We start from the raw sequence: 55,070 nt of genomic DNA, 5'->3' as shown, positions 1-55,070 counted from the left end.
AGCTGGACATCTACCGGCCGGCCGCGCAGGCCGACGCGGCGAGCGCCAAGGGCTTGCCGGTGGTGGTCTTCTTCTATGGCGGCAGCTGGAATGAAGGCAGCCGCAAGGACTACGCCTTCGTCGGCGAAGCCTTGAGCTCTCGCGGCATCATCGCCGTGCTGCCGGACTATCGCGTCTATCCCGAAGTCCGTTATCCGGATTTCCTCAAGGACAGCGCCCAGGCCCTGGCCTGGACCCTGCGTTCCCTGCGCGAACTGGGCGGCGATCCGCAACGGGTCTTCATCATGGGGCATAGTGCCGGCGCCTATAACGCGGCCATGCTGGCCCTGGACGCGCGCTGGCTGCGCCAGGCCGGCGCCTCGCCGGATGCCTTGCGTGGATGGATCGGCCTGGCCGGGCCGTACGACTTCCTGCCCATCGAAAACCCGGACGTCAAGCCGGTATTCTTTGCCCCCGACTCGCCGCCTGATTCGCAACCGGTGCGCCACGTCCAGGCTGGTGCGCCACCCGCGCTGCTGATCGCCTCGCACAAGGACAAGCTGGTATCGGCCACCCGCAACACGGGCGGGCTGGCCACACTGCTGCGCGCACAGCAGGTGCCGGTGGAGGAACGTTACTTCGACAACACCTCGCACGCCTCCCTGGTAGGCAGTCTGGCACGGCCGCTGCGATTCCTGGCGCCGACGCTGGAGACGGTCACCGAGTTCATCGCTACGCCGCCCCCGCGCACCAAGGCCGCGCCGTGACCGGTGACCTGTTTGCCGCGCTGCCCCGCGAGCCTGACATCGAGAGCATCACCGAGGGCGCGACCTTGCTGCGCGCCTTCGTCAGCGACGAGGAGGCTGCAACGCTGGTGGCTGCCATCGATACCGTGCTGGCACACTCCCCCTTGCGCAACATGCAGACGCCGGGCGGCTTTCGCATGTCGGTGGCGATGAGCAATTGCGGGCAATTCGGCTGGGTGACCGACCGTCGTGGCTATCGCTACCAAACGCTGGACCCGGTGACCGGGCAACGCTGGCCCGACATGCCGCCTGCATTCGTCGCACTGGCACAGCGGGCGGCCGAGGCGGCCGGGTTTGCTCCCTTCCTGCCGGACGCCTGCCTGGTCAACCGCTACGATCCTGGCGCCCGCATGTCGCTGCACCAGGACCGTAACGAAGAAGACATGCAGCAGCCTATCGTCTCGGTCTCGCTCGGCTTGCCGGCGACCTTCCTCTTTGGCGGCATGGAACGCAGCGACAAGCCGCAACGCATGCGGCTGGAGAGTGGGGATGTGGTGGTCTGGGGCGGCCCGGCGCGGCTGGCCTTTCATGGCGTGGATGTGCTGCGCGACGGCGAGCATCCGCTCACCGGCCGCTGCCGCTATAACCTGACCTTCCGTCGCGCCCGCTGAGGGCAACGATCCTGCCGATCAGGCCGGTGCAGCGTGCGCGCTGCCGTGTGCAGCCTTGCGCGCAGTGCTGCTCGTCCGGCGGGTCGCTTTCTTGCGCGCCGGCCGGCGTGCAGGGGAATCATCGGCTTCGTGCAGGCGTTGTTGCAGCAGTGCCAGCACCGCCGCCTCTTCCGGCGACAGGTCGTGCAGCTCCTGCACCAGTTCGGCCTGCACGCGTTCTTCCAGCAGCTCGGCAAAACTGCCATCGAGATAGCTTTCAATCACCGCCGGGTGCACATAGCATTTGCGACAGATCGACGGCGTATTGCCCAGCCGGCGGGCCACGTTCTCGATGGCGCGGACCACGTTCTGCTTGGCCTGGGCCTGCGAGTCCACCCGCTCGAAGGCCTGCAGCGCCAGCGTGGCCAGCACCGTGCCGGCCCAGGTGCGGAAATCCTTGGCGCTGAAATCCTCGCCCGCCGCCTCGCGCAGATAGGCATTGACGTCGCCGGAATCGATGCAGTGCCGCTCACCGTCGTCATCCACGTACTGGAACAGCTCCTGCCCCGGCAACTCACGCATCTTGCGGATGATGCGCGCCACATAGGGATCGTGCAGCTTGATGTCATGCTGCACCCCGCTCTTGCCACGGAAGCGGAACAGCACATCGCTGCCATCGACCCGCACGTGGCGATGGCGCAGCGTGGTCAGCCCGAAGGACTTGTTCTGGCGCGCGTATTCGTCGTTACCGACCCGCATGAAGGTGCTCTGCAGCAGATGCACCACCGCCGCCAATACCTTTTGCCGATGCAGGCCGGGCCGCTGCAGATCCTGCTCCACCACCTTGCGGATGGTGGGCAGGGCGCGGGCGAAACTGATCATGCGCAGGTATTTGGCGTCGTCGCGCACCAGGCGCCAGCGGGCGTGATATCGGTACTGCTTGCGACCGCGCGCATCGCGCCCGGTGGCCTGGATATGGCCATTGTGATGGGGGCTGATCCACACCTCTTCCCAGGCCGGTGGAATGGCCAGCGACTTCAGGCGCGCCAGCACTTCGGCATTGCGTATCAGTGCGCCCTGCGCATCGTGATAGGCAAAGCCCTTGCCATGGCGGCTGCGGCGGATGCCCGGCATCTCGTCGTTGACGTAGCGCAGCTGGTTGGCACGGGCGATGTCGGCGGCCTCGTCCTGGTGACGGGCATCGGCGGGGGGAGCAGCATTGCGGTCCATGATGGTCTCCTCGGACGCGGCGCCGGGACATCCGGCAATGGTCCATGGCGGCCATTATTGAGCAAGCCGCCCCGGCCGACAGTCAGCCATTGGCCGGGGATGGTGTGGGACTTTTCCCGCACGTCGAGCTAGCTCGGACGACTAACTCAGAACGACTAGCTCAGAACGACCACTGCAGGCTGAAGCCACCGGTCAGTGCGGCTGTGGCGCTTCGGGCGTTCACGCGCGATCTCCCCCTTGCGAGGTTCTGGTGAGATGGTGTTGTGGTCCGCTTTGTCCGCTCTGCGCCTTGTCTCCCCGCAACGCCATCCCCAATCCCGCCACGATCGCCACCGCCCCCACCATCATCGACACCGACAACGGCTCCTGCAGCACCCAGGCCGAGGCCGCGACGCCGAAGAGTGGCGACAGCGCATTGAGCATCAGCGCCCGCACCCCAAGCCGCGCAACCACCCAGTTGAACAAGGCCACGCTGAGGATGCTCACCAGCAGGCCGTGATAGGCGCTCTGCAGCGCCAGGGCGGGCAGGGGCTTGCTGAAGGTGGTTTCGCCCAGCCAGGGCAAGGCCACCAGCGTGCAGGCCAGCGACAGTACCTGCGTCAGCGCCACCGCATCCAGCGGGGCGACCTGCCAGTTGCGGTTCAGGACCAGGTACCAGGCCCACATCAGGGCCGATAGGACGAACATCAGGTCGCCGCGCCAGGCGCCTGCCGGGGTCAGGCCGCTGGCCAGGATGCCATTGAGACCGACCAGCACCAGCCCGGCCAAGAGCAGGAGCACGCCCCACGGCGAGATGCGCTCGTGCTGCCGGAAGACGAAGCGGCTGATCGCCATGCCGAACAGCGGGGTGAGCGCAGGATGGATCAGCGCGCCATGCGAGGCCGGGGCATAGTTCACGCCGCCGACCAGCACCAGGCTGAACAAGGGGCCGGAGAGCAGGAATAGCACCAATCCGCGCCGCCAGCCCACGCCACAGGCGCCGATGAGCCCGCGGCGCCAGGCGAAGGGCAGCATCAGCAGGCCGCTGGTGAGGTAGCGCACCAGGGTGGCGTCGTAGGGTGTCAGCCCTTGCTGGTAGCCGTAGCGCGAGATCACGGGTTGGATGCCCCAGATCAGCGCGACCAGGATGCCGGAAAGAATGGGTGGGTTCATGTCGAAAGCCGGTTGGTGAAAGCCCTGCAGAAGTGAGCACAGTAGAGCAAAGGGGGTTTGACTGACTTTCGATCATTGGTCAATAATGTTTGAATCTGCGCCATCACCGGTTGACACATGCCCAAGCCCACGCCAGCTCCGCCGACCCTGCCCATCGACCGCGTGGGGGAGATTGCACGGCCGGTGGTGGTGGCGGGTGCCGATTATCCCAGCGGTTCGCTGCAGCCCCTGCACAGTCATCGGCGGGCGCAATTATTGTTCGGGCTGGCGGGCATGATGCAGGTGGTCACGCAGGATGGGGCCTGGGTGGTGCCGCCGCAGCACGCGGTGTGGATTCCGTCCGGGCGTGAGCACCTGAGCCGCATGCTGCTGCCGGTGACGACCTGCAGTGCCTTCGTGGAGCCCGAGCACGCGCCGCGCCAGGCGCAGACCTGCCAGGTGCTGGAGGTGCCGCCCTTGTTGCGTGAATTGCTGATCGAGGCGACCCGCATCGATCCGCTCTACGCGCCCAATAGCCGGGAAGAAGACCTGATGCGCCTGCTGCTGGCCGAGATCGGTCGTGCCCGCGAGATTCCTGTCCACGTGCCGCTGCCGCAGGAGGAAAGGCTGGGCGCGCTGTGCCGCAGCTTCATGATGGCGCCGTCGATCCGCTCGCGTCCGGGGGAGTGGGCGGAGCAACTGCACACGAGCGAACGCAGCTTCAATCGCCGTTTCCTGGCGCAGACGGGGATGGGTTTCCAGCAATGGCGTTTGCGGGCCTGCATCGTCAATGCGATCTCGCGGCTGGCGCTGGGGCATTCGGTGACGGTGATCGCCTATGACCTGGGCTATGAACGGCCGGCGGCGTTTTCCACGATGTTCAGGAAGATGACTGGGCATGTGCCGTCGGCCCATCCGGCAGCGCTGGGGGTGGTGCGTCGCAGCCGCTGAGCGGCGGCCATAAAAAAGGCCGGGGCATTTCGCTCCGGCCAACCATTCTGCGAGGGATGCAGAAGAGACTATCGGGGTGAGGACGCAGGGCGTGGGCCCTGTCGTCAGCCCGGATCAGGCACCTGCCAGGCGCGGGGCCTGCGCCCGGCCGCCCGTTTGCATGTAGCGCTCGACCGAGAGGTCTTCATGGGCGATGGCGGGACGGCGGCCGGAGATCAGGTCGGCCAGCAGTTGTCCCGAGCCGCAGGACATGGTCCAGCCCAGGGTACCGTGGCCGGTGTTGATGAACAGGTTCGAGACCGGGGTGGCGCCGACCACCGGCGTGCCGTCCGGGGTCATCGGGCGCAGGCCGGTCCAGAAGCTGGCCTGGCGGGTGTCGCCAGCGCCGGGGAAGAGGTCGTTGACCACCAGTTCCAGCGTGGCGCGGCGCTTGGCCTTCAGGGTGGTGTCGTAGCCAACGATTTCGGCCATGCCGCCCACGCGGATGCGGTCGTCGAAGCGGGTGACGGCGATCTTGTAGGTTTCGTCCAGGATGGTCGAGACCGGGGCGGCGCTGGCGTCGGTGATGGGCACGGTGATCGAGTAACCCTTGAGCGGATAGACCGGAATGGCGGGCAGGCCCGGTACATCGGCGAGCAACTGCGGGGAGTAGGAGCCCAGGGCGACCACGTAGCTGTCGGCCTGCACCAGTTCCTTGCCGCAGACGACGCCGGCGATCTTGCCGCCGGCCATGGCCAGCGCATCAATGGAGACGTCGTAGCGGAATTTCACGCCCAGCTGTTCGGCCATCTTGGCCAGGCGGGTGGTGAAGAGCTGGCAATCGCCGGTTTCGTCATTGGGCAGGCGCAGGCCGCCGGTGAGCTTGCCGCGCACCTTGTCCAGCGCCGGTTCGGCGCCGCCCAGTTGGTCCGGACGCAGCAGTTCGAAGGGAACACCGGCTTCCTTGAGCACGGCGATGTCCTTGGCGGCACCATCCAGTTGTTCCTGGGTGCGGAACAGCTGCAGCGTGCCTTGCTCGCGGCCTTCGTAGGGGATGCCGACATCGGCGCGCAGCGCGCGCAGGCAGTCGCGGCTGTATTCGGCCAGGCGCACCATGCGTTCCTTGTTGACGGCATAGCTTTCGGCATTGCAGTTGCGCAGCATCTGCCACATCCAGCGCAGCTGGTTCAGTGTGCCGTCCGGGCGGATGGCCAGCGGGGCGTGTTCCTGGAACATCCACTTGATGGCCTTCAACGGAATACCGGGTGCAGCCCAGGGAGAGGCATAGCCGGGGGAGATCTGGCCGGCATTGCCGAAGGAGGTTTCCAGCGCGGCGCCGGGCTGGCGGTCCAGTACGGTCACGTCATGGCCGGCCCTGGCCAGATACCAGGCGCTGGTGACCCCGATGACACCGCTTCCAAGAATGACGACGCGCATGTTGATTCCCCGTTTTCAATGATGCCGCTGCAAAAGGCTGCTGGATTAGAAGATTCAGCTATGATATGGGCGAATAAATAGTGTTTGTTCGCGTATTTATTGATGATTTCAGGAAGAAATAATTTAAATCGCGCTGAAACAGGAAAAATCCCATGAGAACCCAGCAGCAGTCCGTCCGTACCCTCGACAAGCTTGATCACCGCATCCTGGCGGTGCTGCAGAAGGATGGGCGCATTTCCATGAAGGAGCTGGGCGAGCAGGTCGGGCTGTCGGTCACGCCCTGCATCGAACGGGTCAGGCGCATGGAGCGCGATGGGGTCATCACCGGCTATTACGCGCGCGTCAATCCGGAGTCACTGGGGGCGACCTTGCTGGTGTTCGTGGAGATCACGCTGAACCACAAGTCGGGCAACATGTTCGAGCAGTTCCGGCGCGAGGTGCTGCGCATTCCCGAGGTGCAGGAATGCCACCTGGTCTCGGGCGATTTCGACTACCTGATCAAGGCCCGCATCCGGGGCATGGCCGAATACCGCAAGCTGCTGGGCGATATCCTGCTGCAGCTGCCGGGGGCGGCGCAGTCCAAGAGCTATGTAGTGATGGAGGAAATCAAGGAAACCCTGGCCTTGCCGCTGGACGACTGAGATGATCGGGCGCATGGCGTCGCCAGATAAAGGGTCGGTGGCGGGGGCGCGAGGGATGGTTGAGCAGCTTGCTTGACCTGCACTGTACTTGAATCCGGCGTGCGTTCCTGTGCATTCCTGTTTGGTTTGGTGTGACCTAGACTTCACCTACACTGGACTCCACTCCGACCCGAGACATCATGCCTTCCAAACCAAGAATCGAGCAATACAATCAACCCGCAGGCGGCTGGGGCGCACTGAAATACGTGGCGCTGAACCTGGTCAAGGAACACGTGGCCGATGGCAAGGGGCTGCGCACCCTGTTGTCGCAGAACCAGCCGGACGGTTTTGATTGCCCCGGCTGTGCATGGCCGGACCGGGAGCATACCTCCACCTTCGAATTCTGCGAAAACGGCGTCAAGGCGGTGGCCGCCGAGGCGACCAAGAAGCGGGTGACGCCCGATTTCTTCGCCCAGCACACCGTGGCCGAGCTGATGCAGCAGTCGGACTATGAACTGGAAGAACACGGCCGCCTGACCCATCCCATGGTCTACGACGCCGCCACCGACAAGTACCGCAAGATCGAGTGGAGTGCTGCCTTCGAACTGATCGGCCAGCATCTCAATGCCTTGCCCGATCCGAACATGGCCGACTTCTACGTCTCCGGCCGCGCCAGCAACGAGGCGGCTTTCCTGTTCCAGTTGTTCGTGCGCCAGTACGGCACCAACAATTTCCCCGACTGCTCCAACATGTGCCACGAGCCCACCAGCGTGGGCCTGCCGGTGACTGTCGGGGTCGGCAAGGGCACCGTGCTGCTGGAAGACTTCGACCACTGCGACACGCTGCTGCTGTTCGGCCAGAACCCGGCCACCAACCACCCGCGCATGATGGGCGAGCTGCGTCACGCCTCCAAGCGCGGCGCCACCATCGTCGCCATCAATCCGCTCAAGGAACGCGGTCTGGAGCGCTTTGCCGACCCGCAAAGCAAGGTCGAGATGCTGACCATGGGCAGCACCCGGATCAGCTCCATGTTCATCCATCCCAAGCTGGGCGGTGACCTGGCACTGATCAAGGGCGTCATCAAGCGCACCATCGAGCTGGACGACGCTGCCCTGGCCGCAGGCACCGAGCGCGTGATCGACGTGGCCTTCATCGAGCAACATACCGCCGGCTTCGAGGCGTTCGCCGCCCAGGCGCGTGGCGAAAGCTGGGACGACATCGTCGAGGAATCCGGCGTCTCCCGTGACGACATCGAAAAGCTGGCCCAGGTCTATGTCAAGGGTAAGGCGGTCATTGCCACCTGGGGTATGGGCCTGACCCAGCACAAGCATGCGGTGGCCACCATCCAGCTGCTGTCGAACATGATGATGCTGCGCGGGAACATCGGCCGCCAGGGCGCTGGCCTGTGCCCGGTGCGTGGTCACTCCAACGTGCAGGGCGACCGCACCGTGGGCATCGACGAAAAGCCGACCCCGGCCTTCCTGGATCGCCTGGAACAGGTGTTCGGCTTCAAGGCGCCACGTCACCACGGCAACGACACCGTCGGCTCGGTCATGGCCATGCTGGAAGGGCGCACCAAGGTCTTCATCGGCCTGGGCGGCAACTTCGCCATGGCCACGCCCGACACCCCGCGCACCTTCGAGGCCATGCGCTCCTGCAACCTGACGGTGCATATCACCACCAAGCTCAATCGCAGTCACCTGGTACATGGCCGTGATGCGCTGATCCTGCCCACCATGGGCCGCACCGAGATCGACATGCAGAAGTCCGGTCCGCAGGGTGTGACGGTGGAGGATTCGATGAGCATGGTGCACGTCTCCTATGGCATCAACAAGCCGGCTTCCGAGCAGCTGATGTCGGAAACCGCCATCGTGGCGCATATCGCGCAGGCCACCATGCAGTCGCGCAGCAACGGTCCGCAGATCGACTGGCTGTGGTATGCAGAGGATTATTCTCGCATCCGCGATGCCATCGAAAAGGTCTACGACGCCTTCAAGGGTTACAACGAACGCATCGCCAATCCGGGTGGCTTCCACCTGGGCGTGGCCTCGCGTGACCGGGTCTGGAAGACCAGCACCGGCAAGGCCAACTTCATGGTCCTCGACATCCCCAAGGACACCCCCATCCATCGTGCCCGGGCGATCCACGGCGAGAAGCTGCTGACCCTGATGACCACCCGTTCGCACGACCAGTACAACACCACCATCTATGGCATGGACGACCGTTATCGCGGTGTGTTCGGCCAGCGCCGGGTGGTGTTCATCAACCCGGCCGATCTGCAGATGCTGGGCTTGAAGGATGGCGAGTGGGTCGATATCACCAGCGTCTGGGACGATGGCGTGGAACGTCGCGCCGATGGTTTCCTGCTGGTGGCCTACGACATTCCTCGCGGTTGCATCGGCAGCTACTATCCCGAGACCAACCCGCTGGTGCCGCTGGAAAGCTTTGCCGACCAGGCCCGCACGCCGACCTCGAAGTCGATTCCGGTGCTGCTGGCGCGTTCGGCGGTGCAGCGCACGGCGGCGTAAGCAGAGATGGTGGACATGGCAGACATGGCAGACATGGCGGACTCGGCGGACCCGGGCAGCGGCGACCTGCAGGAGCGGGCGCGGCAACTGGGCGTCCCGCCCGAGGTACTGCTCATCGTCGAGACCTTGCAGGCCGACGCCGAAGAGAAGGAGGGCGGCGCGCTGTCACTGGCGCGCCTGTCCAAGCGCACGCAACTGCGCATGAGTACCTTGCGGCGTCTGCTGTCGGCGCTGGAAGAGGCCGGCGTGGTGCAGGTAGCGATGAACGAGGACGGGACCGGCAGCGTCAGCTTGCTGGTGCCGCCGCCTCAGTAAGCGCTACCTGAGCGACCTAGGCGCCACCGCCGCCGTGAGCAGCCGCAGACAACTCAATCCGCCAGTTCCTGCACCAGCTTGCCCATCAGTTTGAGGGCCTGTTCGATCTCCCTCGACCAGTCATAGCTGTAGTTGAGCCGGATGAAATGGCTGTAGCGATTGGTGGCCGCGAAGATGCGTCCCGGCGCCACCGTGATGCCCAGTGCCAGACTGCGGCGATACAGCTCCATCGCATCCACCTGCGGCGGCAACTCCACCCACAGCACATAACCGCCTTCGGGCGCGGAGACCCGCGTGCCTTCCGGGAAGAAGCGCAGCACGAAGTGCCGCATCAACTCGCGTTGCTGGGCAAAGGCGCGGCGTACCCGGCGCAGGTGGCGCTCGTAGCCGCCCTGGGTCAGGTATTCGGCGATGGCCCGTTGCGGCGCGGTGGGCGTAGCCAGGGTGTTGAGGAACTTGAGCTTTTCCACCTGATCGCGGTAGCGGCCGGGCATGGCCCAGCCGATGCGGTAGGCGGAGGTCAGGCTCTTGGAAAAGGACGAGCAGTGCAGCACCAGGCCGTCGCGGTCGTAGTTCTTCAGCGAAGAAGGATGCGCATTGCCGTAATAGAGTTCGCTATAGACGGCGTTTTCGATCAGCGGCATCTGGTGCTGTTCGGCCAGGCGCACCAGCCTTTCCTTTTCGCTGTCCGGCATCTGGAATCCGAGTGGATTCTGGAAGTTGGGCATCACCATGCAGGCCGCCACGGCTTGCGTCTTCAGACATTCTTCCAGGGCCCCGACGTCCATCCCGCGCTCGGGATCGGTGGGGATTTCCAGCGCCCGCATGCCCAGTCGCTCGATGGCGTGCAGCATGGCGTAGAAGGTCGGGGTCTCGACCGCGATGGTGTCGCCCGGCTTGGCCACGGCTTGCAGGCAGAGGTTGATGGCCTCGGTCGCGCCGACGGTGATGACGATTTCCTCGGGGGCGACCTTGAGACCGTTTTCCAGGTAGCGCCGGGCGATCTGGCGCAGCAGCTCCGGATGGCCCGGCGGCAGGTCGTCGAACACGCTGGACTGGCTGGCATGGCGGGCGATCTTGCCGGCGTACTGCGCCAGCCGGTGCGAGGGGAAGAGCGCCGGGTTGGGGTAGGGCGACCCCAGCGGCACGGTACCGTCCTGCTGGATAGTCCTGAGCGTGGCCAGGACCAGCCGGCTGACGTCGACCTCGGTCGATTCCTGCCAGGCCGGGTGATCCTCGCGCGAGGCCTTGGCCACGGGCATGGCCACGGTCTCGGCCTGGGCCCGTACGAAGTAGCCGGATTGCGGCTGGCTTTCGATGATGCCCTGGCTTTCCAGCAGTTCGTAGGCGCGTACCACGGTCGTGACGCTGACCTTGTGTTGCTGGCTGGCAATGCGTACCGAGGCGATGCGCTCGCCCGGGCGCAGCACGCCGGCGCGGATCGAGGCCGCCAGCTGGTCGGCAAATTGTTTGTAGAGAGGCATGGCGGCCATGGAAGAGGGATGTGGGACGGCGGTGTTAAAGTGCTAAGCCCGCATTCTACAAGGACGCCGCCATGATCACCGTGCATCACCTGAACAACTCCCGCTCGCAGCGCGTACTGTGGCTGCTGGAAGAGCTGGGGCTGGATTACCAGATCAAGTTCTACCAGCGCAATCCCAAGACCATGCTGGCCCCGCCGGAACTGCTGGCGGTCCATCCCCTGGGCAAGTCGCCCGTGATTACCGATGGCGACCTGACGGTGGCCGAGTCGGGCAACATCATCGAATACCTGCTGGAGCGCTACGGCGCCGACAGTGGCCTGCTGCCGGCCGTCGGTACCGCCGAGCGCCTGCGCTATCGCTACTGGCTGCACTTCGCCGAGGGCTCGGCCATGCCCTGGCTGTTGCTGGGCCTGATCTTCGCCAAGATGCCCGGGGCCGTGCCGGTGCTGATCCGTCCGATCGCCAAGATGCTGGCGCAGGGCATGCGCAGCCGCGTGGTCGCGCCGCAGCAGGAGCGGCAGCTCAAGTTCATGGAAGCGGAACTGGGCAAGGACGGCTGGTTCGCCGGGGCGCAGTTCACAGGGGCGGACATCCAGATGAGTTTCCCGGTCGAGGGCCTGCGGGCGCGAGGTGGACTGGATGAGCGTTATCCCAGGCTGCTCCGCTACCTGGAAGCCATCCACGCCCGGCCGGCCTACCAGCGGGCGCTGGAAAAGGGCGGGCCTTACGAGCTGTTGCGCTAGCCTTCGGCGCGGGAGATTTCAGGCCGGCAAGCTCACCTGGGCGCGCAGGCCACCGCCGCTGCGATTGCACAGCAGCAGGCGCCCGCCATGGGCCTCCACGCTGGAGCGGGCGATGGCCAGCCCGAGGCCGACATGGCTGTCGCGGCCCCGATGGCGGGCCGGGTCAAGGCGCACGAAGGGCTTGAAGACTTCCTCCAATTGCGCCTCGGCGATGCCGGGGCCGTCATCGTCGACCAGGATCGTGAGCGCGCCATCGGACTGCGCCCTCAGGGACAGGCGCGCGCACTGGCCATAGCGCACTGCGTTGTCCACCAGGTTGCCCAGGGCGCGGCGCAGGTGGATCGGGCGGCAGCGATAGGGCTGGGAAGTCGCCTCTTCCAGCAGCACCTGGTGCCCCTGGGCCGACTGTTCCTCGGCGATCTCGCGCAATAGTGCCTGCAGATCGATCTGTTGAGTGGCTTCGGCGTGGGCGTCGTCGCGTGCAAAGTGCATCGTTTCTTCCACCATGACCCGCATCTCCTCGAGGGTGCGGATCATCGCCGTGCGCAGCGCGGCATCGTCCACCAGTTCGGCCCTTAGTCTCAGGGAGGTGATCGGCGTGCGCAGATCATGACTGATGGCGGCCAGCATGCGGGTGCGGTCTTCCACGAAGCGGCGCAGCCGTTGTTGCATCAGGTTGAAGGCGCTGGTGACGTCGCGCGCTTCCTGCGGGCCGGTGACCGGCAGGGCGTCGATCTGCTCACCCCGGCTGACCCGTTCGGCGGCCTGTGCCAGGGCCTTGATCGGGCGCAGGATGCGGCGCAGGAACAGCGCCACGATGACCAGCACCGGCAGCGTCGAGACCGGCACCGAGAAGCGTAGCGGGCGCTGCCAGCCCTGGGTGATCACCGGGAACTGCACGGTGTTGACCCAATGCCCATCTGGCGTGCGCAACGCCATGCGCAGCGTGGCCGGGCCTTCCGGGGATTCGTACAGGCTCACCCGCAGGGCATCGGCGGGCAGCGCCAGCATGTCCTGCAGGCGCTGGCGCAGGATGTCTTGGTCGCGTCCTCGCTGGTGCTGGGCATCGATGTGCGGTTGCGGGTCCAGCGTATAGCGTCGGCTGTCCAGGCTGGCCTGGAGCAGCGCCGCCCGGGCCTGGGGCGTGGGCAGCAGGCCCAGGCGCCAGGCGATGGCGGCGTGTTCGGCCATCTGCTCGCGCGAGATCACGTGGATACGTTCGCCATTGCCCAGTACCAGCATCAGGCCGATGGCATGGGCCGCTACCAGACCGACCAGCAGCAGGGCCAGCAACTGGCCGGTCATGGTGCGCGGCCACAGTCTCATGAGACGGCGGGCTCTGCGCTGACCTGGGCCGCCAGCAGATAGCCGTTGCCCCATACCGTCTTGAGCAGGCTGGGGCGGCGCGGGTCGGGTTCGAGTTTCTTGCGCAAGCGGCTGACCTGGCTGTCGATGCTGCGATCGAAGGCCTGGGCTTCGGTGCCAGCGGTGAGATCCAGCAGGCGGTCGCGCGAGAGCACGGTGTTGGGATGTTCCACCAGGACGCGCAGCAGGCGGTATTCGACGCTGGAGAGGGTCACGCTGGCGCCGTCGCGGTCGCGCAGTTCGCGCTTGTCCACATCCAGGGTCCATGTATCGAAGAGGTAGCGCCGCACCGCCAGCGGCGCAGCGGGCAGCGATGCGCCCGGCAGTTGGCGGGCGATGCGGCGCAGCACGCTGCGGATGCGGGCCAGCAATTCGGCGGGTTCGAAGGGCTTGATCAGGTAGTCGTCCGCACCAGTGTCCAGGCCGCGGATGCGGTCGTCGCTGGAGGCCATGGCCGTCAGCAGGATCACCGGCGTACCCAGTTGCTGGTCGATGTAGCGGCACAGCGAGAGGCCGTCCTCGCCCGGCATCATCACATCCAGCACCACCAGGTCGAAGCGTTGCCTGCCCAGCAGCGCGCGCGCCTGCGCGGCATCCAGTGCCATGCTCACCAGCAGGTCCTGGCGGCGCAGGTAGGCGGCCAGCGGTTCACAGATATCGGGATGATCATCCACCACCAGGATGTGGCGTTGCGCTTGCATGGTTGTTCCTTCTCCGGTGGCCTTGGCTTGCCACACTTTGACAAACTTTTGCCAATTTTAAATGAATATAATTCTCATTTGCAAATCAACGGCAATCGACCAGGACCCGTCCGGTCTGGCGCAAATCCATTTCCCCAGCGACGTTGCAGGCCATGACCGTGGCCAGCAGGGGAGCGTTTGCGCCCGGACGTCGGCACGCTGGCATCCAACAGGGGAAGCAATCACATGTACGCATACCGTCTTTTCACACCCAATCGCATGACGCTCGCGGTGGCTGCCGCACTGGCCTTGTCGGCCGGTCTGGCGCAGGCACAGCAGGCCGAAGCCGGCCTCAGCCAGGTGGTGGTCACCGCCACCGGTTTCGAGCAGGAAGTCATCGATGCACCGGCCAGCATCACCGTCATCGGCCAGGATGAATTGAAGAAGAAACCCTTCCGCGACCTTACCGATGCCTTGAAGGATGTCGAGGGCGTGACTGTCACCGGCACCGCCAGCGAAAAGGACATCTTCATTCGTGGCCTGCCCGGTGCCTATACCCTGATCCTGGTGGACGGCAAGCGGCAGAGCACGCGCGATGCGCGCACCAACGGCAATTCCGGCTTCGAGCAATCCTTCATTCCCCCGCTGGCGGCCATCGAACGCATCGAGGTGGTGCGCGGGCCGATGTCCTCGCTCTACGGCTCAGATGCGATGGGCGGCGTGATCAACATCATCACCAAGAAGGTGGCGCGCCAGTGGGGCGGCTCGGTCAGCGTCGATACCACCTTGCAGCAGCATGCCGACTCGGGAGATGCCTACCAGGGCCAGTTCTACGTCAACGGTCCCATCGCCAGCGATGTGCTGGGACTGCAGATGTGGGGCAAGGTCTACAAGCGCCAGGAAGACCGCATCCTCAACGGTAATACCAAGGCGCTGGACACCGACTTTACCGCCCGCCTGGCGCTGACGCCCAACAAGGACCACGACATCCTGGCCGAGATCGGGACCACCCAGGTCCGGCGCGATGCCTCCAGCTATCACACCCTGGCGGCCACGCGTACCACGGCCGATACCTACAACGAAAACCCGCGCGACCACATGTCGCTGTCGCACACCGGTCGCTATGGCTGGGCCACCTCGGATGTATCCATCTCCTACGAGAAGGCGCAGCGCAAGAGCTACACCGAAAGCCCGGTCGGCAGCGACAGCTACACCCAGGCCGCGCGCGCCCCCAAGATCGAGAACCTGGTGATGGACGGCAAGCTGTCCCTGCCGCTGGGGGCGCACTGGCTGGTACTGGGCGGCCAGTGGAACGAGGCCACCCTCACCGACGTCAACCCGGGCGTGAGCAGTACCCTGGTGCAGCAGTTCAAGATCACCCAGAAGGCGCTGTTCGTCGAGGACGAGTGGAAGCTGACCGAACGCCTGGCCCTCACCGGCGGCCTGCGCCTGGACCACCACCAGGTCTATGGCAACCACTGGAGCCCACGCCTGTATGCGGTCTGGCATGGCAGCGAGCAACTGGTGCTCAAGGGTGGTGTCTCGCGTGGTTTCCGGGCGCCGGACATTCGCACCATCGCACCGGGCTACGCCTATACCACCGGGGGCGCTGGCTGCACTGTCGGCCCCACCGGCACCTGCGGGGTCATCATCGGCGACCCCAACCTCAAGCCCGAGACCAGCACCAGCTGGGAAATGGGCGCACAGTGGGATAACCACGCCGGCCTGGCCGCCGGTGCCACGCTGTTCTACACCGACTTCAAGGACAAGGTCAGCAATGCCCTGGTCTATAACGCCGATGGCAGCATTGCGCGCTGGTCGGCCAACAGCAACTATCGCCTCTGGACCAGCTACAACGTCGATCGCGCCACGATCAAGGGCATCGAGTTGAGCGGGCGCTGGCAGGCTACCCGCAGCGTGGCGTTCAAGTCCAACTACACCTATACCGATTCACGCCAGAAGGGTGGTGCCTACGATGGCTATGCGCTGGCCCGCACACCCAAGCACATGTTCAACCTGCGTGCCGACTGGACTCCGGCCGATGCCTGGACCGTCTGGAGTGCGCTGGCCTACCACGGCAAGGAGGTCAATGCAGCTGCGCGCGTGGGGACTGCCGGCACCACCATTTCCTCGTCGGGGGTCAAGGAGTACCAGGGCTATACCCTGGCCGACCTGGGGGTGACGCATGACATCAACAAGCTCACCTCGGTCAGCGCGGCGATCTACAACCTCACCGACAAGCGTCTGGATGAGCAGAGCTTCAACACCGTCGGCGATGGGCGCCGGCTGTGGGTCAGCCTGACGCAGCGCTTCTGATGGCCGGCGTCGATCTGCACCGGCGGCGCCTGCTGGTGGCCGCCATGCTGGCCAGCCTGCCGGCAATGGCGGTAGCGCAGCCTGATCTGTCGCAGCGGCTGGGGCCGACGATTGCCGAGCACGGTTCGGCCTGGTATCGCTTCGAGCGCTTTGCGCTGCGCTCGCAGGACGGCCAGCGCAGCTACCGGGTGACCGTGTGCCTGCCACGCCGTGCCGCGCCGGCGGACGGTTATCCGGCCATCGTCCTGCTGGACGGCAATGCCGCGCTGGCGGCCATCGACGAAGCGCAGTTGCAGGCGCTGGACGCGGTCGGACCGCCGTTGATCGTGGCCATTGGCTACGACACTGACCTGCGCTTCGATGTCGCGGCCCGCGCCTATGACTACACGCCGCCCATTCCTGCCGGGCAGGCCGATGACGAAGCCCTGCGCGGACGCCGGGGCGGTGGGGCCGATGTGTTCCTGGACCTGCTGCAGGATCGCATCCTGCCGCAGGTGCGTCGGCTGGCACCATTGGACAGTGGGCGCCTGAGCCTGTGGGGGCATTCCTACGGTGGCTTGTTCGTCTTGCATACGCTGTTCACCCGGCCGGGGCTGTTCTCCCGCTATATCGCCGCCAGCCCATCGCTGTGGTGGCAGCGCGGCCTGATCCTGGAAGAAGAACGGCGTTTCACGGAGGCGCCCGGCGCCCGGCTGTGGCTGATGGTGGGGGAGGCCGAACAGCGGGAGCGCAAGCCCGCCCGGGAGCTCGATGAACGTAGCCGCGCCATGCTGGCCGCGCGCGCCTGGTTACCGCCCCAGGCGTTGCAGGAAATGGCGGTGCGGCTGCGTCAGCGCCAGGGGCTGGAGGTGCAGATGCGCAGCTTCCCGGGGCTGGCGCACGGACCGATGCTGCCGGCCTCACTGGCCCCGGCGCTGCGTATCGCTGCCGGGCTGGCGCCTTGAGACGGACGGCTGCGGGAGCTGCGTGGGCGGGTTTGTATCGTCATGTATCGCAAAGTAAAAGACCCGCGATGGGGCTGGCACAGCGCAGCAGTGAAGCTATAATTGAGAATTGTTATTATTTGCAGCCTGCTTCATTTCGGTTGTCGCTTTCATGAAGGATTCTTCACTCATCCCTGTCAATGCCGTTGCGGACCAGAAGCGTCGGGCCTTCTGGCTCAAGCACCTGCACCAGTGGCACTGGATCAGTTCCGGCATCTGCCTGGTGGCGATGCTGGCTTTCGCCGTCACCGGCCTGACGCTGAACCACGCCGCACAGATCGAAGCAAAGCCGCAGGTAGTGCATCGCACCGCCGTGCTGCCGCCCGCGCTGCTGACCCCGCTGCGCCAGCAGGCCGAGGCGGCGTCCGCCGTCGATACCAAAGGCGGCAGCAAGGACCCCTTGCCCGCGCCGGTGCGGGACTGGGTCGCCCAGCAGTGGTCGGTGGCGGTGGGCACGCAGGCGGCGGAGTGGTCGACCGACGAAGTCTATGTGGCGCTGCCACGTCCCGGCGGCGATGCCTGGCTGCGCGTGGCGCTGGAAGACGGGCAGGTGGAATACGAAAAGACCGATCGCGGCTGGATCTCCTATTTCAACGACCTCCACAAGGGCCGCAACACAGGCGCCGCCTGGAGCTGGTTCATCGATATTTTCGCCGTAGCCTGCCTGGTGTTCTGCATCACCGGGTTGTTCCTGTTGCAGATGCATGCCGGCAAGCGCCCGGCCACCTGGCCGCTGGTCGCGCTGGGCCTGGTGGCGCCGCTGTTGCTGGCGCTGCTGTTCATGCATTGAAGCTTGCGTTTTTCTCCCAGCCAGACGAGCCCGGTGGGCTTGCAGCCAGTCATCCTGTCTTATTTTGCGAGGTCACATGAAGCGTAGTCATTCCATGCTGCTCAAACCGACCGCCCTGGCGCTGGCCATGGCGGCGCTGTTCGCCACGGCCGCCCCGGCCGGTGCGGCGGAGATGAATCTGAAGATCGAGGTTCCCACCCTGAACGTGGCCGAATACCACCGGCCCTACCTGGCGGCCTGGATCGAACGCGCCGACCAGAGCGTGGCGGCCAATCTGGCGGTCTGGTACGACGTCAAGAAAAAGGACAAGGAAGGCGAGAAGTGGCTCAAGGATATGCGCCAGTGGTGGCGTCGTACTGGCCGCGAGCAGCAGATGCCGATCGACGGCGTCAGCGGTGCCACCCGCGCACCGGGTGAGCAGAAGCTCAATTTCGGTTCTGCCAAGGGGCCGCTGGCCAACCTGGCCCCGGGTGACTATGTGCTGATGGTGGAAGCCGCCCGCGAAGTCGGCGGTCGCGAACTGGTCAAGGTGCCGTTCCAGTGGCCGCCCAAGTCGGTCCAGAGCGCCAAGGGCCAGGGCAGCAGTGAACTGGGGGCGGTGGCGCTGGAACTGAAGCCCTGAGGCACAGAAGCGCAGCATCACACCATAAAACCATCAAGAAAGAGGAACCTGTCATGACGTTTTCCCTGAAGCATTTCACCGCCCGTTCCATGAAGATCGCCGCGCTGGCCCTGGCCATCAGCCTGCCGCTGTCGGCCCATGCCCATCGCCAGTGGCTGCTGCCCTCGGCCACCGTGCTCTCCGGCAGCGAGGCCTGGGTGACGGTGGATGCGGCGGTCTCCAACGACCTGTTCTACTTCGAACACTTCCCGCTGCGCCTGGACGGGCTGGTGGTGACCGGCCCCGACGGCAAGCCGCTGCAGGCGGTCAATGCCGCCACCGGCAAGTATCGCAGCACCTTCGATGTGCAACTGAGCCAGCCCGGCACCTACAAGATCGCCGTGGTCAACAACGGCGTCTTCGCCAGCTACAAGATCGATGGCCAGCAGAAGCGCTGGCGCGGTAGCGCCGAGGCCCTGGCCAAGGAGATCCCGGCCAACGCCACCGAACTGAAGGTGACCCAGATGAATAGCCGGGTGGAGACCTTCGTCACCGCCGGCAAGCCGACCACGGCTGCCCTGGCGCCGACCGGCACCGGTCTGGAGCTGGTCCCCGTGACTCATCCCACCGACCTGGTGGCGGGTGACACCGCGACCTTCCAGCTGCTGCTGGACGGCAAGCCGGCCCCCGACATCGAAGTGGAACTGGTGCCCGGCGGCATCCGCTATCGCGACAAGCTGCTCGACACCAAGCTCAAGACCGCGGCTGATGGCAAGTTCAGCGTGAAGTGGGCGGGCCCGGGCATGTACTGGATGGAAGCCAGCGTCGCCGACCAGAAGACCACGCTGCCGCAGGCCACCCAACGCCGCGCCACCTACATTGCCACCATCGAAGTGCTGCCCTGAGCACGGCCTGACCGACCTTGTTGGCGCCTGCGATGCGGGCGCCGTTTTCATTTTGGATACCTGTTTGGAGTGTGAGCGGTGATGATGTCCCATCGCGTGTTGATCCCCATCGACCTGGAGGCCCCGGCCGCGCTGCCCGCCGGGGCAGTGGCCCATCGCCTGGCCGGCGACACCATGGGCACGACCTGGAGCGTGCAGTTGCTGGCCCCACCGGCGCTGACCACGGCGGCCATTGCCGATGCCATCCAGGCGCAGTTGCAGCGCGTGATCGACGAGATGAGCACCTGGTCGCCACAGTCCATCATCAGCCGCTTCAACCAGGCCCAGGCCGGTAGCTGGCATGCATTGCCGCCAGCATTCTTTACCGTGCTCGATGCCGCGCTGACCATGGCGGCCGACAGCGAAGGCGCCTTCGATCCCACGGTCGGGCCGCTGGTCGATCTGTGGGGTTTTGGCGCCGGTAGCGTGGCCGCCGACCGTCTGCGCCTGCCCGATCCGGAGCGCCTTGCGGCCGTGCGCCAGCGCTGCGGCTGGCAGCGCATCGTGCTGGACCGCGAGCAGCGCCGGGTGTTGCAGGCCGGTGGCGTTTCTCTGGATTTTTCAGGTATCGCCAAGGGTTACGCGGTCGATCTGGTGGCGCAGGCCCTGCATGAACTTGGCTGTGCAAGCTGGCTGGTGGAAATCGGTGGCGAGCTGGCCGGGCAGGGCGTCAAGGCCGACGGCCAGCCCTGGTGGGTGGCGCTGGAACGGCCCCCGCACGATACCGCCCCGGGCATGGTGGTGGCGCTGCACGGCCTGTCGGTGGCGACCTCGGGCGACTATCGCCGCTATGTCGATCATCAGGGCCAGCGCTATGCCCACACCATCGATCCGCGTACTGGCGCACCGGTACGGCAGGCGCTGGCCTCGGTGACGGTACTGCACCGGCAGTGCATGGTGGCCGATGCACTGGCCACCGTGCTGACCGTGCTGGGCGAGGAGGCCGGCATGGCCTTCGCCCGCCAGCGCGGTATTGCGGCGCTGTTCATCAGCGCACAGCCGCAGGGCTACCGCGAAACCATGACCCCGGCCCTGGCCGCCATGCTGGAGTGAGCATGGCACTGCAGACCCGTTACCTGCTGGCGGCGCTCGTCGCGCTGACCTACCTCGTCTTCTGCGTCATGACGGCGCTCACCTACCGCCGCGCGCAGCGCCGGCAGCAGGCGCAATGGGCGGCCGCAGGCAACAGCGATGCCGCCACCGTGCTGCTGGCCTTTGCCAGCCAGACCGGCACGGCCGAGCGCCTGGCCCTGCAGAGCGCGCAGAGCTTGCGGGCCGGCGGCATGGCGGTACGCGTGCTGCCGCTGGACCAGCTGCAGGAGGATGACCTGCTGCACGAGGATGACCTGCTGCGCAAGCGGCTGATCCTGTTCGTGGTCAGCACCACCGGCGAGGGCGATGCGCCCGACATGGCCGCCACCCTGGCGCAACGCATGGCGCAGCCGTCCCCGGGCGCGCCGCTGCCGCAACTGCAGTTCGGCGTGCTGGCGCTGGGCGACCGCAGCTACCAGCAATATTGCGCCTTCGGCTATGCGCTGCATGCCTGGCTGGGGCGCCGCCACGCGCAGCCGCTGTTCGATGTGATCGACGTCGACAACGGCGACGACGGCGCCCTGCGCCATTGGCAACATCAGCTGGGCGTGCTCAGCGGGCATAGCGACGAGGCCGACTGGAGTGCGCCGGCCTACGGGCGCTGGCGGCTGGCGCAGCGTCGGCTGCTCAATCCGGGTAGCGCCGGTGGAGCGGTGTACCACCTGCAACTCACGCCGCTGGACCTGCCCGCGCCGAGCTGGCAGGCCGGCGACATCGCCGAGATCGGCCCGCGCAACAGCGACCAGGCAGTACTGGGCTTCATACAGGCGTTGGGTTTGCAGAATGAAACGACAACGCTGGCTCCGGTGCTCGCGAGCCGCTTGCTGCCGCACGAGGCCGCGGCGCTGCAGGCCTTGCGCGGCTTGTCCGGCGCTGACCTGCTCGCCCGCCTGAAACCCCTGCCGCACCGTGCCTATTCGATTGCCTCGCTGCCGGCCGATGGTGGCCTGGAGCTGATGGTGCGGCTGATGCACCAGCCCGATGGCCGGGCTGGCATCGGTTCCGGCTGGCTGGGCCTGCATGCCGCGCCGGGCCAGGAGATCGACCTGCGGGTGCGGGTCAATACCGCCTTCCATGGCCCGCAGGACGACCGTCCGCTGATCCTGATCGGCAACGGCACCGGGCTGGCCGGACTGCGTGCGCATCTGCGCCAGCGCATCGCCGCCAGGCAGCGCCGCAACTGGCTGCTCTTCGGCGAGCGTTCGCATCGACACGACTTCTTCCATGGCGACGAGCTGCGGGGCTGGCTGGCCGAGGGGCATCTGCAGCGGCTGGACCTGGCCTTTTCGCGCGACCAGGCACAGCGCATCTACGTGCAGGACAAGCTGCGCGAGGCCGCCGCTGAACTGCAGCAGTGGGTGGAGCAGGGCGCCAGCCTGTACGTGTGCGGCAGCCTGCAGGGCATGGCGGCCGGCGTCACGCTGGCGCTGCAGGAGATTCTGGGCGAGGCGGCCCTGCAGGCGCTGGCCGAGCAGGGGCGTTACCGGCGCGACGTCTATTGAGGGCAGGCGTCAGGCCTCACAGGTGAAGTTGGCTGACAATGCCGGCAAATCCCATGGATTTGCCGGCATTTGCTTTTTCTCCCCGTTGCGCGAGAGAATGTCACATCAAATCAATGAGATAAGAACAACATGAGCCTATTCGCCAGCCTGCTGCTGATCCTGCTCCTGGTGGTGGTCAGCGCCTTTCTTTCCTGCGCCGAGATTTCCATTGCAGCCTCCCGCAAGATCCGCCTGGAGATGATGTCCAAGGAGGGCGTGCAAAATGCCGACCGCGTGCTCTCGCTGCAGGCGCAGCCGGGCAATTTCTTCACGGTGGTGCAAATCGGTCTGAATGCCGTGGCCATCCTCGGTGGTGTGGTCGGCGAGCCGGCGCTGACGCCGCACATGCGCGAGATCATCAGCACCTTCTATGTCGGCCCGCTGCTGGAGAACGTCAGCTTCGCCATGTCCTTCCTGGTGGTGACGGCCTTCTTCATCCTCTTCGCCGATCTGATGCCCAAGCGCCTGGCCATGGTGGCGCCGGAGCGGGCGGCGGTGGCGCTGGTCAAGCCGATGCTGTTGCTGGAGAAGCTCTTCAAGCCGCTGGTGTGGTTCTTCAACAGCCTGTCGAAGTGGATTTTCACGCTCTTCGGCCTGCCCCAGGTGCGCACCGAAGTCATCACCCCCAACGAGATCCACGCCATGGTCGATGCCGGCGCCCAGGCCGGCGTGCTGCTCACGCAAGAGCATCACCTGATCGAAAACGTGTTCGAGCTGGAAAGCCGCTACGTGCCCTCGGCCATGACGCCGCGCGACAGCATCGTCTACTTCCTGCTCACCGATAGTGAAGACACGATACGCCAGAAGATCATCGAGCATCCGCATTCGCGCTTCCTGGTCTGCGAAGGCCATATCGATGCCGTGCTGGGCTATATCGACAGCAAGGACGTCTTGAAGCGCCTGCTCAAGGGCGAGCAGTTTTCCCTGGCCGACAAGGGGCTGGTGCATACCCCGCTGTCCATCCCCGACAGCCTGAACCTGTGGGAAGTGCTGGAGCGCATGAAGGCCATGGACGAGGACCTGGCCATCGTGGTCAACGAATATGCGCTGGTGGTGGGCATCATCAGCATCACCGATGTCACCGGGGTGTTGATGGGCAACCTGCTGGCCATGGCCGAGGAAGAGCAGCAGATCGTGCGCCGCGATGAAAACTCCTGGCTGATGGATGGTCTTACGCCGCTCAACGACGTGATGAACGAACTGGACATCGACGAATATCCCAACCCGGTCGGCTACGAGACCCTGGCCGGTTTCATCATGTACATGCTGCGCAAGATTCCCAAGAAGACCGATTTCGTGCTGTTCTCGGACTTCAAGTTCGAGGTGGTGGATATCGAGGGCAATCGCATCAACCAGTTGCTGGTGACCCGCTTCAAGCTGGAGCGGACGGATAAGACGGACAAGGCGGATAACGCGGACAAGACCGACAAGGAAGCCGGTACGAATTAATACGTTTTTTCAGATTTTTCCTATCCTCACGACCTGCCCGAATCGGGATACTTCCCCTCGGTCGTTTGCTTGAAAGACTGGTACTCGGGGAAAGCAGACGGCCGTTTTAAAAAGTAGCAAACGCAGCAAACGCAGCAAATGCAGTAACGCAGTAACTGAAGTAACCGTAGCAGAGGTAGTCGTGGGCAGCCCGCATCCGCAAGGATGCGGGCTTTTTTTCGTCGGTCGATTTCCGTATCGATGCTGCCGTCGACGGTGCCCGGCCTGCAGCGCCTGCCGCATTGAAGTACAGTCAGGCCTTTGGTGTATTCAAGCGGGAAGTGAAATTGGGAAAAGAGGTCAAGAGCCCTTGCGTCTCCTTGTGCAAGCTCAAGCACGAAGTCTGTACCGGCTGCGGGCGCACCCGGGATGAAATCAAGGACTGGAAATCGATGAAGCGCAAGGCGCAGCTGGAAACCGTCCATCTCGCCGCCAAGCGCCTGAAGGCCCTGAAGAAGAAATAGCGGCGGCCGTGTGCCGCCGCGAGCTTACGCCCTGGCCCCGTGGTTGCGTTCCGAAATCTGCGCGTTGAGCGTCCAGAAATCGTAGAGCACGCCCAGCAGGAAGAAGCCTCCCGTGAACAGGTAGACGATGCCCGAGATCCACTTGCCGATATACATGCGGTGTACGCCAAACAGGCCCAGGAAGGTCAGCAGCAGCCACGCCACCGAGTAATTGACCTCGCCACCGACGAAGCGCGCATCGGCCTGGCGGTCCATCGACGGGATCAGGAACAGGTCGATGATCCAGCCGATGCCCAGCAAGCCCAGCGTGAAGAACCAGATCGTGCCCGTCACCGGCTTGCCGTAGTAGAAGCGGTGAGCGCCGGTGAATCCGAAGATCCAGAGCAGGTAGCCCAGGGTTTTGCTATGGGTGTCGTTGTTCATGCAGGCTCCAGAAAAAGTGCAGTTCAAAACCGTAAAAAGCAGGCGGTCCGGCACATTGTAGTGCGCGGACGGTGCGTTACTTTACGGTAGAGTTACAAACAAAAGTGAAGTTCAGCAACAGGCACCGGTCAGCAAAGCCCCGCGGGGCTTGCCCGCAAGAAAAGCTCAACTGGTATAAACTGTGAAGCTTCAGGAGGCACAGAACCTCCGCCACCTTCATTCCGCCATCTGTTGCCCATCGTGCGACCTTCGCTGCTCATTCCGCTTATCGTCGGCTGTGCGCTGTTCATGGAAAACATGGACGCCACCGTGCTGGCCACCTCGCTCCCCGCGCTGGCGCGCGATCTCAACCAGGACCCGATCACCCTCAAGCTGGCCATGACCGCCTATGTCGCGGCGCTGGGCGTGTTCATCCCGATCTCGGGCTGGATGGCCGACAAGCTGGGCGCGCGCAAGGTGTTCAGCGCGGCCATGATCGTGTTCATGACCGGTTCCATCCTGTGCGCGGTCTCCGGGTCGCTGGTGACCTTCGTGGCAGCGCGTTTCCTGCAAGGCATCGGCGGGGCCATGATGGTGCCGGTGGGGCGGGTCATCATCGCCCGTTCGGTGGACAAGTCCGAACTGGTCAAGGCGGTCAGCTACCTCACCCTGCCGGCGCTGCTGGGGCCGGTGGTGGGGCCGCTGCTGGGTGGTTTCATCACCACCTACTTCCACTGGCGCTGGGTATTCCTGATCAATATCCCGTTCTGCTTCCTCGGCCTGTACCTGGCCAATCGCTTCATCCAGAACTTCAAGGAAGACGACCCGGCACCGCTGGATGTGAAGGGTTTTGTACTGACCTCGGTCGGCGCGGCCATGATCATGCTGGGCCTGTCGCTGTTCGGCAGCCATCTGGTGGATGGCGCCACGCCGGTGGCCATGTGCTCCATCGGCGCCATCGCGCTGGTGATGTACTACCGCCATTCCACCCAGATCGCCTTCCCGCTGCTGGACTTCCGGCTGCTGCGCATTCCCACCCTGCATGCCAGCGTGGTGGGTGGTTCGCTGTTTCGCATCGGCCTGGGCGCCGTGCCTTTCCTGCTGCCGCTGGCCTTGCAGGAAGGGTTGGGGATGACCGCCTTCCAGGCCGGCAGCATCACCTGTGCCTCGGCCTTCGGCTCGCTGTTCATCCGCCTGCTGGCCAGCCGCGTGCTGCGCCGCTATGGCTTCCGCACGGTGCTGATGGTCAATGCGGTGTTCGCCGGTATTGCCCTGGCGGCGTACGGTATCTTCAGCATCCATACGCCTTATCTGCTCATTGTCACCATCGTATTGATGGGCGGCGTGTTCCCGGCGCTGCAGTTCACCTGTCTCAATTCGATTGCCTATGCCGACATCGACAACCGCGATGCCGGTCGCGTCACCAGCCTGGCCAGCGTGATCCAGCAGCTGTCGTTGGGACTGGGCGTGACCGTGGCCGGTATCGTGCTGCAGCTGTCGAACCACCTGCAAGGCCATTCCAGCATCGTCGCTGCCGACTTCTGGCCGGCCTTCGTGGTGATCGGCCTGTTCTCGGTGGCCTCGGTGCCGATCAGCGGCAGGCTGCCGCACAACGCGGGCCTGGAGCTGTCGCGCGGCAAATGAGTCGATAGGGGAGACGGGGCAGGGCTGGTATCATCGCCGCACCGTCACGATGGAGTTCCGCATGTCCCTTCCTTCCTCCCCCCTGCGCCGCCTGGTTGCGGCCAGCCTGATCCTCGCCTCCTGCAGCGCCTTCGCATTTTCCCTCTCCGACCTGAGCAATCAGGACGCCAGCGCCGGCTTGAAGGCCGCGCTGGAAAAGGGCGCCAGCACGGCGGTCGCCAACCTCGGGCGTCCCAATGGCTTCCTCAATAACGACAAGGTCAAGATCCACCTGCCAGGCGCCCTGGAGCAGGCCATGCCCATCCTGCGCATGACCGGCATGGGTGGCCAGGTCGATGGCCTGGTGGCCGACATGAACCACGCGGCCGAAGCCGCCGTGCCGCTGGCCAAGCCGCTGCTGATCAACGCGGTCAAGGCCATGTCGGTGAGCGATGCCAAGAACATCCTGACCGGTGGCGACACCTCGGTGACCGACTTCTTCCGCCAGAAGACCTCGGGTGAGCTGGCCGTGAAGTTCCTGCCGCTGGTCAAGCAGATCACCGACCGCAACGGGCTCTCCGGCCGCTATAACGCGGTGATGGGACAGGTTGCCAAGTCCGGACTGGTCAGCGCCGACCAGAGCACGGTGGAGGGCTACGTCACGCAGCGCGCGCTGGATGGCCTGTTCCTGATGATCGGCGAAGAGGAAAAGGCGATCCGCAAGGACCCGGTGGGCAGTGGCAGCGCCATCATCGGCAAGGTGTTTGGGGCCATCCGCTGAATACGTTCCAGGCCGATTCCTGATTTCCGACGCTGGCCGTCGCCAGCAGGTTGCATGGAAAAGATCGCCAGTCACAGCCGTGACTGGCGATTTTTTTTGACGCTTTACATCGTCGCCAAGCTCGGCAGGATGCCGCTTGGGACAAGGGATAGCGCCGGAAGGGCGGTTTTCAGGTTGCACTCTTTTGACAGCATATTGACCGCTGTTGGGAACTTTTAAAAGTGCTTCAGATCTGCAAGTTATGGATTCATATTGCTACATTGCTGGACAGCATTAAGCGATTGGTTTAAACTATCGTTTGTCTTCGCGACATAACTTGTTCAACTACGACTCTCAGCAGTGTCCGATCCGCGCTTGTGCGGGTTGTCCAAATTTCCGGCTGGCAGCGCGAACGCCCTCCCGTTCTCCACGGTGACCCGTTCCCATCCCTGTCCGGTGTGCATCATGCCGAGGCTGGCTTCATCGCTTCGGTTTCATCGCTGCCCTTGCAGCTTTCGGTTCGCATCCAAACGATACGCCCTGATGGGCAAGCGAACCCCTTAAAAATTGACTCTATAACCCGTCGTCGCGGCGTCATGTCGTGCCGGCTATACCAACGGGGGTAACATGACACGTGTTCGTCACGTCTTCGCCGGCGCATGCGGTATTGCGCTGGTCCTTGCAGGACTGGTCTGGTGGATCGGTCCGGAGGTCATCCAGAAGTATCGCGGTGACCTGATCTACTACACCGGCAAGCACCTGGAACTGGTCTTCTTTTCCATGGCGCTGGCCCTCGCGGCCGGCATTCCGGCCGGTATTGCGCTCTCACGTCCCTCGATGCAGCGCAGCGCCGAGAAGTTCATCCAGATCTTCAACATCGGTAACACCATCCCGTCCATCGCCGTGCTGGCGCTGGCACTGGCTTTCTTCGGCATCGGCAATGGTCCCACCATCCTGGCGCTGTGGCTGGCTTCGCTCCTGCCCATCGTGCGCAATACCTACGAGGGCTTGAAGAACGTGCCGGCCGCCATGAAGGAGGCGGCGCGCGGTATCGGCATGAAGCCGCACCAGATCCTGCTGCGGGTGGAATTGCCCAATGCGCTGCCCATCATCGTCGGTGGCGTGCGCACCGCGCTGGCGATCAACGTCGGGACCGCACCGCTGTCGATGCTGATCGGCGGCGAGAGCCTGGGTGGCCTGATCTTCCCCGGCATCTACCTCAACAACCACGGCCAGCTGCTGCTGGGCGCGGCGGCCACGGCCTTGCTGGCACTGGTGCTCGATGCCCTGGTGACGACGCTCTCCGGCCTCTACCTGGCCCGACGCGGGCTGCGTACCTGAAGCCGCGCAGCGCAGACTTCCATCACAAGAACGACCGCACGCCGTCGTATCGGCATAGCGGTAGAGAGGAAAGCATGACAAGCAAGACCATCGCAAAATACGCCCTGTGTGCCCTCGCCATGGGCCTGGCCATGTTCGGTGCAGCCCGTGCGCAGGCGCAGAACCTGGTCATCGGCGGCAAGAATTTCACCGAGCAATTGCTGCTCTCGGACATGACCGCGCAATACCTGCGCGCCAAGGGCTATGACACCGAATTGAAGAACGGCCTGGGTACCACCCTGATGCGTTCGGCCCTGGAAAGCGGACAGCTCGACATCGTCTGGGACTACACCGGCACCGCCCTGATCGTCTACAACCACATCGAGGACAAGCTCGATCCCGACCAGATCTACCAGAAGGTCAAGGAGCTGGACGCCCCGCGTGGCCTGACCTGGCTGAACCAGTCCGAGTTGAACAACACCTACGCCTTCGCCATGCCGCGCGAACTGGCCGAGAAGTATCAGATTCATTCACTGCAGGACCTGGCCAAGCGCATCAACGAGGATGACAGCGAAGGCCACAAGCCCCACCTCATGGGTGTGGACTACGAGTTCGCCTCCCGTCCCGATGGCCTGGGCCCGATGCAGGCGCTCTACGGCTTCAAGCTCGATCGCAGCGAGGTCAAGCAGATGGACCCAGGGCTGGTCTATACGGCCCTGAAGAACGAACAGCTCTTCGTCGGCCTGACCTATGCCTCGGACGGCCGCATCAAGGGCTTCGACCTGCAGCTGCTGGAGGATGACAAGGGCTACTTCGCCGCCTACAAGGCGACCCCGGTGGTGCGCCAGGACATCCTGGAGAAAAACCCCGAGCTGGCAGCGCAATTGAACGAACTGGCCGCCAAGATCGACACGGCGACCATGACCGAACTGAACAAGCGCGTCGACATCGACCAGGAACCAGTGGCCAAGGTGGCCGCCGACTTCCTCAAGCAAGCCGGCCTGATCTGAGGAGGACACCATGAACATCTTCCAATACCTGCAATCGGACTGGCCCAATATCCTTGAACTGACCCTGCAACACCTGAAGCTGGTGGGTATCGCGGTCAGCCTGGCGATCCTCTTCGGTGTGCCGCTGGGCATCCTGGTGGTGCGCGTGCGCTGGCTGGCCGGCCCGCTGATGGGCCTGGCGACCATCGTGCTGACGCTGCCCTCCATCGCCCTGTTCGGGCTGATGATCCCGGTGTTCTCCAAATTCGGCGCGGGCATCGGCCCCTTGCCGGCCATCACCGCCGTATTCCTGTATTCGCTGTTGCCGATCATGCGCAACACCTACCTCGCGCTGGAAAACATCGAGGCCGGCGTCAAGGAGGCCGGCATCGGCATCGGTATGACCTTCTGGCAGCGCCTGCGCATGGTGGACCTGCCGCTGGCGGTGCCGGTGATCCTGGGCGGCGTGCGTACCGCCGTGGTGATGAATATCGGCGTGATGGCCATTGCCGCCGTCATCGGCGCCGGCGGCCTGGGCGTGCTGATCCTGCATGCCATCAGCCAGAGCAATATGCAAAAACTCGTGGTCGGCGCCGTGATGATCAGCGTCCTTGCGATCATCGCCGACACCCTGCTGCAACGACTGCAGAAAATCCTGACACCGAAAGGAGTTCAAAAATGATCGAACTGGACCAACTGAGCAAGACCTACACCCAAAAGGATGGCACCCAGGTCAAGGCGGTGGATGCCGTCAGCCTGAAGGTGGCCGAAGGCGAAATCTGCGTCTTCCTCGGCCCCTCGGGATGCGGCAAGACCACCACCCTGAAGATGATCAACCGCCTCATCAATCCGACCTCGGGCCGCGTGCTGTTGAACGGTCAGGACACCTCCGGCATCGATGAAGTCGAACTGCGCCGCCATATCGGCTACGTGATCCAGCAGATCGGCCTGTTCCCCAACATGACCATCGAGGAAAACATCACCATCGTCCCGCGCCTCCTGGGCTGGGACAAGAAGCGCTGCCACGAACGTGCCACCGAGCTGATGGCCATGGTGGCGCTGGACCCGAAGAAATTCCTCAGGCGCTATCCGCGCGAATTGTCCGGCGGCCAGCAGCAGCGCATCGGCGTCATCCGCGCCCTGGCGGCGGACGCCCCGGTGCTGCTGATGGATGAACCCTTCGGCGCGGTCGATCCGATCAACCGTGAATCGATCCAGAACGAGTTCTTCCAGATGCAGCGGCAGTTGAACAAGACCGTCATCATGGTCAGCCACGACATCGACGAAGCCATCAAGCTGGGCGACAAGGTGGCCGTCTTCCGCGCCGGCAAGCTGGTGCAGTTCGACAATCCCGATACCTTGCTGGCCCGTCCCAAGGATGATTTCGTGGGCGCCTTCGTCGGCCAGGATCACACCTTGAAGCGCCTGCTGCTGGTGCGTGCCGGCGAGGCCGCCACCACCCCGGCCACGGCGCAGCCGGATGTGTCCTGCGACCAGGCCCTGGCGCTGATGGATGACCAGGATTCGCGCTATCTGACCATCATCGATGCCGAGAACCGCGCCCTGGGCTACCTGACCCGCCGTGATGTGCGCGGCAATACCGGCGTGGCCGAGGACATGGTCCGTCCCTTCACCATGAACGCCGCCCCGGATGAAAACCTGCGCGTGGTGCTCTCCAAGATGTACAAGCACAGCACCAGCTGGATGCCGGTGATCGCCAACGATGGCAGCTACCTGGGCGAAGTGACCCAGGATTCGATCGCCAGCTATCTCAGCTCGGGCAAGTCGCGCGGGATGGCCATGGCGGCTTGATCGTGGTGTAGCGCGCCAAGAACGGAAGCGCCGCTGCGCCTTCGATACGCGCCTGCGGCGCTACTCAGGTCGAACGGTCGGTGGTGACGGGACGGCAGTGCATAGGCTCCGTTCGCCCTGAGTAGACGCGATAGCGTCGTATCGAAGGGCCGGTTCGGAGAGACTCCGTATCAACATCGCTCAAGGGCAATGCGTAGGCATTGCCCTTTTTTGCGTCCTGATTCACTTTTACTGTGCCGCCTTCAAGTCTTCCAGGAAGGCTGCCACGATGGGTTCGCTCACGCTGCTGCGATTGGTGACCACGCTGATGCCAACCTCATAGGACAGCTCGGTCCGGTTCAGGGCCCGCATCTGCCCGCGGGCGACATACTCGCGCCCCATCTCCTCGGGCAGGTAACCCAGGTGCTGGCCGGAGAGGATGAGGATGGACATGGCTTCCATATTGCCGGTCACGGCCATGATGTTGCGTCGGTGGATGGGCACATGGCCGGGTGGCACCGGGTAGTCGCGCCAGGCCCAGGCGTGTTGCGCGGCCTGTTCCGGGGCTATCTCGCCGGGCTGGTCGAACAGCGGGTGGGGCGGGGCGCAGTAGGCCACCTGACGCTCCAGCATCAGCTGCGTGTACTGCAGGGCGGTGACGCGGCGCCAGAAGTAGCCGATGGCGATCTGGATGCTGCCGTTCAGGAGCATCTCTTCCAGCTCGCTGGGCGTGCGCACCAGCAGTTCGATGCGCACCGCTTCATCACGCTGGCGGAACTGGCGGATCACGTCCGAGAGCCGGGTGTTGTGGTGGGCCGGGGTGTGGCCGATCAAGCCGATGGAGAGGGTGCCGACCAGGCGCTTGTCGAGATTGCGGGCTTCCATGCCGAACTCGGAGAGCGCATCCATCATGCGGCGCGCCGAATCGGCAAACTTCTCGCCCTTGGCGGTGAGCTTGAAACCGGCCCGGCCGCGCTCGCAGAGGCGAAAGCCCAGGCGCGTCTCCAGCGTGTTCAACTGGGCGCTGATGGTGGACTGGCCGACATTGAGCTTGGCCTGCGCCGCCGACACCCCATGCGAATCCACCACCGCCAGGAAGACGCGGATCAGCCGCAGGTCCAGATCGAAGACATTGTTGAGCATGATGAGTGGGCGGGCGGCGAGGGCGGCGAAGTCGGGGGGGGAGACCGCATTCTTACATTGATGGAAATCGATGTAAACGTCGCCACATCGGTATATTTTCGCTAATCCTGGCTCGCTAGAATGCATTCAAGCTCATTGGCGATACAAGGATAAGCATCGATGGAACATGCACTATATCAGCCCCTCGGGGGTAATGTGATGCCCCGTTTTGGGGGGATTGCCACCATGATGCGGCTGCCACATGTGGAAAATCCCGCTGGCCTGGACGTCGGATTCGTCGGCGTGCCGCTGGATATCGGCACTTCCAACCGCTCCGGCACGCGTTTCGGTCCGCGCCAGATCCGCACCGAATCGGTGCTGCTGCGCCCCTACAACATGGCTACCCGGGCCGCGCCCTTCGATTCGCTGAAGGTGGCCGATCTCGGCGACGTGGCCTTGAATCCCTACAGCCTGCTGGATTCGGTGCGCATGATCGAGGAGGCCTATGACGCCATCTATGCCACCGGCTGCAAGACCATCAGTCTGGGCGGCGACCATACGCTGACGCTGCCCATCCTGCGGGCCATGGCGCGTCATCGCGGCCCGGTCGGGCTGATCCATGTGGACGCCCATGCCGACGTCAACGACACCATGAACGGCGAGAAGATCGCCCACGGCACACCCTTCCGGCGCGCCTTCGAAGAGGGCCTGCTGGACCCCAGGCGGGTGGTGCAGATCGGCCTGCGTGGCACGGGCTACCACGCCGACGATTTCGACTGGTGCCGCGCCCAGGGTTTCCGCGTGGTGCAGGCCGAGGAGTGCTGGCATCGCTCGCTGGCGCCGCTGATGGAAGAGGTGCGCGCGCAGATGGGTGATGGGCCGGTCTATCTCACCTTCGATATCGATGGCCTCGATCCGGCCTTCGCGCCCGGCACCGGCACGCCGGAAATCGGCGGGCTCACGGTGCAGCAGGGGATGGAAATCATCCGTGGCTGCAAGGGGCTGGACATCGTCTCGGCCGATGTGGTCGAGGTCTCGCCACCCTATGACCAGGCCGGCACCACGGCGCTGGTGGCGGCCAACCTGGCATACGAAATGCTCTGTGTCTTCCCGGGTGTGAAATATCGTGCCTGATATCGTGCCTGATTGCGCGCCCGATACTGCAACCCATTGCATCACCCCGCCACTACCGCATGAGAAGGAAGCAGCATGACTGATACCCGCCTCTGGGGCGCGCGTTTCCGTTCGCCACCCGACCCGGCCCTGATGACACTCTCGCGGGGCGGCCTGGATCATTTCCGGCTGACCCGTTTCGACATCGTCTCGTCCCAGGCCCATGCGCGCCAGTTGCGCCTGGCCGGGCTGCTGACCGAGGCCGAATGCAACGCCATCGTCGCCAAGCTCGGCGAACTCGATGCCGCCATCGCCAGTGGCGCCGTGCGGCCCACCGCAGGCGACGAAGACGTGCATACCTTCATGGAGCGCGTGCTGGTGGAGGCGCTCGGCCCGACCGGCGCCAAGCTGCGTGCCGGCCGTTCGCGCAATGACCAGGCCGCCAACAACCTCAAGCTCTATTTGCGCGAGCAGGCACGCGCCATCGGCGCCTTGCTGCTGGACCTGCAGGACGCCCTGACGCACCAGGCCGGCCAGCATCTCGATACGCTGGTGCCCGGCTTCACCCATCTGCAGGCGGCGCAGCCGGTGGTGTTTGCGCACCAGTTGCTGGCCCATGCGCAGACCTTCAGTCGCGACATCTCGCGCCTGATTGACTGGGATCGGCGCGCCGCCTATTCGCCGCTGGGCGCGGCGGCCATGGCGGGGTCGGCCATCGCCCTGCATCCGGCGATCTCGGCCGCCGAGCTGGGCTATGACGGTCCTTGTGAAAACTCCATCGATGCCGTCGGCAGCCGTGATCACGTGGCCGAATTCCTGTTCGTCTGCGCCATGCTGGGGACGCATCTCTCGCGCCTGTCGGAAGAAGTCACGCTGTGGGTGTCGCGCCAGTTCCGCTGGGTGGAACTGGACGATGCCTTCTCCACCGGCAGTTCCATCATGCCGCAGAAGAAGAACCCCGATATCGCCGAACTCACCCGCGGCCGTTCGGCCCGTCTGATCTCGCTGCTGATGGACATGCTGGTGGCCCTGAAGGGGCTGCCGTTTTCCTACAATCGCGATCTGTCGGAGGACAAGTATTCGGCCTTCGAGGCCATCGATGTGCTGCACATGGTCTTGCCCGCCATGGCCGGCATGATGCGTACGCTGCAGGTGAACAAGGAGCGCATGCGCGCCGATGCCACCCAGGGCTTCACCCTCGCCACCGAGGTGGCGGACTGGCTCTCGCGTCGCGGTGTGCCGTTCGCCCAGGCGCACGAGATCACCGGTGCCATGGTGCGCGCCTGCGAAGAGCGCGGAGTGGAGCTGCACCAGTTGAGCGATGCAGAGTTGAAAGTCATTAGTTCACATCTGTTGCCAGAAGTACGAACGGTTCTCACGCCCGAGGCCGCTGTGGCGGCGCGTAGCGGCCATGGCGGTACCGCACCGCTGCAGGTGCAGGCTCAGCTGGAAAGATTGCAGGCCACCGTGGCGGAGCAGCGCCAGTGGACGCAGCAGGCGGTGTTGCCATCAGCAGTGGTAACAACAGCGGGAGCGACAGCATGAGCACCATCTCTCCCTATGCCATCGACCACCTCAAGGTGGTACCGCGCCGCTACTACGGACGCTGGCTGTCGGCCGCGCTGATCCTGCTGGCGCTGGGCTTCGTGGTACACGCCTTCGCCCATGGCCAGATCGAGTGGGCGGTGGTGGCCAAGTTCATGACGGCCAAGGTGATCCTGCAGGGGCTCCTGAACACCATCCTCATGACCATCTATGCGATGGTGGTGGGCATCGTGCTGGGCGTGGTCTTCGCGGTGATGGTGATGTCGCCCAACAAGCTGCTCAAGGCGGTGGCGACCTTCTACATCTGGTTCTTCCGGGGCACGCCCCTGCTGCTGCAGATGCTGCTGTGGTTCAACCTGGCGCTGGTGTTCCCGACCATGGGCATTCCCGGCTGGTTCGAGGCGCGCACGGTGGACATCATCACGCCCTTCGTGGCCAGCCTGCTGGGACTGGGCATCGGGCAGGGTGCCTATACCGCCGAGGTGGTGCGCGGCGGCATCCTGGCGGTGGACAATGGCCAGACCGAGGCCGCCAAGGCGATTGGCATGACGCGCCTGACCGCCTTGCGCCGCATCGTGCTGCCGCAGGCCATGCGGGTGATCATCCCGCCGGTGGGCAATGAGGTGATCAGCATGATCAAGCTGACTTCGGTGGCCAGCGTGATCCAGTTTTCCGAAATCCTGCACAACGCCCAGACCATCTATTTCGCCAATGCCCGCGTGATCGAACTGCTGATCGTGGCGACCGTCTGGTACCTGGCGGTGGTGACGGTGTTTTCCATCGGCCAGCATTTCCTGGAGCAGGTATTTGCCCGCGAGCGCCGCGCCCGGGCACGTACCCGTGCGGCTGGTGCACAGGGAGCCACAGGATGAGCACACCCATGATCGTGGCCCATGAGGTCCAGAAATACTATGGCGGCTTCCACGCGCTTAAGGGCGTGAACCTGGAGGTCGAGGCCGGTGCCGTGACCTGCATCGTCGGTCCCTCGGGTTCGGGCAAGAGTACCTTCCTGCGCTGCATCAACCAGCTGGAAAGCATCGATGGCGGGGCCATCTGGGTCGGCGGCGAATTGCTGGGCTATCGCCGCCGTGGCGACCAGTTGATCGAGCTGTCCGACGGCGAGATCGCCCGCCAGCGCCTGGCCAGCGGCATGGTGTTCCAGCGCTTCAACCTGTTCGCCCATATGAAGGCGCTGCAGAACATCATGGAAGGCCCGGTGGTGGTGCAGAAGCGCCGTCGTGCCGAAGTGAAGGAAGAGGCGCTGGCCCTGCTGGCCCGGGTGGGTCTGGCCGGCAAGGCCGATGCCTATCCCTCTGAACTTTCCGGTGGCCAGCAGCAGCGCGTGGCGATCGCCCGCGCACTGGCCATGCGGCCCAAGCTGATGCTGTTCGACGAGCCGACCTCGGCGCTGGACCCGGAACTGGTCGGCGAAGTGCTGGCGGTGATGAAGGATCTGGCCAAAAGCGGCATGACCATGATCGTGGTCACGCACGAGCTGGGCTTTGCACGTGAAGTGTCCAACCGGGTGGTGTTCATGGATGGCGGCCAGGTGATCGAGGCCGGCACCCCCGGTGAAGTGCTGGCGCGCCCGCAGCACCGACGTACCCAGGAATTCATCGCGGCCATCCTGGCCTGATGCGGCATTGCAGAACTCAACCAGAAAGGGGAATCCCGTGAAGCTGAAACACAAGACCATGTTGGGCCTGGCTACGTTGGCCGCCACCGTCACCCTGGCCGCCAGCGGCGCACACGCGGCCGATCTGCCGGATCGCATCAAGAAGGCCGGCAAGCTGGTCATCGCCTCGCAGGCCAACTACCCGCCCATCGCCTACAAGGACCCGGCCACCGGCGAGCTGATGGGGCTGGACATCGACCTCGGGGCGGCCATCGCCAAGGAACTGGGCCTGAAGGTGGAGTACCAGGAAACCGCCTTCGCCCAGGTCTTCAGTTCGCTCACCACCGGCCGCGCCGACATCGCCATGGTGGCCATCAGCGACACGGCCGAACGCCAGAAGGTGGCCGACTTCATCGACTACATGAAGACCGGCCCGCAATTCTTCACCCTGCAGGCCAATGCGGCCCGCATCAAGGGTATCGCCGACGTCTGCGGCACCAAGGTCGGTGCCAGCCGCAATACCAACTGGCCGGGCCAGATCGCCGGCTGGAGCAAGGATAACTGTGAAGCCAAGGGCAAGCCGGCCATCACCGTGATCGGTACCGAAGGCTCGGTGGATGCGCGCACCCAGTTGAAGACCGGCCGCATCGATGTGGCGGTCCAGGGCAGCGAGACCCTGCCTTACTTCCAGGGCATGGAACCCAATACCTATGTCCTGCTGGGGCAGCCGCTGTTTGCGCAGGAGACCGGCATTCCGGTCTCCAAGAGCGAACCGGGCCTGCGCGACGCCGTGCTGGAGGCCCTGAAGCGCCTGCAGGCCAACGGGACCTACGACAAGCTGCTGGCCAAGTACAAGCTGCAAGGCAGCGCCATGCCGGCCGCGCTCAACCAGGGCAAGTGAGTCATGGCGGGCTTAGAGTTTGATGAAACCGAGCAGGCCGCCGCCCGCCGGCTGGGCCTGACGGGGGCCGAGGATGCGGAGTGGCAGGCGCGCTGCGAACTGTCGGCGCTGTACCGGCTGCTGGCGCATTTCCGCATGACCGACCTGATCGATACGCACATCTCGGCGCGGGTGCCGGGGCAGGCTGGTCACTTCCTGATCAATCGCTATGGCGTGCTGTTCCACGAGATGCGCGCTTCCGATCTGGTCAAGGTGGATGCCCAGGGGCAGGCGGTGCAGATGGGCAGCACTGCCGCGCCAGCGCAGCGGGTCAATCGCGCCGGCTTCGTGATCCATTCGGCGGTACACCAGGCGCGGCCGGACCTGCATTGCGTGATCCACACGCATACCACGGCCGGGATCGCGGTCTCGGCCCAGCGTGACGGGCTGCTGCCGATCAGCCAGCATGCGCTCAAGTTCTACGGCAAGCTGGCCTATCACGAGTACGAAGGCATCGCCCTCGATACCGAAGAGCGGGAGCGGCTGGTGGCAGCGCTGGGGTCGCACAAGGCCATGATCCTGCGCAACCATGGCTTGCTGGCGGCGGGAGAGTCGGTGGCGGCGGCCTTCCACGAAATCTATTTCCTGGAACGGGCCTGCCAGGCGCAGGTGGCGGCGCAAGCGGGCGGGGCAGCCTTGCACCTGCCGGCGGAGGAAGTGCGCCTGCGTGCCGCACGCCAGTTCGACAACGACCAGGCCAGCGGCATCATCGACCTGGCCTGGGAGGCGGCCTTGCGGCTGGTGCAGGAGCAGGGGCCGGGGTATCGCTGCTGAGTGCGTCACCGGTTCTTCAAATCGGCGCTTCAAAAGACAACGCCCGCATCGATGATGCGGGCGTTGTGATGTGCGGGCAGGCGCAGGCTCAGTCCAGCAGTTTCTGCATGAACATCGCCTTGCCGGTCTCGGCCTTCAATTCATAGCCTTCAAAGCCGCTGGCGCGATACAGCGAACGGGCCACCGTATTGCCTTCCAGGACTTCCAGCGTGAGCTTGCAGCAGCCCAGTGCGCGGGCCTGCTGTTCCACGCTGGCCAGCAACTGCCGGGCCACGCCCCGGCCGCGATAGGCCGGCATCACGGCCAGGTCATGCAGGTTCAGCAGGGGCTTGCAGGAAAAGGTCGAGAACCCTTCGATACAGGTGGCAAGGCCAGCGGGGGTGTCGCCGTCGAAGGCCAGGAAGACATGGGCGGTGGAACGTTTCTTCAGTTCCGCCGCCAGGTTCTGGCGTACATAGTCCGACAGGGCCTGTCCGCCGCCCATGGCGTCGCAGGCATAGGCGTTGAGGGTCTCGAACAGTGCGGCCGCGTGGGCTGCATTGTCGAGATCGGCCTTGACGACGGAAACTGCCATATCTTCCCTTTCCTCTGATCGAATCGACGTGCCGCGACCGGCTTACTTGCCGCTGGCGCGTTGGCCGCCATGTGTGAGCGCGGACGGACGCGGGCCATTCTGGCGTTGCTGACCCTGGCTGCGCGGTTGCGCATTGGCCGGGCGGGGGGCGCGATTGGCGTTGTTGCCGCCATTGCCACCGTTGCCACCCCCATTGCCGCCGCCGTTGCCAGCCTGGCCGCCCTGGGGACGGCCCTGGCCACGCGCCGCATTGCCATTGCCAGGATTACGCGGCTTGGCCTGCTGTGCTGCGCCACCACCGGCATTGGCCGGCTTGGCGCCGCCATTGCCATGACCATTACCGGCTGCAGCCGGCTTGCGCGGTGCATTGCGTTGACCGCCACGTCCGCCACCAGCGTTCTGGTGACGACCCTGGCCGCTGCGCAGCTGGATCGGTTGCGGCTTGGCGGTCGGGTCCGGTTCGAAACCGGCGATCACTTCCACCGGGATTTCGCGCTTGATGAAGCGCTCGATATCGTGCAGCAGGTCGCGCTCGTCCACGCAGACCAGCGACACGGCTTCGCCGGTGGCGCCGGCGCGGCCGGTACGGCCGATGCGGTGGACGTAGTCTTCCGGCACGTTGGGCAGGTCATAGTTGACCACGTGCGGTAACTGGTCGATGTCGATGCCGCGGGCAGCGATGTCGGTGGCGATCAGGGCGGTCAGCTTGCCGTCCTTGAACTCGGCCAGGGCCTTGGTGCGAGCCGACTGGCTCTTGTTGCCGTGGATCGCCATGGCGGTGATGCCGTCGCGGGCCAGTTGCTCGACCAGCTTGTTGGCGCCGTGCTTGGTGCGGGTGAAGACCAGCACCTGCTTCCACTGGTGGGTCTTGATCAGGTGCGCCAGCATGGGGTGCTTCTTGTCGCGGTCGACCGGGTGGATCTTCTGCGCGATCACTTCCACGGTGGAGTTGCGGCGGGCCACTTCGATCAGGGCCGGGTTGTTCAGCAGGCTGTCGGCCAGCTTCTTGATCTCGTCGGCGAAGGTGGCCGAGAACAGCAGGTTCTGGCGCTTGGGCGGCAGGGCGGCGAGCACCTTGCGGATGTCGCGGATGAAGCCCATGTCCAGCATGCGGTCGGCTTCGTCCAGCACCAGGATCTGGATGTGCTGCAGGTTCACGGTGCCTTGCTGCATGTGGTCCAGCAGGCGGCCGGGGGTGGCGACCAGGATATCGACGCCACGCTTCAACAGCGTGATTTGCGGATTGATGCCGACACCACCGAAGATGCAGGCCGAGGTCAGCGGCAGGTACTTGCCGTACTGGCGCACGCTTTCCTCGACCTGGGCCGCCAGTTCGCGGGTGGGGGCCAGGATCAGGGCGCGGATCGGCAGATGACCGTTGATCTTGTTGCGCGGCATGGCCGACAGGCGTTGCAGCAGCGGCAGGGTGAAGCCGGCGGTCTTGCCGGTGCCGGTCTGGGCGCCGGCCAGCAGGTCGCCACCGGAGAGCACGGCGGGGACGGCTTGGGCCTGGATCGGGGTGGGGGAGGTATAGCCTTGTTCGGAAACGGCACGAACGATTTCGTCGGACAAGCCGAGCGCGGAAAATGACATGAGACTCTGAAAATGGGTTTGGCCTGTGGCCCCGTACGGGCGCCAGTCGCAGGCAAACGGGTTGGAACTTGAGGAGGGCGCGGACTTGACTGGCTATACGCCGCGCAGGCCGCAGTATAACAGCGCAGTCTGCGGGCGACGTGATTTATTTTGCATGCGGATGCGGGCAGCTCATCCGTGCTGCCGGGCCAGGAAGGATTGCACGGGAGGCAGTACCAGCGCGCTTCGCATCAATCCACCGAAATGCGTGACCCCGGGCAGGCTGACAAATTCTGCCTGTGGCAACAAGGCCGCAGTGCGCTCGACGGCGGCATGGCGCGCATCGGCGTCGCCACAGAAGAGCAGGCAGGGCAGGTCCATCCGTGCCAGCAGGTCTTGCTGCGAGGGACGCGGTTGCTGGGCGGCGGCGGCCAGGGCCACCAGGTCGTTGGCGCGGATGAGCATCTTCACCTGGGGCGAAATCTGTTCGTCCAGCAGGGCTTCGAAGGTGGCGATGAAGGCCTCGGGGTCGCGGCCGTCGATACCATGGAAGCCCTCCCAGCTGCGGTCTTCATACGGATGGGCGGCGCCCAGGATGAGGCTGCGCAGGCGCTGTGGCGCATGGCGTACCAGCCCGTAGCCGACCCAGCCGCCCAGCGAGTAGCCGAAGAAATGCGCGCGCTCGATCTGCAGGGCGTCCAGCACGGCCACGGCGTCGCGGCAGCGCTGCAGCTGGGTGTAGGCGGCGGTTTCGTGCGGTTTGTCGCTCTGGCCATGGCCCAGGGCATCGAACATGATGACCTGGTAATGCTGGCGCAACACCGGGGTGAAGCCGAAGAAGCGCCAGGCTTCCAGGCTGCTGGTAAAGCCGTGGTGCAACAGCAGGGGCGGGCCTTCACCCTCGACCTGGTAGTGGATCTTGCGGTTGTCGCTCAGGGCAAAGGGCATGGTGGGGAGGGTGGAGATGTGCGGCAGGGTTCAGTTGTTGTGATCGACCAGCTTCTTGCAGCGGCGCGCCAGCAGTTCGCGCGAGCGCGCGCAGATTTCTTCGTTGCTGAGGTCTTCGATGTGGGTGGCAATCGACCAGACGTGGCCGAAGGGATCACGCAGGGTGCCGGAGCGGTCGCCGTAGAACTGGTTCTGCACCGGTCGCAATTGCACGGCACCGGCGGCCATCGCCTGGCTGAAGACGGCATCGACGTCGGCCACGTAGACCAGCAGGCTCACGCCCGCACCGCCCAGCGTCTGCGGGCTCAGGAAGCCCAGTTCGGGATGTTCGTCGGCCAGCATCACGCGGGCATCGCCGATCTGGATTTCGGCGTGCCAGACCTTGCCGTGGGGACCGTCCAGGCGCATGACTTCCACGGCGCCGAAGGCACGGCCGTAGAACGCGATGGCCTCGGAGGAAGCCTGCACGATCAGGTAGGGAGTGACGCTGTGGTAGCCCGCCGGCAAGGCGCAGGCGGAAGGACTGGACTGGGGCAGCGTGGCTGCGTCAGGCAGGGTGGTCATGTCGTCTCCTCGGTCATCGCCGGTAGCGGCACTATAGCAGCAATGCCAGTGCGGCTACCGGGGTGTGATCACGAGACGAGCTTAAGCAAAAGTTAAGGATCAGGCAAATTCGGACAGCAGGTTGACCTGTTGCGCGAAGATCTTCGGGCTGCCGGCGATGACGTCGCCCTTGTAGAGGTAGTCGGAGTCGCCCTTGAAGGTGCCCACGATACCGCCCGCTTCGGTCACCAGCAGGGAGCCGGCGGCGATGTCCCAGGGCTTGAGGCCCTTCTCGAAGAAGCCGTCCAGGCGGCCGGCGGCGACATAGGCCAGGTCCAGGGCGGCAGCGCCCGGGCGGCGCAGGCCGGCGCTGTGCTCGGTCATGACCTTGAACATGGTGACGTATTCGTTCAGGCCGTCCAGGTCGCGGAAGGGGAAGCCGGTGCCGATCAGGGCGTCAGCGATCTTGTCGCGCTTGCCCACGCGGATGCGCTTTTCGTTCAGGTAGGCACCCGCGCCCTTGGAGGCGGTGAACAGGTCGTTGCGGGTAGGGTCGTAGACCACCGCCTGGGTGATGATGCCGCGCTGTTGCAGGGCGATCGAGACGCAGTATTGCGGGAAGCCGTGGATGAAGTTGGTGGTGCCGTCCAGCGGATCGATGATCCAGACGTTTTCGTTTTCATCGTGCAGGTTGTCGGAAGCACCGGATTCCTCGGCCAGGATGGCGTGGTCAGGGTAGGCGTTCTTGAGCACGTCGATGATGGCATCCTCGGCGGCCTTGTCCACTTCGGTGACGAAGTCGTTGTGCGACTTCTTGGAGACTTTCAGCAGCGACACGTCGAAGGACGCGCGGTTGATGATGGTGGCGGCGCGGCGAGCTGCCTTGATCGCCGTGTTGAGCATGGGTGGGATGATCATTCCGATGGTTCCGTTAAAATTGCGGCCACCGTTGACGATGGCTGCGTTGCTCATCGTCGCCATGGCCGACGGGCCGGCCTCCCGCGTCAAGCTTGCGGAACAGCTGGCCAGGCGAAACCCGGCAGTCAAACCAGTGCGACGATGAAATTAATGAGCGTTGCGCCACCCGCGGCTGTTATGCTTGCGGGTTTGCCATGCAGTCCGGGGCGCAAATCGATCAACCTGAGCCAACCTGGGTTTGATCTGTTGCTGCAATATTGACGTTTTGCCAATATCCTATCCTGGGGCGCGAATCCCGCTATTTTAAATGAACAAGCAAGTGTCAGGACAATCTCTTTTCAGCCGTTTGCGTTTCGTTCTGGTCAATACCAGCAGTCCGGGCAATATCGGCTCGGCGGCGCGGGCCATCAAGACCATGGGCTTTTCGGAGCTGGTGCTGGTCAATCCACGCTTTCCGGACGCGGTCAAGGAAGATGAAGCCATTGCCTTCGCCAGTGGCGCACTGGATGTGTTGCAAAATGCACGCGTCGTCGGCAGTGTCGAAGAAGCGTTGCAAGGCTGCAACTTCGCCGCCGCCGTCAGCGCCCGGTTGCGCGAGTTTTCGCCGCCGGTGGTCTCCCCCCGCGAGCTGGCCGGCCAGCTGTCACGCGATACCGGGCTCAACGCCGCGCTGCTGTTCGGCAATGAGCGCTTTGGCCTGCCCAACGAGGTGGTGCAGAAGTGCCAGGCGTTGTTGAACATCCCGGCCAATCCCGACTATTCCTCGCTGAACCTGGCGCAGGCGGTGCAGGTGCTGGCCTACGAGTGCCGCATGACAGAGCTGGAGGTGCAGGGCGGGCCGATGCAGACCAGCGGCGATGCGCGCGCGCCGGGCGAGGTCGGGTTCCATGGCCAGAGTGCCAGCGTGGCCGAGATCGAGGGGATGTTTGCCCACCTGGAACAGGCGCTGGTGTCCATCGATTTCCTCAATCCCGACAATCCCAAGAAACTGATGCCGCGCTTGAAGCGCATGTTCTCGCGCGCCCAGCTGGAGACCGAAGAGGTCAACATTCTGCGCGGTATCGCCCGCCAGATCCTGGAACCCAAGCAGGCCAAGGCCGGCAAGTCCGGACAGAACGAACAAGGAGAAGGCTGACATGGCCAAGCTGACCCTGGACCGCATCCTGCAATCGCAGGGTTTCGGTTCGCGCAAGTATTGTCGTGAACTGATCGAGGATGGTGAAGTCTCGATCGGTGGTGAAGTGGTGGACGATTACCGGGCCACGCCAGATACCACCGGGCTGGTGCTGACCATCTTCGAGGAAGAGTGGGAATACCGCGAGCACGTCTACATCGCCATCAACAAGCCGCCCAACATCGAGTGCTCACGCAAGCCCAGCCATCATCCGGGCGTGTTGACCTTGCTGCCGGAGCAGTTCACCTGGCGCGATGTGCAACCGGTGGGGCGGCTGGATCACGACACCACCGGGCTGTTGCTCATGTCCGACGATGGCGCCTTCATCCACGCCCAATCCTCACCCAAGCGCCACGTTCCCAAGGTGTATGCGGCCACCACCGCGGAGCCGGTGACACAGGCGCTGATCGACCAACTGAAGGCGGGCGTGCAACTGCACGACGAACCGGCGCCACTGGCCGCCACCCGCTGCCGCCAACTGGGCGAGAACCTGCTGGAGATCGTGCTGGAGCAGGGCAAATACCATCAGGTCAAGCGCATGCTGGCTGCCGCCGGCAATCATTGCAGCGCCCTGTCCCGGGTCGCCATCGGTGGCTTGCAACTGGAGGCGCTGGGGCTGGAGGAGGGGGAGTGGACTTACCTGGATGCGCAGCAGATGGCGCTGCTGGTGCCGGATCAGGAGTGATCCCGTTCGGCGTTTGCTTCCGGCAGGCCCTAATGCTTCATCAGCTTGCGGGTGAGCGCTCGCCTTTCATGCAGTACCCGCAGCAGCTTGAGTGTTTCATCGTGTGAACGATAGAACAGCAGATAGGGGAAGCGATCGAGCGGCCACGTGCGCAGCGAGCGATCTGGCAAGAGGTGTGCGTATCGTCGGGAGCCCTTGTCGGGGTGCTGGGTGAGGCCATGCAGGCTGCGTTGAAGTTCTTCGACAAAGCGTTCCGCCAAGGCGAGGGAAACGTCAGCGTAATAGTCGGAGATATCCAGAATGTCGCGTTTCGCGACGGGACTTAGAGTCAGGCTGATGCGCACGCGAAATCGTCAGCGAGTCGTCAACGAGCTTTGGCGGAGCGTGCGTGGATACGAGCGCGAAGCTGGTCCGCGAGGTCGTCGATACCAACATTGATCGCGGGGCCGGCTTGCAGACCTTCATGGATCAAGGCCTGCAAGCGCTGTTCATTCTCGTCTTGAGGACCCATCGCCTCCGGGGCGCGGTCGCGGGCCAGACGAGAATATTCAGAGAAAGGGCGGATAGGGGAAGGCATCCGGCGATTATAAGCGCGTTCCATCAGCGACAGTGCCGTGCCGGTCAGCTGAAGTGGCTACCCGTGCCGATTTGCTGAACATTCCCGAATAAATTCGGCCCTTTCCCGGGTAGCCTGCCTCCTTAATGGCGAACCTCTCCCGCCTCGCTCGCGCCACTTACATCAGCCACGAACAGTTGCGCACAATCCACCGCATCGAACTCATAGTGCTGCCCGCAGAAATCGCAGTCGATGGCCAGCTTCTCCATCTGCGTCAGTGCTTCGGCGATTTCCTCCTGGCCCAGCATCTTCAGCATGTTGCCGACCTTCTCGCGCGAGCAGGAGCAGTGGAATTGCGGATGTACGGGGTCGAAGACGCGGATGTTCTGTTCCCAGAACAGGCGGTGCATCAGCGTGGCGATGTCGGTGGAGAGCAATTCCTCGCGCCGCAAGGTGTCGCCCAGCATGACCATGTGGTTCCAGGCTTCCAGCTCACCCTCAGGCTTGGCGGTGGGGGCGGCGGTGCCGCCGATGGTAGGCAGCTTTTGCAGCAGCAGGCCGCGTGAGACGTGTTCGTCGGCGGCCAGCCAGAGCTTGGTGTCCAGTTGCTCGGAACGCAGCATGTAGTTTTCGATCACGGTAGCCACGCTGTCGCCATCCAGCGGCACCACGCCCTGGTAGGCTTGCTGACCCGGCAGCTTGTCCTTGGGATCAAGGGTGATGACGAAGCGGCCATCCCCATTGGCGTTGACCAGGTCGGTCAGGGTGGCGTCGTCGGCGATCTGCGCATCGTCGGCCAGCTTGGCGGTGGCGCGCAGTTGCAGTTCGGAGTCGCACTCCACCACCAGCAGCTTGACCGGACCATCGCCGTGGATCTGCATGACGATCATGCCATTGAACTTCAGGTTGGCCGAGAGCAGGGCGGACGCCGCCAGCATCTCGCCCAGCAGCGTGCGTACCGCGACCGGATAGTCGCGGCGGGCCTGGACCTGGCGCCAGGTGTCGGAGATTTCGACCAGCTCGCCCCGCACGGGAGCGTTGTCGACCAGGAATTTTTGCAGCGTGTCTTTCATTGTTTCCTTTGCTTGGCGGCTCAGGCGATGCGCTTGAGCTTGGCCTTGAACTGTTGCGCGCGCTGGACATAGCTGTCCGTGCCGGCGTGCATGCGCGCGATATCTTCTTCACTCAACTGGCGAACCGCCTTGGCGGGGGTGCCGATGATCAGCGAGTTGTCGGGGAACTCCTTGCCCTCGGTCACCAGCGCGCCGGCGCCGACCAGGCAGTTCTTGCCGATCCTGGCGCCATTGAGCACCACCGCCTGGATGCCGATCAGCGCGCCTTCGCCGATGGTGCAGCCGTGCAGCATGGCCTGATGGCCGATGGTGACATTCTTGCCGATCACCATCGGATACCCCACATCGGTATGCAGCACAGCCCCTTCCTGCACATTGCTGTTCTCGCCGATGGTGATGAGTTCATTGTCGCCACGGATGGCCACGTTGAACCAGACGCTGGAATGCGCCTCCATCTTCACCTTGCCCACCACGGTGGACGACTCGGCCACGTAGGCGGTATCGTGGATTTCGGGGGTGTCCTGCTCCAATTGGTAGATCGCCATAATAAAATTGTCTCCTCGTTACCTGCTGGTCGGTATGTGGTGCCTTGCCTTGCGGTGAACTTGTCTTCATATGGAGACAAGTTCGGCGTCCTCAACCGCGTATTTTACCTTCCCTGAAAGTCAGTTCCTTGGATCAGCCCTCTTCCCCAGATGAAGTCTTTTCATTCACCGGCCTGCGTCGTGCCGCCCTGTCTTGCCTGAAGGAAACCCGTCCGGATATGAAGTGCGGCGCAGTGCGCAGCCTGCGGGCCGCGTGGTCGGCGGGCGAACTGCCTCTGGAGCAGGAGGATCTGGCAGCGCTGGACGAGGGCAGTGGCATCCCGGGCCGTCCGGCGCGGCCGGAACTGGTATCGCCGCTGGAGGTGAAGCATCGTTCCATGGGCACGCCCGAGGGCCGGGCGGCGCTGATCCATGCCCTGGCGCATATCGAGTTCAATGCCATCAACCTGGCGCTGGACGCGGTCTGGCGCTTTCCCGGCATGCCCCGCGATTTCTACGCAGACTGGATGCAGGTCGCCGATGAAGAGGCCTATCACTTCAGTTTGTTGGCCGACCATCTGAAGACTCTTGGCTATTCCTATGGTGATTTCACTGCCCACAATGCCTTGTGGGACATGGCGGAATCGACCAAGGGCGATGTCCTGGCGCGCATCGCGCTGGTGCCGCGTACGCTGGAAGCCCGTGGGCTGGACGCGGCACCGCCGGTACGTGCCAAGCTGGCGCAGGCGGGCGACCTGGCGGCGGCGGAGATCCTGGACATCATCATGCGCGACGAGGTGGGCCATGTGCTGATTGGCAATCGCTGGTTCAACTGGTTGTGCGAACAGCGCCAGCTGGACCCGGTGGCAACCTTCGCGCAGTTGTGCCTGCGCCACAAGGCGCCACCCCTGCGTGGGCCGTTCAATCTGGAGGCCAGGCGGGCGGCCGGCTTTTCGGACGAGGAAATGCTGATGTTCACCGATCTTTCGCGATGATCGACGGATTTGCAAGAAATGTAAGCAATTTTCGCGACAGCGGGCCGGGGCTTGCTGTTGTGCTATCGTCTTCCCCGAATTCCGACCTTTCGGAATCGATTATATGAATGGAAAGGATGACAACATGAACAAGATGTCCAAACTGTTGGCCGGTGTGGTCGTGAGCGTTGCCGCCATTTCCCTGCTGGCGGCCTGCCAGAAGAAGGAGGAGCCGGGTCCGGCCGAGGCCCTGGGCAAGAAGATCGATGGCGCCGTGCAGGACGCCGGCAAGAAGCTTGACGAGGTGACCGGCCAGGCCAAGGACCAGACCAGCGAGTCCGGCTCCAAGCTCGATGGCGCGCTGGATCAGGCCAAGGTCGAGGCCAAGGAAGCCTACGAAAAGACCAAGGAAGGTGCCAAGGATCTGGCGCAGAAGACCGGCGAAAAGATGGAGCAGGCCGGTCAGAAGCTGCAGGACGCTAGCAAGAAGTAGGTGCCTTGCAGCCGGGCTGATGCCCGTCATGATTACAATGCCGTCCCGCCTTTGCCGGACGGCATTGTTCATTCTGAAGGTTAATCGCGAGCGTTGTGGATCAGGTCGATCACCATCTTCTGGATGGAGGGCTCCAGCGCCAGTGCGACGTGGCCGATGCCGATGACCGGGATGTTCCAGGCCCCCTCCAGGTGGGCCGAGCTCTGCGGCGAGATGATGTTGTCGTGATGGGAGTAGATCGAGACGATGTGCGAGAGGGCATCCGCTTCTTCGGTGGCGGCCAGCTTTTGCAGCCATTCGCTGCTGCGGCCTTCTTCGTAGCGGCCCAGCCAGTTCATTTCCCCGCAATTGATGCCGATGCCGAAGTTGGCGATGGCCGTGCCGTGGTGGGGCGAGCCCAGGGTGATCACGCGGGCCACGCGGTCGCAGCCGTGGTCGCGCAGGTAGGCGCGGGCGGCCAGTCCGCCCATGCTGTGGGCGACGATGACGATCTTTTTCTGGCCGGTCTCGGCCAGCACGCGTTGCACGGCGGCATGCACCAGCGGCGCGTACTCGTCGATGCTGCCGAAGACCGGCTCCATGTCCAATGCATAGTGGGTGATGTGGGCCTGGCGCAGCTCCAGGCTCATCCAGCGCCAGTAGCCGCTGTTGCAGCCATAGCCGTGGATCAGCAGGACCGGCAGCGAGGTCGTGTCGGGATAGCTGAACTGGTCGAAACGCAGGAAGGGCATGGCCCAGGAGGAGCACAGCATGGTTGCGCGGAACTCCCGCAGGAACAGGGTGCCGACCTGCAGCCAGCTGATTTCCACCGGGTTGGAGGTGCGGCCGCGATACGGCCAGGTCAGGAAGAAGCTGTTGGCGGTGATCTGCGCGCGCAGCAGCAGGACGATGAGGAGGCCGCCCAGGGCGGCTGCCACGATAGGCCACTCGAAATGCCGCAGCAGGAGGTAGAACAGGATCGCAATGCCGAACTGGATGAGGAGCAGGGTTCTGGAGATGCGTGAAATCATGCGGGCTGGCGTCCGGGGCGATCGGGTGGGCGGGCATGCAGGCGCATGCGGTCGCCCGAGAGCATAACAGAGCGCTGCGTTGCGCTCATGTCCGCTTCATGACTTGGCGTCGGCTTGCTGCAGGGGCGCTTTCAGCGGTGGGGTGATGTCGACCAGGCGTGTGCCGGCGAGGCGGTCGTGCAGGAACTGGCCTTGCCGATCGACTCTGCTGGTCAGCGCCCAGAGAAGCAGGTTGGCCGCCGGGATCAGGACCAGCAGCCAGTGTTGTCCGCGTGCCAGCGAGGCCAGTGCCAGTCCCGGCAATATCCATAGCCAGGCCAGCAGGAAACGCAGCGTCGCGCGCCAGAGCCCAACCGGCTGCCCCTGGCGATCGACGACCCTGAAGCGCCAGGTCTTCATCGCCAGGGTCTGCCCGCCGTGGGTCCAGAACCAGATGAAATAGACCGCCAGCACCAGGAACAGCCAGGCTTCGAGGCCATGACGAAGGTAGAGTGCGTGGCGCTGTTGCAGCAGGGTGGAGAACAGCCAGCCGGACATGAACAGCACGCCGAACAGCAGCATCGATTCATACAGCATGCTGCTGAGGCGGCGGCGCAGGGAGGGCGTGGTGAAATCCGTCATGGTCCTGGTTCGGTCCTGGTTGTTGGTGTGGTGGCCGCAGGGAGGGTTGGTGATGGGGTTCGGTCACTCTCCAGATCGCGGGCATGCATGCCGCTGGCACGGCCCGCAGATGGTAAAGCAATCGGGCCGGCTTGCCTATGCGCTGACTTGAGCCAGCGCAAGGTGGGAAAGGTGGTGGAGTGGCGACTTGCGTCGAGCGCGAAAGCGTTGGAAACGCCGGGGGAGCAGAGGGGCGACGAACGGGGTGAACCTGGCTGGATGATCGGACCAGGCCGAATGGCGGGCTTACTTGCTGTCAGCCGTCGTGTTCGTTGCAGCCGTCACGGCTGGCGCGGTCGCAGCGGCACTGATGGCCACCGTGGTCGGAGCCGCCGCAGTGGGTGTCAGGGCCGGCACCGGCGCGGCTTGCGAGCCTGGGACCAGGGCCGGAGCAGGTGCTGCGGCCGGGCTTGGGGCCGGGACGACAGGCAGCGGCCTATCCAGTGCCTCGGCTGGAAGCTGGATGGTGGGTGCAGCGGCCGAAGGCGTGGTTGGCAGCTTGGCAACGCGGCGCGGCAGCTTGGCTTCGGCGAGCTTCTTTTTCTGCTCTTCGGACAATTGTTGGTACTTGGTCCACTGCTCGTGCTTTTCTTCCGCATCGAGCTTCTTGGCACGGGCGTAGTTGGTGCGGGCGGCGCTGCGCTGTGCCGGGGTCAGCTTGACCCAGTCGCGCATGCGTTCATGCAGGCGCTGTTGCTCTTCCGGCTTCATTTTGGCGTAACGCTTGCCGATTTCCAGCCATTTTTCCTTCTGCAGCTCGCTCATGCGCGGCCACTCGCCGGTCAGCGGTTCCAGTGCTTCGTGCTGGGCTTGCGAGAGATTGGCCCAGGCCAGCTTGCTCTCGGACTTGCGGGCGGCGGTTTTGGTGGCGGACTTGGCGGGATGGGAGGTGCCTGCTGTAGTCGCAGCTGATGCAGCTGCAGCCGGTGCTGCCGGCGTTGCTGCGGCGCCAGCGTTGGCGGGGCTGGCCACAGGTGGCGATGCCGGGGTGGCAGCGGGTGCGACGGTCTGCGTGTTCTGCGCCACGGTCCAGGCGCAGCTCAATCCACCGGCCAGCACGGCCAGCGCCAGCGCGATGCGCGAAAGGCGGGCGTAGGCGTTGACGGGAGTGCCGGTGGTCTTGCGCATCGTTCTATTGTCCCTTTTCTGCCAGGAAGGCGTTGAAACCATGGTCCAGGTAAGCCGACAGCGGCAGCTCGTCGGAGAGCACGGCCGCATCGATGTCGGCCAGGTAGGAGACGCGCTTGGCGTTCTCGTGCTGATAGATGCCGGCAAAGAGGATGATGCCCACCAGCAGCGGCGCAGCCACTCCCAGGCGGTTCCACCAGGACGGGCTTTCCTGATGCAGCATGCCGCCGCCGAAGGCGCCTGCCAGCACGGGCTGTTCCACGCGCACGGTCATGGGCGTGTGTTTCTTGCGTGCCAGCGCGACCCGGCGTGCAGCAGCCAGGCTTTGCAGTGTGTCGTCGGTCAGGTTGTCCAGATTGGCGTCAAGCGCCAGCTTCACCTTGTAGGCGAATTGCATTTCCTTGTTCTTCATAATGAGATTCCTTTGGCTCTTAGAGCTTGAGCCAGCGCGTGAGTTGCGCGGGAGCAATGGGTTTTTACGCTACCTTCGGAGCAACCCATGGCGGCGGCCGTTTCCGCCACGTCCATGTCCTGCCAATAACGCATCAGGAATGCTTCCCGTTGACGCGTAGGCAGCTTTTGTATTTCGGCATCGATCAGGTTCAGGGTCTGCTCGCGCTCGACCTTGTCGGCGCTGGATTCGGCGGCTTCGGAGCCGTCTTCCGATTCCAGGCTTTCCAGGACGTCGAAGTCGTCCGGGCCGTCGCCATCACTGTGGTTGCCGCCAAAGCTGGAGAACAGGCTCACCCAGGTGTTGCGCACCTTTTCGCGGCGGAAGAAGTCATGGATGGTGTTTTGCAGGATGCGCTGGAACAGCATCGGCAATTCGCCGACCGGTTTGTCGCCGTATTTCTCGGCCAGCTTGATCATCGCATCCTGAACGATGTCCAACGCGGCTTCGTCCTTGCGCACGGCATACACCGCCTGTTTGAAGGCGCGGCGTTCGACACTTTCAAGAAAATCGGAGAGTTCTTTGTCAGTTGCCATGCAATACGGTGTGCCGGATGGGTTGCCGGCCAACACGGGCAAAGAGGTTCATGTCTGGCCAGCCGAAATGCGAAAAATGCAAGAAATCGTCAAAAAGCAGACCGAATGCTAGCAAAGTTGGCTGTCTTTGTCCTGAAGTTTATCCCCGCGCGGCGCCACAAACGCGAGTGCTGGCCATCATTTCGCCGCCATTCCATCTGAATTAGCTTGACCAAAATGATGCAACGCATTACTGTCCTGTTTCCCGCCTCCCACATCTGGGGCGTTTTTGTTCCTTGCCGGTGCTTCACATAAGGTCGTGCCGGTGCAGGAAATGCTTTATAGGTTTAAAGCTTGTTTGTTCTAACCCGTGCCACAAGCGCGAGGAATCAGTAAGAGTCGAACTTGTACCAAGGCTGAACGAGTCGCGTTGAGCGGCGTTTCAAACTCCACTACGGTTGGAGCGCAGAAACGGCGTGACCGCACAATAAAGGGATGCTGCCGGCAAGACGACGAATGCGATTCCGTCAGGAGAGAACATCCGATCAATTTCCAATGGACCTTGAAAGGAAGCAGCATGAGTGCTGAGCAACTCACCGGCGCGGATATACTCGTCCGTTGCCTGGCTGAAGAGGGTGTTGAACACGTCTTCGGCTATCCTGGTGGCGCCGTCCTCTATATCTACGACGCAATCTTCAAGCAAGACAAATTCCAGCACATCCTGGTTCGTCACGAACAGGCTGCCGTGCACGCTGCGGACGCGTATTCGCGTAGCTCGCAACGGGTCGGCGTGGCCATCGTCACCTCCGGCCCCGGTGTGACCAATGCCGTCACCGGCCTGGCCACGGCCTACATGGACTCCATCCCCATGGTGGTGATCTCCGGCCAGGTGCCGTCGACCGCCATCGGTCAGGACGCGTTCCAGGAGTGCGACACCGTCGGTATCACCCGCCCCTGCGTGAAGCACAACTTCCTCGTGAAGGATGTGAAGGACCTGGCGGAAACCGTCAAGAAGGCCTTCTATATCGCCACCACCGGCCGTCCCGGCCCCGTGCTGGTCGATATCCCGAAGGACATCACCATGCATACCTGCGCCTACGAGTATCCGAAGGCGGTGGAAATGCGTTCCTACAAGCCGGTCGACAAGGGCCACTCGGGCCAGATCCGCAAGGCACTGCAGCTGCTGCTGTCGGCCGAGCGTCCGATGATCTATACCGGTGGCGGCATCATCCTGGCCAATGCCTCGCCCGAGTTGAACAAGCTGGTCGATCGCCTGGGCTATCCCTGTACCAACACCCTGATGGGCCTGGGCGCCTATCGTTCGTCCAGCGACAAGTTCGTGGGCATGCCCGGCATGCACGGCACCTATGAAGCCAACATGGCCATGCAGCACTGCGACGTGCTCATCGCCATCGGTGCCCGTTTCGACGACCGTGTGATCGGCAATCCGAAGCATTTCGCCTCGAACGCCCGCAAGATCATTCATATCGATATCGACCCGTCGTCGATTTCCAAGCGCGTCAAGGTCGACATCCCCATCGTGGGCAACGTCAAGGACGTGCTGCAGGAAATGCTGGCCCAGCTGGATGCCGCCGAGACCCGCCAGAACGGCGCGGCGCTGGACAACTGGTGGAAGCAGATCAACGAGTGGCGCAAGCGTGATTGCCTCAAGTTCGCTACCTCGGACGAATTCATCAAGCCGCAATCCGTGGTGCAGAAGGTGTGGGAAGTCACCAAGGGTGACGCCTTCATCACCTCCGACGTCGGCCAGCACCAGATGTGGGCCGCGCAATACTACGGCTTCGACAAGCCGCGTCGCTGGATCAACTCCGGTGGCCTGGGCACCATGGGCGTAGGCCTGCCGTACGCCATGGGCGTGCAGATGGCCAACCCCGATGCGACCGTGGCCTGCATCACCGGCGAAGCGTCGATCCAGATGTGCATCCAGGAGCTGGCGACCTGCAAGCAGTATCACCTGACCCCCAAGATCATCCTGTTGAACAACCGCTTCCTGGGCATGGTGCGCCAGTGGCAGCAGATCGACTACGGTTCGCGCTATTCGGAGTCCTACATGGATTCGCTGCCGGACTTCAACAAGCTGGCGGAGTCCTACGGCCACGTCGGCATGAAAATCGAGAAACCGGGCGATGTCGACGGCGCGCTGCGCGAAGCCTTCGCCATGAAAGACAGGCTGGTCTTCATGAACTTCATCACGGATCAAACCGAGAACGTCTGGCCCATGGTCAAGGCGGGCAAGGGTTTGACTGAAATGTTGCTGGGTTCGGAGGATCTCTAATCATGCGCCATATCATTTCTGTGCTGCTGGAAAACGAAGCCGGCGCATTGTCCCGTGTTGTGGGTCTGTTCTCCGCACGCGGCTACAACATCGAAACGCTCACCGTTGCACCCACCGAAGACCCGACCCTGTCACGCATGACCATCGTGACCTCCGGTTCGGACGATGTGATCGAACAGATCACCAAACACCTGAACCGCCTGATCGAGGTGGTGAAGGTCGTCGATCTGACGGAAGGCGCGCACATCGAGCGCGAACTGATGCTGATCAAGGTGCGCGCAGTGGGCAAGGAACGGGAAGAGATGAAGCGTACTGCGGATATCTTCCGTGGCCGCATCATCGATGTCACCGAGAAGACCTACACGATCGAGCTGACCGGCGCCAAGAGCAAGCTGGACGCCTTCATCGACGCCCTGGACCGCACTGCGATCCTGGAAACGGTCCGTACCGGCGGCTCCGGCATCGGTCGCGGCGAACGGATCCTGAAGATCTGATCGACCGCGCCAGGCAGTACCCATCACACATACATACATTCAATTCGAGCTATTCGGAATATAGGAAAAATCATGAAAGTTTTCTACGACAAAGACGCAGACCTGTCCCTGATCAAGAACAAGAACGTGACCATCATCGGTTACGGTTCGCAAGGTCACGCTCACGCGCTGAACCTGAAGGATTCGGGTGTGAAGGTCACCGTCGGCCTGCGCAAGGGCGGCGCTTCCTGGTCCAAGGCCGAGAAGGCCGGCCTGAAGGTCGCTGAAGTGAACGACGCCGTCAAGGACGCCGACGTCATCATGATCCTGCTGCCCGACGAAAACATCGGCCAGGTCTACGCCGAAAACGTCGCACCGTTCGCCAAGCAAGGCGCCACCGTCGCTTTCGCCCACGGCTTCAACATCCACTATGGCCAAGTCGTGCCGCGCGC

The 55,070-nt window shown here is 64.0% G+C and carries 58 protein-coding genes (1 of these 58 running past the window's edge); 36 read left to right on the top strand and 22 right to left on the bottom strand.

Annotation, left to right across the window (positions count from 1 at the left end; genetic code table 11):
* Window positions 1–746, top strand: the 3' portion of a protein-coding gene (locus tag HWE04_RS14660) for an alpha/beta hydrolase (protein WP_241812841.1). Its footprint begins 166 nt before the window's first position; the window shows 746 of its 912 coding nt (coding positions 167–912); the start codon falls outside the window, past its left edge; the stop codon is at window positions 744–746.
* Window positions 743–1,396, top strand: a complete 654-nt coding sequence (alkB, locus tag HWE04_RS14655; RefSeq protein ID WP_241812840.1) for a DNA oxidative demethylase AlkB — start codon at window positions 743–745, stop codon at window positions 1,394–1,396. Before HWE04_RS14660 ends, alkB begins: the two co-directional genes overlap by 4 nt.
* An 18-nt stretch (window positions 1,397–1,414) precedes the next feature.
* Here alkB and HWE04_RS14650 read toward each other — a convergent pair whose 3' ends face one another.
* Window positions 1,415–2,605 (bottom strand): DNA topoisomerase IB, encoded by a 1,191-nt coding sequence (locus HWE04_RS14650; RefSeq protein WP_241812839.1) that lies wholly within the window; start codon window positions 2,603–2,605, stop codon window positions 1,415–1,417.
* A gap of 219 nt (window positions 2,606–2,824) precedes the next feature.
* A complete protein-coding gene (locus HWE04_RS14645) occupies window positions 2,825–3,757 on the bottom strand; it encodes a DMT family transporter (RefSeq protein ID WP_241812838.1) in 933 nt (310 codons plus the stop codon).
* 117 nt (window positions 3,758–3,874) lie between these two features.
* On the opposite strand from HWE04_RS14645, the gene HWE04_RS14640 reads away from it, so the two are divergent.
* A complete protein-coding gene (locus tag HWE04_RS14640) occupies window positions 3,875–4,687 on the top strand; it encodes an AraC family transcriptional regulator (RefSeq protein ID WP_241812837.1) in 813 nt (270 codons plus the stop codon).
* A 114-nt stretch (window positions 4,688–4,801) separates the two neighbouring features.
* On the opposite strand, the gene HWE04_RS14635 is transcribed toward HWE04_RS14640, so the two are convergent.
* Window positions 4,802–6,103, bottom strand: a complete 1,302-nt coding sequence (locus HWE04_RS14635; protein ID WP_077238235.1) for a D-amino acid dehydrogenase — start codon at window positions 6,101–6,103, stop codon at window positions 4,802–4,804.
* Window positions 6,104–6,255: 152 nt separating this feature from the next.
* Here HWE04_RS14635 and HWE04_RS14630 point away from each other — a divergent pair, with 152 nt between their 5' ends.
* The 3 genes from HWE04_RS14630 (at window position 6,256) to HWE04_RS14620 (ending at window position 9,566) form a co-directional block, all read left to right on the top strand.
* A complete protein-coding gene (locus HWE04_RS14630) occupies window positions 6,256–6,744 on the top strand; it encodes an Lrp/AsnC ligand binding domain-containing protein (protein ID WP_006464533.1) in 489 nt (162 codons plus the stop codon).
* Window positions 6,745–6,923: 179 nt separating this feature from the next.
* The gene (locus HWE04_RS14625; protein WP_241812836.1) at window positions 6,924–9,251 is read left to right on the top strand and encodes an FdhF/YdeP family oxidoreductase; all 2,328 of its coding nucleotides are present in this window, start codon (window positions 6,924–6,926) and stop codon (window positions 9,249–9,251) included.
* A 15-nt stretch (window positions 9,252–9,266) separates the two neighbouring features.
* The gene (locus HWE04_RS14620) at window positions 9,267–9,566 is read left to right on the top strand and encodes a helix-turn-helix domain-containing protein (RefSeq protein WP_241812835.1); all 300 of its coding nucleotides are present in this window, start codon (window positions 9,267–9,269) and stop codon (window positions 9,564–9,566) included.
* Window positions 9,567–9,619: 53 nt separating this feature from the next.
* Here the strand turns inward: HWE04_RS14620 and HWE04_RS14615 are convergent, their stop codons facing one another.
* Window positions 9,620–11,059: an aminotransferase-like domain-containing protein gene (locus tag HWE04_RS14615; RefSeq protein WP_241812834.1), complete on the bottom strand. Its 1,440-nt coding sequence runs from the start codon at window positions 11,057–11,059 to the stop codon at window positions 9,620–9,622.
* Between the two features lie 62 nt (window positions 11,060–11,121).
* On the opposite strand from HWE04_RS14615, the gene HWE04_RS14610 reads away from it, so the two are divergent.
* The gene (locus HWE04_RS14610; protein WP_241812833.1) at window positions 11,122–11,793 is read left to right on the top strand and encodes a glutathione S-transferase family protein; all 672 of its coding nucleotides are present in this window, start codon (window positions 11,122–11,124) and stop codon (window positions 11,791–11,793) included.
* Between the two features lie 18 nt (window positions 11,794–11,811).
* Here HWE04_RS14610 and HWE04_RS14605 read toward each other — a convergent pair whose 3' ends face one another.
* Both HWE04_RS14605 and HWE04_RS14600 read right to left on the bottom strand, forming a co-directional pair.
* Window positions 11,812–13,119, bottom strand: coding sequence for an ATP-binding protein (locus HWE04_RS14605; protein WP_241812832.1), 1,308 nt, complete (start codon window positions 13,117–13,119; stop codon window positions 11,812–11,814).
* Window positions 13,116–13,859, bottom strand: a complete 744-nt coding sequence (locus tag HWE04_RS14600; protein ID WP_241812831.1) for a response regulator — start codon at window positions 13,857–13,859, stop codon at window positions 13,116–13,118. The genes HWE04_RS14605 and HWE04_RS14600 overlap by 4 nt, the downstream gene beginning before the upstream one ends.
* A 225-nt stretch (window positions 13,860–14,084) precedes the next feature.
* On the opposite strand from HWE04_RS14600, the gene HWE04_RS14595 reads away from it, so the two are divergent.
* From HWE04_RS14595 to HWE04_RS14555, 9 genes are all read left to right on the top strand, one after another.
* Complete coding sequence (locus tag HWE04_RS14595) at window positions 14,085–16,154, top strand: TonB-dependent receptor domain-containing protein (RefSeq protein WP_241812830.1); 2,070 nt, start codon at window positions 14,085–14,087, stop codon at window positions 16,152–16,154.
* Window positions 16,154–17,098, top strand: coding sequence for an alpha/beta hydrolase (locus HWE04_RS14590; RefSeq protein WP_241812829.1), 945 nt, complete (start codon window positions 16,154–16,156; stop codon window positions 17,096–17,098). The genes HWE04_RS14595 and HWE04_RS14590 overlap by 1 nt, the downstream gene beginning before the upstream one ends.
* A gap of 151 nt (window positions 17,099–17,249) precedes the next feature.
* Window positions 17,250–17,927 (top strand): PepSY-associated TM helix domain-containing protein, encoded by a 678-nt coding sequence (locus tag HWE04_RS14585; protein WP_077238227.1) that lies wholly within the window; start codon window positions 17,250–17,252, stop codon window positions 17,925–17,927.
* 76 nt (window positions 17,928–18,003) lie between these two features.
* The gene (locus tag HWE04_RS14580) at window positions 18,004–18,549 is read left to right on the top strand and encodes a DUF2271 domain-containing protein (RefSeq protein ID WP_039876113.1); all 546 of its coding nucleotides are present in this window, start codon (window positions 18,004–18,006) and stop codon (window positions 18,547–18,549) included.
* Window positions 18,550–18,602: 53 nt separating this feature from the next.
* On the top strand, window positions 18,603–19,433 hold the full coding sequence (locus HWE04_RS14575) for a DUF4198 domain-containing protein (RefSeq protein ID WP_006464544.1): 831 nt from the start codon (window positions 18,603–18,605) through the stop codon (window positions 19,431–19,433).
* A gap of 84 nt (window positions 19,434–19,517) precedes the next feature.
* On the top strand, window positions 19,518–20,525 hold the full coding sequence (locus tag HWE04_RS14570; protein ID WP_241812898.1) for an FAD:protein FMN transferase: 1,008 nt from the start codon (window positions 19,518–19,520) through the stop codon (window positions 20,523–20,525).
* A 2-nt stretch (window positions 20,526–20,527) separates the two neighbouring features.
* Window positions 20,528–22,066: a sulfite reductase subunit alpha gene (locus tag HWE04_RS14565; protein ID WP_241812828.1), complete on the top strand. Its 1,539-nt coding sequence runs from the start codon at window positions 20,528–20,530 to the stop codon at window positions 22,064–22,066.
* A gap of 129 nt (window positions 22,067–22,195) precedes the next feature.
* Complete coding sequence (locus HWE04_RS14560; protein WP_241812827.1) at window positions 22,196–23,554, top strand: hemolysin family protein; 1,359 nt, start codon at window positions 22,196–22,198, stop codon at window positions 23,552–23,554.
* Between the two features lie 320 nt (window positions 23,555–23,874).
* Window positions 23,875–24,057: a DUF1289 domain-containing protein gene (locus HWE04_RS14555; protein WP_234296080.1), complete on the top strand. Its 183-nt coding sequence runs from the start codon at window positions 23,875–23,877 to the stop codon at window positions 24,055–24,057.
* Window positions 24,058–24,081: 24 nt separating this feature from the next.
* On the opposite strand, the gene HWE04_RS14550 is transcribed toward HWE04_RS14555, so the two are convergent.
* Complete coding sequence (locus HWE04_RS14550; protein ID WP_006464549.1) at window positions 24,082–24,480, bottom strand: NINE protein; 399 nt, start codon at window positions 24,478–24,480, stop codon at window positions 24,082–24,084.
* Between the two features lie 288 nt (window positions 24,481–24,768).
* Between HWE04_RS14550 and HWE04_RS14545 the strand changes: the two genes are divergently transcribed.
* From HWE04_RS14545 to HWE04_RS14515, 7 genes are all read left to right on the top strand, one after another.
* Window positions 24,769–26,103, top strand: a complete 1,335-nt coding sequence (locus HWE04_RS14545) for an MFS transporter (protein ID WP_342222436.1) — start codon at window positions 24,769–24,771, stop codon at window positions 26,101–26,103.
* Between the two features lie 61 nt (window positions 26,104–26,164).
* Complete coding sequence (locus HWE04_RS14540) at window positions 26,165–26,863, top strand: DUF4197 domain-containing protein (protein WP_006464551.1); 699 nt, start codon at window positions 26,165–26,167, stop codon at window positions 26,861–26,863.
* A 54-nt stretch (window positions 26,864–26,917) separates the two neighbouring features.
* Window positions 26,918–27,082, top strand: a complete 165-nt coding sequence (locus HWE04_RS14535; protein ID WP_241812826.1) for a hypothetical protein — start codon at window positions 26,918–26,920, stop codon at window positions 27,080–27,082.
* 387 nt (window positions 27,083–27,469) lie between these two features.
* Window positions 27,470–28,183, top strand: coding sequence for an ABC transporter permease (locus HWE04_RS14530; RefSeq protein ID WP_077238220.1), 714 nt, complete (start codon window positions 27,470–27,472; stop codon window positions 28,181–28,183).
* 74 nt (window positions 28,184–28,257) lie between these two features.
* A complete protein-coding gene (locus HWE04_RS14525) occupies window positions 28,258–29,172 on the top strand; it encodes a glycine betaine ABC transporter substrate-binding protein (RefSeq protein ID WP_241812825.1) in 915 nt (304 codons plus the stop codon).
* 10 nt (window positions 29,173–29,182) lie between these two features.
* Window positions 29,183–29,833 carry an ABC transporter permease gene (locus HWE04_RS14520; RefSeq protein ID WP_006464554.1) on the top strand — a complete coding sequence of 217 codons (651 nt, stop codon included), beginning with the start codon at window positions 29,183–29,185 and terminating at the stop codon, window positions 29,831–29,833.
* The gene (locus HWE04_RS14515) at window positions 29,830–30,963 is read left to right on the top strand and encodes an ABC transporter ATP-binding protein (RefSeq protein ID WP_241812824.1); all 1,134 of its coding nucleotides are present in this window, start codon (window positions 29,830–29,832) and stop codon (window positions 30,961–30,963) included. Before HWE04_RS14520 ends, HWE04_RS14515 begins: the two co-directional genes overlap by 4 nt.
* Window positions 30,964–31,191: 228 nt before the next feature.
* Here HWE04_RS14515 and HWE04_RS14510 read toward each other — a convergent pair whose 3' ends face one another.
* Window positions 31,192–32,085 carry a LysR family transcriptional regulator gene (locus HWE04_RS14510; RefSeq protein WP_241812823.1) on the bottom strand — a complete coding sequence of 298 codons (894 nt, stop codon included), beginning with the start codon at window positions 32,083–32,085 and terminating at the stop codon, window positions 31,192–31,194.
* Between the two features lie 159 nt (window positions 32,086–32,244).
* Here HWE04_RS14510 and speB point away from each other — a divergent pair, with 159 nt between their 5' ends.
* The 6 genes from speB (at window position 32,245) to HWE04_RS14480 (ending at window position 38,051) form a co-directional block, all read left to right on the top strand.
* Window positions 32,245–33,198, top strand: a complete 954-nt coding sequence (speB, locus tag HWE04_RS14505) for an agmatinase (protein ID WP_006464558.1) — start codon at window positions 32,245–32,247, stop codon at window positions 33,196–33,198.
* Between the two features lie 75 nt (window positions 33,199–33,273).
* Window positions 33,274–34,722 (top strand): argininosuccinate lyase, encoded by a 1,449-nt coding sequence (gene argH / locus HWE04_RS14500; RefSeq protein WP_241812822.1) that lies wholly within the window; start codon window positions 33,274–33,276, stop codon window positions 34,720–34,722.
* Window positions 34,719–35,594, top strand: a complete 876-nt coding sequence (locus HWE04_RS14495; RefSeq protein WP_102661536.1) for an amino acid ABC transporter permease — start codon at window positions 34,719–34,721, stop codon at window positions 35,592–35,594. The genes argH and HWE04_RS14495 overlap by 4 nt, the downstream gene beginning before the upstream one ends.
* Window positions 35,591–36,358 carry an amino acid ABC transporter ATP-binding protein gene (locus tag HWE04_RS14490; RefSeq protein ID WP_274620136.1) on the top strand — a complete coding sequence of 256 codons (768 nt, stop codon included), beginning with the start codon at window positions 35,591–35,593 and terminating at the stop codon, window positions 36,356–36,358. The genes HWE04_RS14495 and HWE04_RS14490 overlap by 4 nt, the downstream gene beginning before the upstream one ends.
* A 37-nt stretch (window positions 36,359–36,395) precedes the next feature.
* Window positions 36,396–37,238 carry an ABC transporter substrate-binding protein gene (locus HWE04_RS14485; RefSeq protein WP_006464565.1) on the top strand — a complete coding sequence of 281 codons (843 nt, stop codon included), beginning with the start codon at window positions 36,396–36,398 and terminating at the stop codon, window positions 37,236–37,238.
* Between the two features lie 3 nt (window positions 37,239–37,241).
* Window positions 37,242–38,051: a class II aldolase/adducin family protein gene (locus HWE04_RS14480; RefSeq protein WP_241812821.1), complete on the top strand. Its 810-nt coding sequence runs from the start codon at window positions 37,242–37,244 to the stop codon at window positions 38,049–38,051.
* Window positions 38,052–38,139: 88 nt separating this feature from the next.
* Here the strand turns inward: HWE04_RS14480 and HWE04_RS14475 are convergent, their stop codons facing one another.
* The 5 genes from HWE04_RS14475 to HWE04_RS14455 all read right to left on the bottom strand — a co-directional run bounded on the left by HWE04_RS14475 (window position 38,140) and on the right by HWE04_RS14455 (window position 42,606).
* Window positions 38,140–38,625, bottom strand: a complete 486-nt coding sequence (locus HWE04_RS14475; RefSeq protein WP_241812820.1) for a GNAT family N-acetyltransferase — start codon at window positions 38,623–38,625, stop codon at window positions 38,140–38,142.
* Between the two features lie 42 nt (window positions 38,626–38,667).
* Window positions 38,668–40,218 carry a DEAD/DEAH box helicase gene (locus HWE04_RS14470; RefSeq protein WP_006464568.1) on the bottom strand — a complete coding sequence of 517 codons (1,551 nt, stop codon included), beginning with the start codon at window positions 40,216–40,218 and terminating at the stop codon, window positions 38,668–38,670.
* Between the two features lie 171 nt (window positions 40,219–40,389).
* Window positions 40,390–41,145: an alpha/beta fold hydrolase gene (locus HWE04_RS14465; protein WP_241812819.1), complete on the bottom strand. Its 756-nt coding sequence runs from the start codon at window positions 41,143–41,145 to the stop codon at window positions 40,390–40,392.
* Window positions 41,146–41,175: 30 nt separating this feature from the next.
* Window positions 41,176–41,709, bottom strand: coding sequence for a VOC family protein (locus HWE04_RS14460; RefSeq protein WP_241812818.1), 534 nt, complete (start codon window positions 41,707–41,709; stop codon window positions 41,176–41,178).
* Window positions 41,710–41,808: 99 nt separating this feature from the next.
* Window positions 41,809–42,606, bottom strand: a complete 798-nt coding sequence (locus HWE04_RS14455; protein WP_006712869.1) for an inositol monophosphatase family protein — start codon at window positions 42,604–42,606, stop codon at window positions 41,809–41,811.
* Window positions 42,607–42,913: 307 nt separating this feature from the next.
* Here HWE04_RS14455 and HWE04_RS14450 point away from each other — a divergent pair, with 307 nt between their 5' ends.
* Together HWE04_RS14450 and HWE04_RS14445 are read left to right on the top strand one after the other, a co-directional pair.
* The gene (locus HWE04_RS14450) at window positions 42,914–43,741 is read left to right on the top strand and encodes an RNA methyltransferase (RefSeq protein WP_039876404.1); all 828 of its coding nucleotides are present in this window, start codon (window positions 42,914–42,916) and stop codon (window positions 43,739–43,741) included.
* 1 nt (window position 43,742) lies between these two features.
* Complete coding sequence (locus HWE04_RS14445; RefSeq protein WP_241812817.1) at window positions 43,743–44,465, top strand: pseudouridine synthase; 723 nt, start codon at window positions 43,743–43,745, stop codon at window positions 44,463–44,465.
* A 29-nt stretch (window positions 44,466–44,494) separates the two neighbouring features.
* Here the strand turns inward: HWE04_RS14445 and HWE04_RS14440 are convergent, their stop codons facing one another.
* The 4 genes from HWE04_RS14440 to HWE04_RS14425 form a co-directional block, all read right to left on the bottom strand.
* Entirely contained in the window at window positions 44,495–44,809 is a 315-nt protein-coding gene (locus tag HWE04_RS14440; RefSeq protein WP_077238209.1) for a type II toxin-antitoxin system RelE/ParE family toxin, read from the bottom strand.
* Between the two features lie 20 nt (window positions 44,810–44,829).
* A complete protein-coding gene (locus HWE04_RS14435) occupies window positions 44,830–45,066 on the bottom strand; it encodes a hypothetical protein (protein WP_241812816.1) in 237 nt (78 codons plus the stop codon).
* A gap of 98 nt (window positions 45,067–45,164) precedes the next feature.
* The gene (gene hslO, locus HWE04_RS14430) at window positions 45,165–46,094 is read right to left on the bottom strand and encodes an Hsp33 family molecular chaperone HslO (RefSeq protein WP_077238207.1); all 930 of its coding nucleotides are present in this window, start codon (window positions 46,092–46,094) and stop codon (window positions 45,165–45,167) included.
* A 20-nt stretch (window positions 46,095–46,114) separates the two neighbouring features.
* Window positions 46,115–46,639 carry a gamma carbonic anhydrase family protein gene (locus tag HWE04_RS14425; RefSeq protein ID WP_006712877.1) on the bottom strand — a complete coding sequence of 175 codons (525 nt, stop codon included), beginning with the start codon at window positions 46,637–46,639 and terminating at the stop codon, window positions 46,115–46,117.
* Window positions 46,640–46,767: 128 nt separating this feature from the next.
* On the opposite strand from HWE04_RS14425, the gene HWE04_RS14420 reads away from it, so the two are divergent.
* Window positions 46,768–47,613 (top strand): ferritin-like domain-containing protein, encoded by an 846-nt coding sequence (locus tag HWE04_RS14420; protein WP_241812815.1) that lies wholly within the window; start codon window positions 46,768–46,770, stop codon window positions 47,611–47,613.
* Between the two features lie 124 nt (window positions 47,614–47,737).
* Window positions 47,738–48,085, top strand: a complete 348-nt coding sequence (locus tag HWE04_RS14415; RefSeq protein ID WP_241812814.1) for a hypothetical protein — start codon at window positions 47,738–47,740, stop codon at window positions 48,083–48,085.
* Window positions 48,086–48,165: 80 nt separating this feature from the next.
* Here HWE04_RS14415 and HWE04_RS14410 read toward each other — a convergent pair whose 3' ends face one another.
* The 5 genes from HWE04_RS14410 to HWE04_RS14390 all read right to left on the bottom strand — a co-directional run bounded on the left by HWE04_RS14410 (window position 48,166) and on the right by HWE04_RS14390 (window position 51,870).
* On the bottom strand, window positions 48,166–49,095 hold the full coding sequence (locus tag HWE04_RS14410; RefSeq protein WP_241812813.1) for an alpha/beta fold hydrolase: 930 nt from the start codon (window positions 49,093–49,095) through the stop codon (window positions 48,166–48,168).
* Window positions 49,096–49,191: 96 nt separating this feature from the next.
* Entirely contained in the window at window positions 49,192–49,716 is a 525-nt protein-coding gene (locus HWE04_RS14405) for an RDD family protein (protein ID WP_241812812.1), read from the bottom strand.
* A 285-nt stretch (window positions 49,717–50,001) separates the two neighbouring features.
* Complete coding sequence (locus HWE04_RS14400; protein ID WP_241812811.1) at window positions 50,002–50,883, bottom strand: DUF3106 domain-containing protein; 882 nt, start codon at window positions 50,881–50,883, stop codon at window positions 50,002–50,004.
* Window positions 50,884–50,887: 4 nt separating this feature from the next.
* Complete coding sequence (locus HWE04_RS14395; RefSeq protein ID WP_241812810.1) at window positions 50,888–51,295, bottom strand: DUF3619 family protein; 408 nt, start codon at window positions 51,293–51,295, stop codon at window positions 50,888–50,890.
* Complete coding sequence (locus HWE04_RS14390; RefSeq protein ID WP_006712884.1) at window positions 51,292–51,870, bottom strand: RNA polymerase sigma factor; 579 nt, start codon at window positions 51,868–51,870, stop codon at window positions 51,292–51,294. Before HWE04_RS14390 ends, HWE04_RS14395 begins: the two co-directional genes overlap by 4 nt.
* A gap of 556 nt (window positions 51,871–52,426) precedes the next feature.
* Between HWE04_RS14390 and HWE04_RS14385 the strand changes: the two genes are divergently transcribed.
* The 3 genes from HWE04_RS14385 to HWE04_RS14375 all read left to right on the top strand — a co-directional run.
* Window positions 52,427–54,145 (top strand): acetolactate synthase 3 catalytic subunit, encoded by a 1,719-nt coding sequence (locus HWE04_RS14385; RefSeq protein ID WP_077238202.1) that lies wholly within the window; start codon window positions 52,427–52,429, stop codon window positions 54,143–54,145.
* Window positions 54,146–54,147: 2 nt separating this feature from the next.
* Entirely contained in the window at window positions 54,148–54,639 is a 492-nt protein-coding gene (gene ilvN, locus HWE04_RS14380; RefSeq protein ID WP_006712888.1) for an acetolactate synthase small subunit, read from the top strand.
* A 72-nt stretch (window positions 54,640–54,711) separates the two neighbouring features.
* On the top strand, window positions 54,712–55,070 hold a 359-nt coding region (locus HWE04_RS14375), incomplete at its 3' end, for an NAD(P)-dependent oxidoreductase (RefSeq protein WP_241812809.1).

Origin of the sequence: Herbaspirillum sp. C7C2 (assembly GCF_022627865.1) — a bacterium.
In the GTDB taxonomy this organism is placed as follows: domain Bacteria; phylum Pseudomonadota; class Gammaproteobacteria; order Burkholderiales; family Burkholderiaceae_D; genus Herbaspirillum; species Herbaspirillum frisingense.
The sequence above is the reverse complement of the archived record's forward strand: the minus strand, read 5'-3'. Positions and strand labels throughout refer to the sequence as shown.

Bases quoted from the DNA above. Each gene is read 5' to 3' on its own strand.
- HWE04_RS14625 (WP_241812836.1), top strand. From the start codon at position 6,924: ATGCCTTCCAAACCAAGAATCGAGCAATACAATCAACCCGCAGGCGGC.
- HWE04_RS14450 (WP_039876404.1), top strand. From the start codon at position 42,914: ATGAACAAGCAAGTGTCAGGACAATCTCTTTTCAGCCGTTTGCGTTTC.
- HWE04_RS14615 (WP_241812834.1), bottom strand. From the start codon at position 11,059: ATGGCCGCCATGCCTCTCTACAAACAATTTGCCGACCAGCTGGCGGCC.
- HWE04_RS14460 (WP_241812818.1), bottom strand. From the start codon at position 41,709: ATGACCACCCTGCCTGACGCAGCCACGCTGCCCCAGTCCAGTCCTTCC.
- HWE04_RS14595 (WP_241812830.1), top strand. From the start codon at position 14,085: ATGTACGCATACCGTCTTTTCACACCCAATCGCATGACGCTCGCGGTG.
- HWE04_RS14410 (WP_241812813.1), bottom strand. From the start codon at position 49,095: ATGATTTCACGCATCTCCAGAACCCTGCTCCTCATCCAGTTCGGCATT.
- HWE04_RS14630 (WP_006464533.1), top strand. From the start codon at position 6,256: ATGAGAACCCAGCAGCAGTCCGTCCGTACCCTCGACAAGCTTGATCAC.
- HWE04_RS14480 (WP_241812821.1), top strand. From the start codon at position 37,242: ATGGCGGGCTTAGAGTTTGATGAAACCGAGCAGGCCGCCGCCCGCCGG.
- HWE04_RS14470 (WP_006464568.1), bottom strand. From the start codon at position 40,218: ATGTCATTTTCCGCGCTCGGCTTGTCCGACGAAATCGTTCGTGCCGTT.
- HWE04_RS14580 (WP_039876113.1), top strand. From the start codon at position 18,004: ATGAAGCGTAGTCATTCCATGCTGCTCAAACCGACCGCCCTGGCGCTG.
- HWE04_RS14635 (WP_077238235.1), bottom strand. From the start codon at position 6,103: ATGCGCGTCGTCATTCTTGGAAGCGGTGTCATCGGGGTCACCAGCGCC.
- HWE04_RS14475 (WP_241812820.1), bottom strand. From the start codon at position 38,625: ATGGCAGTTTCCGTCGTCAAGGCCGATCTCGACAATGCAGCCCACGCG.
- speB (WP_006464558.1), top strand. From the start codon at position 32,245: ATGGAACATGCACTATATCAGCCCCTCGGGGGTAATGTGATGCCCCGT.
- hslO (WP_077238207.1), bottom strand. From the start codon at position 46,094: ATGAAAGACACGCTGCAAAAATTCCTGGTCGACAACGCTCCCGTGCGG.
- HWE04_RS14620 (WP_241812835.1), top strand. From the start codon at position 9,267: ATGGCAGACATGGCAGACATGGCGGACTCGGCGGACCCGGGCAGCGGC.
- HWE04_RS14605 (WP_241812832.1), bottom strand. From the start codon at position 13,119: ATGAGACTGTGGCCGCGCACCATGACCGGCCAGTTGCTGGCCCTGCTG.
- HWE04_RS14515 (WP_241812824.1), top strand. From the start codon at position 29,830: ATGATCGAACTGGACCAACTGAGCAAGACCTACACCCAAAAGGATGGC.
- HWE04_RS14510 (WP_241812823.1), bottom strand. From the start codon at position 32,085: ATGCTCAACAATGTCTTCGATCTGGACCTGCGGCTGATCCGCGTCTTC.
- ilvN (WP_006712888.1), top strand. From the start codon at position 54,148: ATGCGCCATATCATTTCTGTGCTGCTGGAAAACGAAGCCGGCGCATTG.
- HWE04_RS14565 (WP_241812828.1), top strand. From the start codon at position 20,528: ATGGCACTGCAGACCCGTTACCTGCTGGCGGCGCTCGTCGCGCTGACC.
- HWE04_RS14455 (WP_006712869.1), bottom strand. From the start codon at position 42,606: ATGATCATCCCACCCATGCTCAACACGGCGATCAAGGCAGCTCGCCGC.
- HWE04_RS14530 (WP_077238220.1), top strand. From the start codon at position 27,470: ATGACACGTGTTCGTCACGTCTTCGCCGGCGCATGCGGTATTGCGCTG.
- HWE04_RS14400 (WP_241812811.1), bottom strand. From the start codon at position 50,883: ATGCGCAAGACCACCGGCACTCCCGTCAACGCCTACGCCCGCCTTTCG.
- HWE04_RS14525 (WP_241812825.1), top strand. From the start codon at position 28,258: ATGACAAGCAAGACCATCGCAAAATACGCCCTGTGTGCCCTCGCCATG.
- argH (WP_241812822.1), top strand. From the start codon at position 33,274: ATGACTGATACCCGCCTCTGGGGCGCGCGTTTCCGTTCGCCACCCGAC.
- HWE04_RS14560 (WP_241812827.1), top strand. From the start codon at position 22,196: ATGAGCCTATTCGCCAGCCTGCTGCTGATCCTGCTCCTGGTGGTGGTC.
- HWE04_RS14610 (WP_241812833.1), top strand. From the start codon at position 11,122: ATGATCACCGTGCATCACCTGAACAACTCCCGCTCGCAGCGCGTACTG.
- HWE04_RS14395 (WP_241812810.1), bottom strand. From the start codon at position 51,295: ATGAAGAACAAGGAAATGCAATTCGCCTACAAGGTGAAGCTGGCGCTT.
- HWE04_RS14545 (WP_342222436.1), top strand. From the start codon at position 24,769: ATGGAAAACATGGACGCCACCGTGCTGGCCACCTCGCTCCCCGCGCTG.
- HWE04_RS14520 (WP_006464554.1), top strand. From the start codon at position 29,183: ATGAACATCTTCCAATACCTGCAATCGGACTGGCCCAATATCCTTGAA.
- HWE04_RS14435 (WP_241812816.1), bottom strand. From the start codon at position 45,066: ATGGAACGCGCTTATAATCGCCGGATGCCTTCCCCTATCCGCCCTTTC.
- HWE04_RS14390 (WP_006712884.1), bottom strand. From the start codon at position 51,870: ATGGCAACTGACAAAGAACTCTCCGATTTTCTTGAAAGTGTCGAACGC.
- HWE04_RS14385 (WP_077238202.1), top strand. From the start codon at position 52,427: ATGAGTGCTGAGCAACTCACCGGCGCGGATATACTCGTCCGTTGCCTG.
- HWE04_RS14645 (WP_241812838.1), bottom strand. From the start codon at position 3,757: ATGAACCCACCCATTCTTTCCGGCATCCTGGTCGCGCTGATCTGGGGC.
- HWE04_RS14535 (WP_241812826.1), top strand. From the start codon at position 26,918: ATGGAAAAGATCGCCAGTCACAGCCGTGACTGGCGATTTTTTTTGACG.
- HWE04_RS14540 (WP_006464551.1), top strand. From the start codon at position 26,165: ATGTCCCTTCCTTCCTCCCCCCTGCGCCGCCTGGTTGCGGCCAGCCTG.
- HWE04_RS14640 (WP_241812837.1), top strand. From the start codon at position 3,875: ATGCCCAAGCCCACGCCAGCTCCGCCGACCCTGCCCATCGACCGCGTG.
- HWE04_RS14415 (WP_241812814.1), top strand. From the start codon at position 47,738: ATGAACAAGATGTCCAAACTGTTGGCCGGTGTGGTCGTGAGCGTTGCC.
- HWE04_RS14490 (WP_274620136.1), top strand. From the start codon at position 35,591: ATGAGCACACCCATGATCGTGGCCCATGAGGTCCAGAAATACTATGGC.
- HWE04_RS14590 (WP_241812829.1), top strand. From the start codon at position 16,154: ATGGCCGGCGTCGATCTGCACCGGCGGCGCCTGCTGGTGGCCGCCATG.
- HWE04_RS14585 (WP_077238227.1), top strand. From the start codon at position 17,250: ATGAAGGATTCTTCACTCATCCCTGTCAATGCCGTTGCGGACCAGAAG.
- HWE04_RS14570 (WP_241812898.1), top strand. From the start codon at position 19,518: ATGTCCCATCGCGTGTTGATCCCCATCGACCTGGAGGCCCCGGCCGCG.
- HWE04_RS14550 (WP_006464549.1), bottom strand. From the start codon at position 24,480: ATGAACAACGACACCCATAGCAAAACCCTGGGCTACCTGCTCTGGATC.
- HWE04_RS14405 (WP_241812812.1), bottom strand. From the start codon at position 49,716: ATGACGGATTTCACCACGCCCTCCCTGCGCCGCCGCCTCAGCAGCATG.
- HWE04_RS14650 (WP_241812839.1), bottom strand. From the start codon at position 2,605: ATGGACCGCAATGCTGCTCCCCCCGCCGATGCCCGTCACCAGGACGAG.
- HWE04_RS14575 (WP_006464544.1), top strand. From the start codon at position 18,603: ATGACGTTTTCCCTGAAGCATTTCACCGCCCGTTCCATGAAGATCGCC.
- HWE04_RS14425 (WP_006712877.1), bottom strand. From the start codon at position 46,639: ATGGCGATCTACCAATTGGAGCAGGACACCCCCGAAATCCACGATACC.
- HWE04_RS14445 (WP_241812817.1), top strand. From the start codon at position 43,743: ATGGCCAAGCTGACCCTGGACCGCATCCTGCAATCGCAGGGTTTCGGT.
- HWE04_RS14600 (WP_241812831.1), bottom strand. From the start codon at position 13,859: ATGCAAGCGCAACGCCACATCCTGGTGGTGGATGATCATCCCGATATC.
- HWE04_RS14465 (WP_241812819.1), bottom strand. From the start codon at position 41,145: ATGCCCTTTGCCCTGAGCGACAACCGCAAGATCCACTACCAGGTCGAG.
- HWE04_RS14495 (WP_102661536.1), top strand. From the start codon at position 34,719: ATGAGCACCATCTCTCCCTATGCCATCGACCACCTCAAGGTGGTACCG.